The sequence below is a fragment of the Nostoc sp. FACHB-888 genome (assembly GCF_014696655.1).
Lineage (GTDB): Bacteria > Cyanobacteriota > Cyanobacteriia > Cyanobacteriales > Nostocaceae > Nostoc.
Map to the genome: position 1 here is coordinate 57,672 of NZ_JACJQM010000009.1, position 57,671 is coordinate 115,342.

The following is a 57,671-nucleotide window of genomic DNA, read 5'->3' on the forward strand; positions in this document are numbered from 1 at the left end:
GGCAGTTAATTGATGAGGAGGATTGGGCGACTAGCTGGAAGCAATATTGGCATCCCCAGGAAATAGGCGATCGCTTTCTCATTAACCCAGCGTGGCTACCATTACCAGAAACAACGGAACGGTTAGTGATTCGTCTTGACCCTGGTGTAGCATTTGGTACAGGCAACCATGCCACCACTCAGCTATGTTTGGAATCGTTGGAAATGCGTCTAAGTGGAATTCCTCAGTCGTTTGTGGGTACTAGCGGCAAACATGAACATCTAGTAATTGCGGATATTGGCTGCGGTTCCGGTATCCTTTCTATTGGAGCGCTGCTACTGGGAGCAGAGAAAGTCTATGCAGTAGATAATGACCCTTTGGCAGTGCAATCAACTATTAGTAATGGTGCGCTAAACGATATTAATCCAGAACGTTTACTACCAGCATTGGGAAGTGTAGACGTTTTGACAAAACTGCTTGAGAAACCAGTGGACGGTATAGTTTGCAATATTTTGGCTCATGTAATTATTGAATTAATTCCAGAAATGAGTGCGATCGCTAAACCTGAGACTTGGGCTATCTTCAGTGGTATTTTACTAGAACAATCTAAAGCTGTTGCTGATGCTTTAGAAGAAAATGGCTGGGTGGTTGCAACCCTGTGGAAACGAAAAGAATGGTGTTGCTTGAATGTACGGCGTTCTTAACCCAGTAGATATTAGATTACACAATAACTCATTAGGTTTGTTGACTGCTGACCGTTGACTGTTAACTGTCAGCAGTCAACAGTCAACAGAGAAAAATGTGCAACTTAGATGGGCGATAGCTTATAAAGAGTTTCTACCTCCTGCCTCTTGCCTCACTTCTCTACGAGAGGCTGCGCCCGATACGTTCAGTGATCCCTGCCTCCTGCCTCAAAAGCATTAGTTTTATACTCCATGCAGATGAAAACTACTGTATTTAATCAAAACTTCCATCGTGAGGAAGATTTATACAAATGTGGTAATCTATCTCAACAGCACCTTTCTTTTTACCTATTTTTGTATTGAAATGGATATTCAGCTAGTATGATTCAGGTAATTTTATGACCTCTGCTGAATTTATCTCTCCAGCGCAGTTGCAAGAAGAATTCCAGATTGAGGGAATTACAGAAACTAATGTATTGCGTTATTTTGAAACCTTAAATGCAGGAGAATTTGAGGCAACTGCTGCCTTATTTGCGATAGATGGTGTGATGCGTCCACCATTTGAATCTGATATTGTGGGAACAGATGCGATCGCAGCTTACTTAAAACAAGAAGGCCAAAACATTAAGGCTTATCCCAAGACCGGAATAGCCGAGGCTTTAGAAAATGCAACGATTCAAGTCCAGGTAACAGGCAAAGCACAAACTTCGTGGTGTAGCGTGAATGTCTTGTGGCTATTTATCCTCAATCAACAAGGGCAAATTTTATATACTAAAATCAAACTTTTAGCTTCTCCGCAAGAGTTACTTTCTTTACGTCGTGAGAACTAGCAAATAAGTGTAATAGCTTGGCAATGTTGGATCATACCCAAAAGAAAATCCAGGCATCGAAAATTTGTATAAATCACATGACTTGAAAAATAATAACTTTTAGTTATTGGACTAATTCGGGTAAAGTCGCCTGTAACTTGAGACAGTTGGCACCATTAACCTGCAACTGGTAGTCTACTTTATCCATGAGACGATTCATAATTAGCCAACCATAACCACCTTCTTGTTTTTCCATAGGGTTTGGAGCATAGTAATTAGACATATCAAATCCTTCGCCGTAGTCCCAAATTTCTAGGGCAAGATCCCGGTCTTTCACTTCCAAACGTAGTAAAATCGTTAAATTTGGTTTGTCCTTGTGGGCATGACGGACTGCATTTGAGTAGGCTTCTACTAAAGCCAGTCTCAAACGACTTGATTGCCGTGACCAGTCTACAGATTCTCCTAGCTGGATTTTCAAACATCCTAACAGCCAGGTTTCGACAATATTAAGAAAACTCAAGTCACTTGGTACATGAAGCTCACTTTTCATGAATTATAAAATCTCCAGTGAAAGTATAGTTTGATCATCTTCTTGAACGTGGTTATCTGCCTGAATACGAGCTAGTAAATGGTTAAGACAAAGCGGTTGTTGCTCTTGTTGCAAGAGTTGCCAAAGACCATCTTGATTCAGCATAGAACGGTTAATTGGCTCAACGCCAGACCCGGTTTTTACTGTTGAATCACAATTATTTGATACCATAGCTTCTGTAATCCCATCGCTGGCCAGTAACAATGTGTCTCCAGCAGCGAGAACCAAACGACCAGACTGTGCCTGCCATTTAGGCAAGATCCCCAAAGGAATGCTGCGAACTTTGAGGTAATTGGGATTGTCGACTAAAGCATCTTGGCGTGACCATAACAGTGGATAAATATGACCGGCATTAGTGTAGACGAGTTCCTTAGTGGTAGGGCTATAACAAGCTAAGACAAGGGTGATAAAATAATTGTTGCTAATCAAGTCTTCACTGAGAGCCTGGTTGAGGTTTTGCATGACCACATTTGGTTCGGCTGGTGCTTCTTGAGATAATTCTCGGCGCAAGACTGAAATTATACTAGCCATAAATAAAGCAGCTGGAACGCCCTTGCCAGAGACATCACCCACAGCCAACCATAAATCGCCTTTGGGATGAACAAAAACTTCAAAAAAATCGCCTCCTACTTCCCGCGCGGGATAACAACAGGCTTGTACCTTCACCCCTTTGATATCAGGTAAACTTTGGCGGAGCAAGTTGTATTGAATTTGGCGAGCTACCTCCAACTCAGTATGAATCTGCTGTTGCTTTTCTTGGAGGCGCTGGTAGAGTTTTGCTTGAGAGAGGGCTAAAGCTGCTTGTTCGGCAACACCTGCAATCAGTTGGATGTCTTCGTCTTGCCAGGGGCGATCGCGTCCCCATTGGTGGAGAGCTAGCACAGCCAACAAGTGCTGCTGATAGCTAAGTGGTACAACCAGGTGGTGGCAAGGGTTACCCTCGTATATTTCTTGAGCAAGTTGATAATGACGGGTTTCCAGCACTTTTTCAATTAAAAGACTGGGGTCGAAGAAGCAATCTAATACATCGGATTGAGGATCGCGGTATGAGAACTGGTCTTGTGTGAGGCGATCGGCCTCTACTGGTCTGAGCAAGCAACTGGTAGCTTCAAACGTTTGACCAAGAGTTGCTACAATCTTTTGCAGCATACTGTCGTAGTCTAGAGACTCTCGAATTGCCGTTGTTACCGCATTAAACAAAGATTCTCGCCGTAGGGCCCGACGCAACTCTTGCGTGCGCTTCTTAACTAAACGATATGTATCAGTGGCTTGCTCTACTAACCCTCTAAGCCGCTCTGGATTCCAGGGTTTGGTAATGTACTTGAATACCTGACCGGAGTTAATTGCATCTACCAAATCTTCGACATCAGTAAAACCAGTTAACAAAATCCGAATCGTGTCTGGAAAGCGCTCTACGGTGAGACTAAAAAATTCGGTGCCATTCATTTCTGGCATTCTTTGGTCAGAAATAATCACCGCCATTTCGCCAAATTTATCCAAGATTTCTAAAGCACTAAAAGCATGATTAGCTTTATATACTTGAAAATCTCGCCTAAAAGTGCGGTAGAGTAAATCTAAGTTATCAGGCTCATCATCTACCACCATGAGCTTAAGTTTTTCCACCTCGATTTCAGCCATATTTGACTTTATTTTTCACATATTTGAATGGCGAGATAATATAATCTTTATCCCACCTGGCAATCAACAAAAAATTCATAAGTAATCATTTTCAACAGTTACCAGTTATCAGTGGTTCAAACCTTGATAACTGTTCACTGAACTTAACTTTATCCCACTAACCCAGAACGCAAGGCGCGGACTGCTGCTTGGGTACGGTCATCAGCACATAGCTTATTCAAAATATTGCGAACGTGAGTTTTAACAGTCCCAACAGTGATGTAAAGCCTTTCCGCAATGACTGCATTACTACAACCTTCGACAATCAACTGTAGCACTTCTAACTCCCTTTCTGTCAGGGTATAAGGTTGAATTTCTTCTAGATTCTCGACGACATAATCAGGGTTAGAGGCAATGGTCTTGGTATCTACAAAAGCTGATTCCAACTTTTGGGGATTTTGTTGCGCTTGTTGTAATACGATCCGAGCGATCGCTGGATCAATCCAGGCGTTGCCATTGTGAGTTACTCGTACTGCTTCCAGCAAATTATCGAATTTTATATCCTTCATACAGTAAGAGTCTGCACCAGCAGCAAAAGCTGCCAACACAGCTTCTTTGTTATCCCGCAGTGTCAAAATTAACACCTTTGTTAGTAACTGCTGTCCATTATCAGTAGATTTTACCTCCCGTGTCAGTTCTATGCCATCCTTGTCTGGTAAACCAATATCTACAATTGCAATATCTGGTTGTACCATTTTTAACATCTTTAGTCCCTCAGCAGCATTAGCAGCTTCACCTACAACTTCAATATCATCCTTTTGCAGTAATGCTGTCCGAATACCTACACGAGTCAGGTCATGATCTTCAATCAGAGCGATACGAATTTTACTCATAGCCAACTTCAGCCCGTTACACTACCTTAACCAGAAAGTCGAGTTTCGTGACATATTCCCACACTAACTGCAAGCAGTACAGTGGAGACTTCTGTTCCCGGAACCAGAGTTGTGAGTTGAGTGTTTAATACTTGGTGAATATTACACTTCAACAATAAAATTTGAACTGTTTCAGCCCAAGACTAATTAGTTATGCTTTCTATTGTTGCAGGGCAATGGGAATCTCTCATGCCTAAGTTCTAATATAAAAAATTTGATAAACTTAACATTCAAGGAAATCTCGCGTGAGGTTAATCCAAAATAGGCTATGTCTAAAGGCAATCAAGCATTTTCAGTGTTGGGAATACCAGTTCATGTGATGGATAACTATCCAGGCTGGTTGTTAGAATGCCTGCGTGCAGGTAGAGGAACTCATGTAGTAACGCTCAATGCAGAAATGACTATGCAAGCAGAGCAGAATAAAATCCTAGCTCAGATCATTAAAAATGCTGAACTAGTTATTCCAGACGGAGCTGGGGTTGTTCTGTATTTGCGGTGGCTATTATGGCAAAAAGTGCAGCGTTTTCCGGGGATTGAATTGGCAGAAAAACTTTTGCAAGAAATCGGGCAGCAGAAGATAGGGGCAAAGGTATTTTTCTATGGAGGAGCGCCTGGAGTGGCTTCAACTGCGGCAGATTTTTGGCAGCAGCAAATTCCAGATTTGAGTATAGCAGGCACTCACTCAGGCTACCATTCCCCAGAAGAAGAAGCACAATTGCAACAGACTCTGGCTCAATTGCAGCCCCAAGTGATTTTTGTCGGTTTGGGAGTGCCACGTCAAGAGTTATGGATTGCCGAAAACCGCCATTTGTGTCCTCAAGCAGTTTGGATTGGCGTTGGTGGTAGTTTTGATATTTGGTCGGGAACTAAAACTCGCGCTCCAGCTTGGTTAGGAAATAATAATTTGGAATGGTTGTATCGGCTTTATCAAGAACCTTGGCGTTGGCGGCGGATGTTGGCTTTGCCAGCGTTTGCTGTGAAAGCGTTTGTTTATCGTTTGACAGCAAGGGGTGCTATTAGTTAAGAGTGCTGGGTGCTATTACTTAGTTAGTATTCAAAAAATTTAAATTGTCTTTGTTGAATTTTCAATTCCCAGGCGAAACCTGGGAATCCTTATTTTCAGGAGAATATCAAATCTGAGCCATTAAGCTATTTGATTGTGGGGATAAGGAAAATTTAAGAATGCCAGTATTAACAACTCAAGCTAAGAAAGACAAATCCCTTCATAAAGAGGACAGTGAAACTCAACAGCAGGGTAGCAACACTACTGTAAAGGTGCAATTACAATCTGTAACTAAAACCTATACTAACGGCTCTCATGCCTTGTTGAATGCGAACCTTGAAGTAAAAAAGGGAGAATTTCTGTTTATCACCGGGCCAAGTGGTTCTGGTAAATCAACGCTTTTGAAACTGCTGTATGGCCAGGAGTTACCCACACAGGGAAAAGTAATTGTTGATGGATGTAATGTAGCGGATTTACGGGGCGATCGCTTGTCATTATTCCGGCGACGGATTGGTATTGTGTTTCAAGACTACAAATTAATTACCCAACGCACAGTAGCGGAAAATGTGACTTTTGTACTGCAAGCTCAAGGGTATACCCGTAAAGAAATTCAGCGACGTTTAGAACCAACTTTAAAGCTGGTAGGTTTGCTGAGTAAAGCTGACTGCTTTCCAGATCAGTTGTCTGGGGGAGAGCAACAGCGAGTCAGTATTGCCCGTGCGATCGTTGGTACACCACCACTGTTACTGGCGGATGAGCCTACTGGAAATCTCGATCCAGATAATTCCTGGCAAGTGATCCAGATTCTCCAAAAGTTAAACTCCTTTGGGGCTACAGTAATTGTTACCACCCACGATGAACAGTTGGTGCGGCGATGCAATCATCCGGTAGTGCAAGTTCGCAATGGACAGTTGTCTCGAAAATAATTATTGGTCATTTGTCATTAGTCATTAGTCATTTGCAAAGGACAAATGACTAATGACTAATAAACATGGTGCTTGACTTTTGCTGATACGGGTATGAAAGTTGCTGGTGTTTTGGGGGGTAGCACTTGTGGGCGATGGTCTTTGACCGACCGCAGGTCATCACAGGCTTGTAAACTCTTAAAAGCTGCCTCTCTGATCCCAACTTCCTCCTCTCGGCTGAGTAGGAGTTGCAAGCATTCGACAACATCTTGCTGCACTGAAGAATCAACTCGCTTACGGCTAATGAATTTAGTTAGTTGACGTAGGGCAATCAGCCGCTTCAATGGATCTTTTTCGGTTAAATTTGCTAACAACTGATCGAGGTGGTCTTCTTCTTGATTTCCATAGAAGTTGACAATTTGCCAGACCAATAAAATTAAAGTTAATAGTGTTCCCACGCCTTGCAAAATAGCACCAGCAGCAATCCAGGAACTGTGAGAGTCAACCCAAATTGCAGCGGCCATATAAGTACTGACAGTAGCAACACCACCACTGACAACTGCTAAGGCTAACCGACGATTTGAACTGTTTAAGAACTTATGTATCTTAGACCAGTGTAATTGCCAGTCCCACTCTTGCATTGAGTAAACCAATACCATTATTCCAACGCCGATTAAGAGAGCCAATAGCAGCATCCAGTTCCACAACAACATGGCGATGAAGATTGTCAGGAACCCAAGAAAACCTCCAGGCCCAGAGAAACGCTTAAATGTTTGCTGCTTTGTAGCTCCCTTTGTCTTGAACAATGGATGCGACCAGTTCCAGTTGGGGATCTGGTTGATCAATTGCTGCCAAGAAGACGAAGCCTGTGCCACAGTATTTACCTACTTGATTACGAAATTACTTATTGTATAAGTTTTACTAGAGATGAAGAAAGGGTGAAGACCCAAACTACAAGATGCCCGGTTTTCAAGGGCAGCATAGTAGATTAGTACAGCACGGCGGAAATCAAGATACCATTTTAAATGGCTCAGAGCAAGGGCATAAAGGCTTTTTAAAGACAAAAACGAAAGTTATCAAGAGTAAATTGACCATCAAAAACACAGAAGGTAACGCTGTAGATGTTATTCACACTTATAGATAATAATGTATTGGGGGAAATTGCCGAGTCTGAATTGGCAAGATTAGCGCTTGGTAGTACAGCTTGAGCAAGGAGTTGGCGATCGCGATCGTAGGCGGAAAACACTAGGCGTTGCGAACTAGTGACAAAGGCGCTAACCGAGCTAACCGGATGCAAGAAAGTAGCTTCTAAAAATCCGCTTTTGGGTGCTGCCATTAAGACTATAAGCCCCGAATAGGTTGGAAATGCTGGATTTGATGGCTGTATTGCTATAGAATTGTGAAAAATTACTCCCCAGCGTTCATACTGGCACTCTACTGGTTCAAAACACTTCAAATCTTCTAAGTCTAAACAAATACAAGTAGGTACAGCCACTCTGGCGGTGTCAATAGCTGACTCGACTTGATCCCCCCAAACGGAAGCTTTCATTTCATTTTGTATATTAAATTTGTCAAGCGCAAATTTAGCGTCTTCAATCGTTGGTAGTTTATTTGATTGAAGAGTAGCCTGCTTTACCATTACTTAGATAATAATCAGATTTATTAATACATTAAAAGCTACTGTTTCTACATATAAAACTAGAATTAATAGCTTCTTAAAATGAGCATTTTGAATCTTCCTGATGCTCAAAATTATTTATGAGTTTTTTGATAGACTACCATAAAAACTTATGTTTGATTCAGGCTCTAGTGATACTCGCTACCACGAAAAACCCTTATATGACAGTAATTTCAACCTAAGTTACTTTTTATTATGAAAAAAGATCACCAAATCTTTACAAGTAATTCAGTAATTTTATATCTACTTAATCTGACAGTAGCCAGAAGTCTTAGAGTGATTGGTTCGCCGATAATAACAATGAGTGGGGAGTTTGAATTAAATAGGTAAGTATTCTGGAGTGACTAGAGAAGACACGGTGACGTGAAGAAATTATCAAAGACTCTCCCTGTGCCTTCACGTCCACAGGTCTATTCTGTTACTTGTGCCAACTAATTACTACAGTCAAAAAAATACTTATGTTTCAACCACTAGGATTTGAACAACGTTCCATAAATACCTCACTAGGTAGAATGGTATATTATACTGCCACTGGCTCACCTTGGCAGGACAATGTAAATGCCAAAGATAATCGAGAAACTTTGGTGTTCTTGCACGGTTTTGGTGGTGGATCTTCTGCTTATGAGTGGTCGAAAGTGTATCCAGCTTTCGCTGCTGAATATCGGGTCATTGCACCCGATTTAATCGGTTGGGGTAAATCTGAGCATCCAGCACGGAGTTATAAGATTGAGGATTATTTAACCACTATTCGGGAGTTTTTCGAGCAGACTTGTACCGGCCCAGTAACTGCGATCGCTTCTTCATTGACCGCAGCCTTTACAATTCGAGTAGCGGCAGATCATCCTGATTTATTCAAGTCTTTAATTCTCACTACCCCCGCCGGGCTTTCAGACTTTGGCGAAGACTACTCCCGTAGTTTTTTTGCCCAGTTAATCAGCGTTCCCGTTGTTGACCGTTTACTTTACAGCACTGGGGTAGCTACCAGTGGGGGTATTCGCAGTTTCTTAGAACAACGCCAATTTGCTCAGTCTAATCGAGTGTATCAAGAAATTGTAGATGCTTATTTACAATCCGCCCAACAGCCTAATGCTGAGTATGCAGCACTGTCCTTTGTGCGTGGCGATTTATGCTTTGATTTATCCCTTTACATTCAACAGTTAACCGTTCCTACCGCCATTATTTGGGGACGAAGATCGGAATTTACAGGTCCCTCAATTGGTCGCCGCCTTGCCGAAATGAATCCGCAAGCGATCCGATTTTTTCAACAGTTGGAAGATGTGGGATTAACACCGCAGTTAGAGTTACCAGCAGTGACAATTGGGTTAATTCGCCAATTTTTGCCTTTGCTTAATTAGGTACTAGATAAGGGGCACACATCTCATCTGTGCGCCCCTACGGTGTTGATCTATGGTTAATTATTTATTTCTGTACCTGGAAACCGCTATAAACTAGTACACCACGGCGTAAATAGAGCAACCATTTAAAATCTCTAAAGAGCTTATTTCATAACAATTTTGACTTATAAACTTGTAGTACAATCCTCAAAAAAACCTTATAATTTCAGCACTACCTACCTACTTTCTTTCTCAAGAAACCTTGTCAAAGCTGCTAGTTGTGCCAAGATTAATTTGAGGACTTAAGGCTTGTGACATAATGTTAGGACAATTATTAGACGGACGTTACCAAGTCCTCGAAATCTTAGGTGGGGGTGGATTCGGTCAAGCCTACCTCGCCCAAGATACCCATCGGCCAGGTTTCCCGAAATGCGTTGTCAAACATCTTAAACCCGTCACTCGTAGCCCTGAATTTCTCGAAACTGCTAGACGGCTATTTACCAGCGAGGCAGAAACACTAGAACAACTAGGTAACCATGACCAGATTCCTCGACTTTTAGCCTATTTTGAAGACAACCAAGAGTTCTTCTTGGTGCAAGAGTTCATTGAAGGGCATACTCTGAAAGCGGAACTATTCCCCAATCAACCTTGGACAGAAGATCAAGTAATTCAACTTCTCCAACAGGTGTTGGGTATTCTGCAATTTATTCACAGCCACAACGTTATCCATCGAGATATCAAGCCAGATAATATAATCAGGCGGCAACAAGACGGCAAGTTAGTCCTGATTGACTTTGGTGCAGTCAAACAAGTCCAAACTCAATTGCTTACACTTTTAGGGGGCACGGGGGCTACTATTATCATTGGCACCCCAGGATATATGTCTACAGAACAGGGGCAAGGTAGGCCGCGCCCTAACAGCGATATTTATTCTTTGGGCATAATTGGTATTCAATCGCTGACGGGGTTACATCCTATAAACTTTGAGGAAGATCCAGATACAGGAGAAATTTCTTGGCAGCATCAGGCTAATGTCAGTTCTGAGTTGGCATCTGTGCTATCTAAAATGGTGCTACACCACTTTAAACAGCGCTATCAGTCTGCGACTGAAGTTCTACAGGTGCTGAAACATCTTGATACTAAAGTAGGAGCGCAATCACTTCAACCGCTATCTTCTACACAACCGCCTCAAGCTTCACTTGCTCAACAAAACTCAATTGAGTATCCGCCTGCTTCAACCCTATCACCAGAAAATTACAGTCGGTTGGAAACAGTTCTTTTGGAATTTGTCGGCCCTGTTGCCTCAAGATTACTAAAACAAATTACAGCATCAGCGCCCAACAGTGAAGAACTAATTAGTCAATTGGCCCTTCATCTTCGAGCAAATCAACAAGTTGATTTTAAGAAGAAGACAATGTTTATATTAGAGAAACCTACTCTATTACAAGAAGTTACTGCTCAATCTGAAATTAAGCCAAATAATTTACCAAGCCAAGAATCTCAATTAATCAACGATAGCTTTGTGCATCAGTGTGAGCGGGAATTGGCTGATTTAATTGGGCCAATAGCTAAGTTTCTAGTCCAAAAAGCTGTTAAATCTTCTGGGCAAATTTCTCGTGTAGAATTTGTGAAGATTTTAGCATCGCAAATTCCCGACCCTGAAAAAGCTTTGCAATTTCAGCACCGCCTACTTTCTTGATTCAGCTATTAAGTTGGCGATCGCATCTACTAATTCGGCTGGCTCTACTGGTTTGGCAAGATGCTTATCAAATCCGGCTGCAAGTACTTGCTTGGCGTTCATTTCTCCAGCATAGGCAGTAAGTGCGATCGCTCGAAGTTGCCCTCCTTGCTCTTTTGGTAGTGTTCTCAACTGTCGCATAAACATACAGCCATCCACTTCTGGCATCCCTATATCGCTTAAAAGTATATCTGGCAAGGATTGACTTAAAGCGGCTAGTGCTTTATCTGCTGATGCCACTGCTGTCACATTTGCCCCATATTGGTCTAGCAAGAAGGCAATAAATTCTCGCGTATCTGCATCATCATCCACTACTAAAATATTGACACCATCTAAATTTGAGGATGTCTCTGAGTCGCTAGTGTCCTGTTTAACCTCTGATTGATTTTGGAGCAGTGGGAGTCTCACAGTAAAAGTTGCCCCCTGATCTTCGCCCTCGCTTTTTACCTGGACTGTGCCACCATGCAGTTCGACTAAATGACGGACGATCGCTAACCCTAAACCCAATCCACCAAACTTTCTGGTGGTGCTGCTGTTCTCTTGGCGGAAATATTCAAACACGTAAGGCAGAAAATCAGGATCGATGCCTTTGCCAGTGTCGCTGACTTCAATTAGTGCTGAGTTGGAATTGGAATTAGGACATGATGAGAGTCGGATGTCAACTCGTCCCCCCGCAGGTGTAAACTTAACTGCATTTGAAAGCAGGTTCCAAACGACTTGCTGCAATCGGCCGGAGTCACCCAAAACTTGCCCTAAATTTGATTCTAGGCTGATGTGCATCTCAATTGACTTAGCTTCTGCCGACAGCCTGACTGTTTCCATTGCTGCCGAAATCACAGATGCTAAATCAACTGGGTAGATATTCAGGCTAAGTTTACCTTGTAAAATCCGGGAGATATCTAGCAAGTCTTCAATCAGTTGAGCCTGTAACCTAGCATTTCGCTCAATAGTCTTCAGCGCTTGAGGAATTGTCTTTTCATCAAGTTTTTTGGTTTGGAGTAGCTTAGACCATCCTAAAATTGGGTTGAGTGGCGATCGCAATTCATGAGAAAGCACTGCGAGAAACTCGTCTTTAATCCGGTTGGCGTTTTCTGCTGTTTCCCGTGCCGTTTGCTCTGCCTCGTATAAGCGGGCACGTTCCATTGCTTGAGCACACTGCTGTGCTAATGCCAGCATAAAGGCTTGATCGTCTTGGCTAAACTCCTGAATCTCGGCAAAAGCTAGAGACATTCCACCTATGGCTCGCCCCTCAATGATTAATGGAATCGAAATCCAAGCGCCGTAGTCAACCTGGGCATATTCCTTAGCAAGATGTGAGTAACGAGCAATCCTTGCTGTTGTTGACTCTTGCCAGATGGGCTGCTTGTTTCTCACTGCTTCTGCCAATGGTACGGATGCATTAATAGAGAATCGACGCCATGAATCTACTGCTTCTTGTTCGTAGCCTACTGCACGGACAATTTCTAGTTCAGTGCCGCTATTAGTCACTAGTGCTACTAAAGCAGAACTAGCTCCCAAAGCTGCCATACCTTGCTCTACCATTACTTCAGCAACCTGTGCCGGAGTGAGAGATTCAGAAAGTGCAGCAGTAATGGCTTGCAGACGCGCAGTGCGAGATGCTGCCCGTAAAGCCGCCTGTTGAGATTGCTGTGCTTCTGTGTAGAGTCGGGCATTATCAACAGCGATCGCCGCACGGCAAGCTAACTCCTCAGCTAACATTAAGCTTTTGGTGTCGTAGCGACGACCTGAAGAAGATACCAAAATCATAGCTCCCAGCACCCGTCCCCGAACTATCAGTGGTATAGTCATACCAGATGTAGGAGTTAGTTCGTGCAAGATTTTTAGATGACTGGCATTATGGCTTACCGCTTCCATCAGTTCATCAGAAACAAAATGAGTAATTTGTGATTTGCCTGTCTGTATTACCTCAGCAACACCTTTTCTTTGTGTCAAATCAGGCGGATAATTTTGTAACTGTTCTACCAATTCTTGTTTCGCTGGATTGGCATGGGCTGCTGCAACCCGGCGGACTAATTGATTGTCACAAATAATATCAACTAAGCACCAATCAGCTATTTCAGGCACTGCTAGACGCGTCAAACTAGCTAAGGTTGTCTCGTAGTCTAATGATGCAGCTAAAATCCCACTAGCCTCAGCTAGAAAATGCTGCTCCTCCTCCACCTGTTTGCGCTTGGTAATATCGCGCGAAGACGCCTGCATTTCTAAAATTTCTTTAGTTTGGCGATCGCGAATAGCTCGAATAGTTGCTTCCAACCAAATATAATGTCCATCTTTGTGACGAGCACGGTGAGTAATAGTATAAATATCTGGTAAATCAGCATTGATCGGGTAATTATTAACAATCTCTGCCAAATCGTCTGGGTGAACTAACTCCTGGCTGTGATGACCTATTAGTTCCTCTGGTTGATACCCCAATACTGTGTAGCAAGCTGGTGAAACGTAATGAAGAATTCCATCTACTGTATGGCGTGAAATAATATCAGTTGAATTTTCAGCCATCAGCCGAAAACACGCTTCACTCTCGCGCAGTTTTGCCTCTGCCTGCTTGCGTACATTAATGTTACGGAAATAAAGTGATAACCCTGTGACTGAAGGGTAGACACGAACCGCAAACCATCCATCAAAAGGTGGGTAATAATCTTCAAGCTCAAGCGGCATTCCTAGAGCAACTGCCCTTTGATAAAGCTGACCAAAGCTAGTAGCAGCCAGTTCTGGGATTTCTTCCCACAAGTTTTTTCCCAACAGATCCTCGCAAGAACGCCCCAAAGTTCTGCTTCCTTCATGATTTAGGTAGGTAAAGCGCCACTCACTGTCAAAGGCAATAAAGCCGTCAGTGATACTTTCTAAAATTTGGGTAACTTGCTCTTTGGCAGCTTCAGCCTCAATACGAGCCGCTTGCTCCAGCTCAAATAGCTGTTGACGCTCGGCTTCGGCTTGCTTGCGTAAGCGAAGCTCGTTGTAGACATCGGTGATTTCTTGACAAATTGCGCCCACCCAATTGACATCACCTGGTAGTTTAATTGGATAGTAATTTACTGACCAGTGCCTTTGCTTTCCAGGCGCGGCGGGTGTCTCTCCACTGGCCTCTTGGGCAATAGATTCTCCCGTTTCGATCACATGGTGGAAAGCTTCCATGACCGCAGAATCCACCCCTGGTAGCACCTGAGCGACGGTCTTACCGATATGTGCTTCTTGGGGAAGACCGTTAATCTCAGCTAAAGCGTCATTCAACCGAACATATCTTAATTTCTCATCCCATAAACCAATACCTATAGGTGCGTTATTGAAGAGGGTATCAAGTAGAACGTTAGCTTCAACCAAGCGAGTCTGTTCTGTTTTCAGTAGCGCCAGCAATTGTTCACGTTCTGCTTCAGCTTGCTTGCGAGCGGTAATATCTACACACATTCCTACCCATTCTCGGATTTCGCCTATTTCATCAAATATAGGCACACCGCGTATGGCCATGTCACGGTATTCGCCGTCATGCCGCAAAACACGATACTCGGCAACTGCAACGCTACGCCCAAAAAAAGCCTGCCTCCAAATAGCAGCTACAGAAGTACGATCATCTGGGTGCAGTGCCTCAACCCAACCCCATCCTTTATATTCTTCGGGACTTTGCCCAGTGAACGCCTCCCAAGTCGGAATATCGTCAACAACGTTGCCCCAAGGCCCCGCGCTCCAGACGATGGATGCGCTTGCTTCTGCTAGTGAGCGGTAGCGTGCTTCACTATGACGCAGATTTTCTTCTACTTGCTCTTGTTCGTCCAAATATTGCCGCAAATCTGTAACCTCTTGAGCTTTTAGATTATAAATTAAATCTTTAATAAGGGGAGAATTTTCCTCCCCAATCGAGACGGCTGAAGTTTCAAAAATCCGGCTATATTTTTCCTCACTTTCTTGCAGTAACGACGAACTTTGTTGCTGCTCGATGAACTGACCAATTTGAGTGGCGATCGCACTCATCATTTGCAGTAGATTGGTGTCAGGCTCTAAAATTTGGTCGCTGAAAAATTCGATCACACCTAATATTTTATTATCCAGCCGAATTGGGAATCCGATGGCGGCGGCAAAACAATTCTCGGTTTGGGCGGGTTCGGAAATCCAAACAGGTTGACCACTTGCCCAAATCTGATCGGGTAACCCTTCACTCAAAGCAATTGTCTGCTGGTTGAATGCTTCTTTTTCTAAGTCAGATGAATACCAAGAACTCATGCGGTGTAGAACATTAGCTTCATCGTCTACACTCCAGAAAATACCTGCTTGCCATCCTAAATTTTCGCACAGCGATCGCAAAATAGTTGAAACATTTACAAGCGTGGTTGCCTCAGAGAGAATGCGAGCGATCGCATACTGTGCATTCAGAAGTTGCTGGCTGCGTTTGCGCTCAGTAATATCTGTAATTAAGATTGATACGCCATCTTCTGAGGGATAGACGCGATTTTCCAACCAACGATTCCATTCTGGATAAAAATACTCAAAATTAACTGTCACTTGATCAGCAACAACACGGTGCAGTTCAGTATAAATTATGCTATTAACTGTGTCAGGAAACTCCCAAATACTCCTGCCTAAAAAGTCTTCCTTATTCATCCCAGCTAGTTCAGCTAGCTTGTCATTAACGTAAGTGTAGCGCCATTCATGATCCAATATGACAAAAGCATCGCTGATCCTAGCTAAGACCTGTTCAACGTCTGGGATGATAATTGCTGGAACTTCAGCAGTCACAGTCTCTGCTCCTCATTTTTGATTGAAAGTATCTGGCTAAAAGCGCCTCACCGGGTTTTCCCATTTTGTATAGTAGCTTTTCAATTTGTTGCATAGCCAGTGACGAAGATTGTGTTCGTCCGTTTTCCCATCGGTTTAAGCTAATAGTAGAGTTATTTAAATCGGGGGAATAGAAAACATGAAGGTTTGGCTTGCCTGCTTTTTGGTGCTATTTGCTTTGGCAGAACTGTTTGACTGGTTGCAAGAATTTAATTTGCCATTACCTATCTATATTTTGGGTGGTGCTTTTTTAGCTGTTGCTTCTAACTATGATAAAATATTCGACTCCTATTTTGCTGATTCAAGCATCGAAGCATCACTCGAACAACCTCAGTTAGATTCACTAACCCCATCTACTAATCCTATTTCTTTCCCAATTGCCAGTCCTGTTGAAGATGCTCACATATCTCAAACAGATGATTAGCTAGATAGCACAATCGCTTGTTTGATTCTGTGGTTGACGCTGCGCGTAAGCTTGCTTTAAAAGTAGGAATACCCCGAAGCCTCTAAGCAGCAGGTAAATTGCTACATTAATATAGATAAAAGCTTAGGTTAATTAGCTTTTAACTAGAGTCAGAAAATTAACTTCTGCGCCTACAACATCTACCCAATTCAGGCTACCGCCGCAATGCCGTGATTAGTGGACTATTAGAAAAACTCCGTCTCCCCTTTGTCAAAGTTCAGGATTCCCGTGAAACTTTTAAGAGCAAAAGCTGGTTGCAAATGATTTTAGTTACCAGTGTAGGAGTCACCGCTTTAATCTGGGGAGTTCGTGAACTCAGATGGTTGCAGCCTTGGGAGATGAGAGTTTATGACCAAATGTTGCGATCGCGTCCAGTACAAGCACCTGATCGGCGAATTTTGCTAGTAAAAATAACTGGCGACGATCTCAAACGAGAGAAATGGACTCCATCAGATCGGACAATCAATCAGCTATTAAAGAAAATAGAGTCTTATCAACCGCGAATTGTTGGTTTATATCTTTTCCAACCAGAACGCAACAATTTTACGGCTAATTTGCAAAATCAAGATAACATCGTCAGCACTTGTTCCTTCAGCAGCTTGGGTAAAGATGAAATTCCACCACCACCAAATTTCCCTATAGATAATGTTGGGTTTAGCAATGTGGTTGCTGACAATGAAAACGACCAAATTCTCCGCCGCAGTTTGTTATTTGTTTACTCTCCACATAACAAATGTACAACATCATTTGCATTTGGTGCGCTCATAGCAATTAATTATCTAGAAAAACAAGGCATTGAATACCACTTTACGAATAAAAAAGAATTTCAGTTAGGTAAAATCCTGTTCCCACGTTTACGACCTAATTCTGCTAGCTATCAACATCTGGATACAAATGGCTATCAAATATTATTAAATTACCGTCACCCCAACAGCCTCGCCGACGAAGTAACTCTCTCAGATGTTCTTAGTGGCCAAGTCAACCCCAATTTAATTAAAGACCGTCTTGTAATTATTGGCGCTACTGCCGCTAATTTACTTCAAAGTAGCTTTTATACACCTTATAGCGCTTTGCCAGATCAACCACCCAGAATGCCTGCTGTGCTTATTCATGCACAGATAGCAAGTCAACTAATCAGTACAGTATTAGATGGGCGACCTCTAATTTGGTACTGGCCCGACCCGGCGGAACTTATTTGGATGTGGGGCTGGTCGCTTTTAGGTGGAATCATAGCATGGCGGTGGCAAAATCCGTTGCTGTTGCTAGTGGTGGGAGGGACAACTCTACTTGGCTTAGTAGGAATCTGCGTTGCTTTGTTTTTGCAAGGCGGATGGATACCATTAGTTCCCTCTGGTCTGGCTTTGGTGATTAGTAGCATCTGCGTGATTACTTATAGTAGCTACCAAAATCAGCAACAAACTCAGGTGATTTTTCTGCAAGTTGAAAAACAACAAGAAGCGATCGCCCAATTAAATATACTTTTAGAAGACAAAACTGCGCTTCCTGACTCCTATCTTGACTTTCCTTCCCCAGTTGATTCACCAGAAATAAAATCAGGTGATTTGCTTTTAGGTGGACGCTACAAAATCTCTCAAGTTCTTGGTGCAGGTGGATTTGGCCGCACTTATTTAGCACAAGATACTCAACGACCGGGTAATCCTACTTGTGTAGTTAAAAAGTTAATGCCAGCCCGTCAAGATACACGATTTTTACAAGTTGCTCGCAGGTTGTTTAATAGTGAAGCGGAAATATTACAATCTTTGGGTAAACATCATCAGATTCCCGAACTACTTGCTTATTTTGAAGATGACCAAGAATTTTATTTGATTCAAGAATATATCGAGGGACATACCCTAAGTGAAGAATTACCACCTGTGCGGAATGTGCAAAATGAATCATTTGTGATCGAGATGCTCAAACAAGTTTTAGAAGTTCTAGAATTTGTTCACCAGCATCGAGTGATTCATCGTGATATCAAACCAACTAATATTATTAGATGCACTCAAGATAATCGGCTAGTATTGATTGACTTTGGTGCTGTCAAATTGATGCAACCGCAAAGTAGTGAGCAAACAGAATTAGCCACAGTAGCCATCGGGACGCGGGGTTATGCACCTCCAGAACAATTTGCCGGTCATCCCCGCTTGTGCAGCGACATTTACGCTTTAGGAATGATTGGCATTCAAGCCATAACAGGAATACCACCGCAAGAACTCCAACCAAATCCAGAAACAGGGAATGTGATGTGGCGGCAAACGGTGCAAGTGAGTCAAGGATTAGCGGCAATTTTAGATAAGATGGTTTGCTATCATTTTAGCGATCGCTATCAATCAGCCGCCGCAGTTTTACAAGATTTAAAACGTATGTATAGCAGTCCGCTTTGATTTTTGAAATTATTTGTGTAGAGAGGGAGTGGGGAGTGCGGAAGAAGCTAGGCAGAGTAACGGACAATTAATGCTTTCCAACGTGCGGAGGCGGGTTTTGTCTGTGTAGCCGCCACTTCCAGGCGTCTAGTGCTATTTAAACGCAACCTGCTGCATTGTTATTGTATCGGCTAACAATGCGATTGTATCGGCTAACAATGTGATTGTATCGGCTAACAATGCGATTGTATCGGCTAACAATGTGATTGTATCGGCTAACAATGCGATTGTATCGACTAACAATGCGATTGTATCGACTGACAAAAATTACTGCTATTTTCAGTTAAATAGAAGATCGCGCAGTAAGGGCACAGAAATACTGTGCCCCTACGATAAATGTGGTTCAAATACATAAAAACTGCCACAACTCACCTTAGTTTTAACTTCATCTTCCCGCCCACATCGTTAGTTACCTAAGCCGGAGTACTAACCAGTATAATAGCCTGGATATTCTTAAAAAAATTCGCCGCTAATCACTCCTCCCTTAGCGTCCTTTGCACGGCAGTTGCTTCAAGTCGGGAAACCCGCCCAACGCACTGCCTCGTCCTTTGCGGTTCGATACCCTAACCATGTCCACTCAACCCACAATTCAAAGCATATACACCGATGGTGCTTGCACCGGTAACCCTGGCCCTGGCGGTTGGGGAGTTGTCGTCTACTTCAGCGATGGCTCAATCCACGAAATGGGCGATGCATCCCCTCATACGACTAATAATAAAATGGAAATGCAAGCTGCGATCGCAGCCCTCCAATTCCTGCAAACATCTCAACAAACCCAACCCATCATCCTTCATACCGATAGCGAATACCTAATTAACTGCGTTACCAAGTGGGTGAAAGGCTGGAAAAAGAAAGGCTGGAAAAAGTCAGATGGTAAACCCGTTCAAAACCAAGAGCTTTTAGAAACTCTTGATGAACTTAATACCCAACAAGTAAAATGGCAACACGTCAGGGGACATTCTGGTAACATAGGTAACGAACGTTGTGATGTGATCGCCCGCACATACGCCAGTGGTAAAATTCCTTCGCTACAACAATTAACACCTACAAATTTTTATAAATCTTTACCTTCCACAAATGAACTAAATGTAGCAAAAGTAGCTGATTATGAAAAAAACTCTCGAATAACTAACCAAAGTCCGCAACAAATCAGTACTTCTGCACCAGAAATAACCGTTATGGAACCATCTACTGGGCCAACTGCGGCCGCAACCGATGAAAAACCGCCAGAAATGAGGGTTTCGCAACTCCGCAGCTTGGTCGAAACTCTGCGTATCGCTGACGAAATTTCAGAGAAAGGCTATTTAATCACCAGTTCTGAGTTAGCAGACTTGATGGATGTCCACGCCAGCGCTGTTACCAGTCGGGGAGATCAATGGCGCTGGCGAAACTGGATAGTGTCACGGGTACGCCGTGAAGGAAATCAAATTCTTTGGGAACTGGAACGCGGGGATCAAGTAGGAGGTGAAGAGGAGTAGGGAGCAGGGGGAGCAGGGGGAGCAGGGGAAGCAGGGGAAGCAGGGGAAGAATAACTAATGCCCAATACTCAATACCCAATGCCCAATGCCCAATGCCCCACTATATATATTTCCGTCCCCGCCACTCGCGTGGCTTGTGGAATGCAGACAAGAAGATTCGCAGCACAGCCAAGGGATCAGCCAAAGGGGAAAGCCAGAATAACCAGCCACCTTTAGCGCTTTTGCGATCATAAGAAGGTGCGATCGCAATTAGCATAGCAAAGCGAATTACCACCAGAAATAAATTTAGTCCCAGTAAGATAAGTGGGGGAGTAAAGGAATAAGCGAGTGGGGGAGAAGTCAACAGAAAAGTGAGAACAATTAAAAGAGGTAGACCTTGAACAGATGTGAGTAGCCATAAATCTCCCCACAACTGCGAACGAGAAGTTGCATCTTTGAGGTCGAGACTTCGCCCCCACTCCTTCCACGTCTCCATCGCCCCTTCATACATCCGTACTTTCAGCACCTTTGCGCCATCTAAAAAGCCCACCTTATACCCTTGAACAGCAATATTTCGTGCCAAAGTAACATCATCACAAAAAGAACTACTCGCACTGCTATAGCCACCCACAGCAGCTAAAACGGAGCGACGGCACAAAAAACACTGCCCATTTGCCATCACTCGTTCTGGCTGATCTGTATTGATCCCAGCCGGGTCAAATCGGTAAAGCAGAGTCATCAACAAAGCAGGTTGTAGCCAGCACTCTCCTGGATATTTAAGCATGAACTGGGGTGAAAGGGAAACGAGGTCATAGCCTTGTGCTTCCGCCGTCTTCACCAAAGCAGCAACCAAACCAGGATGCGGTTGAATGTCAGCATCCAACCCTAAAAACCACTGACTACCCTCAGAGCTAAATAAAAAACCGTTATGCAACGCCCAAGGACGTCCCACCCAACCAGAGGGTAAAGGGTCATCTGTCATCACACGAAAGCGCGGATCTTTCTGCTGCGCCGCTTTTACCAAGTCGGGTGTACCATCACTGGAGTTGCTGTCTACAACAATAATTTCCCGAACTTCGTAGCTTTGCTGGCTTAAACCAGCCAACAGAGGGCTAATGCGAAGCGCCTCGTTCAGCGTGGGAACGACGACGCTAACCTTACCCAAAAGCTCCAGTGTCGGTTGTTGCGGTTCTATTGGAGGAAGCCGTCTTGGCCCCTTTAGCAGGCGCGAAAACAGAATCGCCGTTGCTGGTACTTGGATAAGTAGTAATAAAAGGGAAATGGCGCTTTCTACTATTAAAGCGTTGTCTACTGTTGTCAAAATACTTAATCAATGAAAATCGCGGTTATACAAAACAAATGGGAATTGGGGATGGGGCATTGGGCATGGGTTATTCCCTTTGTCTTTGCACTCCCGACTCCCCAATTTATAGGCTTATTTCAAGGCAACTTTAACGCTTCTTGCCACTGAAACTTCATTGCTTGGTGGTTCAACAGCAACTTGAGTGGGTGTGGTTGAACTGCTTAACCATAGCGCCACCGCAGGAGCCACGCCAAGGAATAAGCCGAGCAACACAGGGATGTAGAATCCAGCGGCCAAGCTTAGTCCGGCGGCGAAGGCAAAGTTGGTTAAATAAACGACTAAGGGTAAATTAAGTTGCGATCGCTCTAATTTAATCGAAGCGTTTCTCCACAACAATCCTGCCACACTCATAAACAGGGCACTAGTACCAAACCAACCTGCATAGTTCTGGTAAGGTGTGCCAAAGAAAGCTCCTGGGTGTTCCCAATACCAAAAAGGCAGAGAAGTTTGACTCATAGCTGGCTCAAGCGCAAAATCCCAGCAAGTGAAGAGTAAAGCACCAACGGCTATAGCCGCAATATGGCGTCCCCAACTAGGTTTTTGTGCCACTTTCAAACCAGTTCTCGCAATTAAATAAGAGGACAGCCCAACATAGAACCAAGATAAAGGAATTGTGAAAGGAACTAGCCCCGCAATCTTATAACCCAAGCCACTTAAGTAGCTATAATCACCAAATGGAAAACCCGTGCTGGTTCCCAGTAGTTCACTACCCAAGGAAATAAACATAGCCGGCAGCATAAATGCTAGCCAAGTTCCCAATCCCAGCGTTCGGTAGGCATAAATAGAGACAGCTATTGTCCCCAAGATGATATCAACTACACCGCCACCTGCCATACTTAACTGTACGGCAGTTTCTCCAACCTGCGATAAATTGAAAAGTATTTCAGCATTAGGTACGACCAGTAGCATCCCTACCAGTCCAAAGGCTTTTGACACGATATGACCAATGAGGCATACGCGTTCAGCAATAACAAGTTGTCTCATGATAATTCCTTAACAAGATGTGACACGCGGCTACTCGGCTGCTAACAGTTTACAAATGTTTAACAACATATTTAACTACTTTGTGCCGCAATTCTCTACAAACTTGTTTGGCTTTCTTGGGAAGAGCATAACAGCCTATTGATTGAAGCTATAAAAATATGATGATAGATTTACTAGTCTAAGCTATATAGTCACAAATCTACATAATTTCATCTGCAAAAATTTCTAGTTTGTTGTCCCACTGATACCCGCATGATGAAGAACTCCTTCCGATGGAGGGATCTGGTTGAGGCAGGACAATCACCATAGATTAAGCAAGGTCTACAGTAAGTGTGAAGATTGACACATTTATCCCTAAAAATTACGGCAGGGGCTACTAGGTATACCGTAATCTAGAGGTTGTTGATAAACAGCTTCTAACCTAATGACTAACAGACGCCAATTTTTAAAAGGGGTGGCAGGGCTTTCTGGCTTATCTTTAGCTGGTTGTGGCTGGAGGCTGGCTGAAGTACGTGCTAATTCTAATACATCTGGTCAACGTGACCAACTTTATATCTTTACCTGGACGCAATATACTGACAACCAATTACTGAAAACTTTTAGCACCCAAACCGGCATGAAAGTGCTAGCTGATGTATACGATTCCAATGATGTCATGCTGGCTAAGTTCCAAGCTGGAGGCGGTGGCACTTACAGCATCATTTATCCATCAGATTACATGGTGCAGAAGATGGTGGACAAAGGTTTGTTAACAGAAATAGATCACGATCGCTTAATCGGTTTAGAGAATTTATTCCCCCGGTTTCAGAATCCTAGCTATGACCCCAATAACCGATATAGTATCCCTTTTAACTGGGGGACGACAGGTTTACTTTACAATTCCGAAAAACTCAAAGATGCACCACAAGACTGGGATTACCTTTGGGAAAACCAAAAGCAACTTAATCAGCAGATGACCTTGCTCAATGATGTTCGAGAAGTGATGGGTGCGACATTACGGATGCTAGGTTACTCTTACAACTCAAAAAATGAACAAGAAATTAAACAAGCTTATGAAAAGTTGAAAGAGCTAAAACCTGCGATCGCACGTTTTGATACAGATGCTTGGCAAAATCAAATTCTGGCGGGAGATTTACTATTGGCAATGTGCTATTCAGCAGATGCGGTAAGAATTTCTCAAGAGAACCCTAAATTAAAATATGTGATTCCTCGCAGTGGTTCTTCATTATGGACAGATACTATTGTAATTCCTAAAACAGCCCCTAACCCGGCTGGTGCTTATGCTTGGATAAACATGATTTTGCAACCAGAATTAGCAGCCCAAATCAGTCAACGTCTGAATATTTCTACGCCTAATAGTGCTGGATTTGACCAATTGCCAAAAAGAATACAAAACAATACTAATTTATTTCCCTTAGAGTCATTTTTAACAAATTGTGAACGTGTGACTCCTGTAGGAGAATTTGAAGAGGTTTATGATCGCTATTGGACTAAATTAACTAGCGGTTAAAATAATTAGGAGTTAAGAGTTAGGAGTTATATATAAGTGGTGAATTTACAAAAAAGTGATATTTCTAAAATAGAAGAATTGCATCCCCCACCAGCGAATTGGCTGCAACCTTTAGTATTACTTGCACCTTCTGGGATTTGGTTATTACTTTTATTGGTGCTGCCAACTTTAATAATTTTCCAGTTAAGTTTAGTTGCAGACATCCGGCCAGGAGATTTGGTCAATCCCAACGGATTCCAAAACTATATCCGAATATTCGACCCACTTTATTTACAAGTAATTGGGCGATCGCTATTTTTTGCCTTTGGCACTACAATAATTTGTTTAATTTTGGGCTTCCCCGTCGCCTATTGGATTGCTCAGATAGCGCCGCCGCGTTGGCGGAATTTGCTGCTATTAGGCTTTGTCTTGCCTTTGTGGACTTCCTCGCTACTCCGTTCCTATGCTTGGATTACAATTCTTCGTCCTACTGGTTTATTGAACAGTTTACTCAGCAGTTTAGGCTTGCCTACTTTGCAATTACTTAACCAGAGTCAAGCTGTATTTATTGGTATGAGTTACAGCTTGTTACCCTATATGGTTTTGATTTTATATGCTTCTCTCGAAAAGCTAGACAAGCGGTTGCTAGAAGCGGCGGCTGATTTAGGTGCAAATCCGGTGGAAACTTTTTGCCAAGTAACCGTACCGCAAATTATGCCTGGAATTGCGGCTGCTTCCATGCTTGTATTCATCACAGGCTTAGGGGATTTTGTCGATCCAGAATTACTTGGTGGTGCTTCTAGTATGACAGCAGCGCGGTTAGTTTATAACCAGTTTCTAGGAGCAACGCAAAATTGGGGATTTGGTTCAGCTTTAAGTATGACGTTAATTTTGCTTGTTAGTATTGCGATCGCGCTTTTAATTAAATTTGGCGAGGCTGCGCCCAAACGCTAAACTTTTCGTCACTCATTTATAATAAGGGCATCAAACGCCAGCGAGACAACGGTTATGCTCTCACCTGATCTCAAAAATGCGTTACCAACTACTGATGAACTTCCCTGTTCAGACGATACGCCAGTGGATAACGAGGATCAAAACTTTTTGCCCAACATTTTACTCTTCTTACTCAACTCCATTTGGGCAAATCGCATAGATTGGTACTTCGGAGTTGATATGGGAGTCTATCACACCACAGGAGTAAATCCTAGAGTCCCTGTAGTGCCAGATGCTTTTTTAAGTGTAGGAGTAGAACGGAAAAAGGCTGGTAAATCACGTAAAAGTTATGCGGTTTGGGAAGAAAATGGCATAGTTCCAATATTCACATTAGAAATGGTATCCCACACCCCAGGAGGTGAATACGACGAGAAGCTAGATATATACAGAAAACTGGGTGTATTGTACTATGTAATTTATAACCCTGAGTTTTGGCGACGCGACCAACATCAACCCTTTGAAGTGTATAAATTGATAGATGGAAACTACCAACTAAAAATAGGTGAACCTTATTTTATGCCAGAGGTGGGATTAGGTATTGGACGAAACCAAGCTGTAATTGCCGGGATACAACAAGAGTTTTTATGTTGGTATGATCAGCAAGGAAATCGCTATTTGACAGATGCAGAACAGGCAGAACAGGAGCGATTGCGGGCTGAACAAGAACGGCAAAGGGCTGAAAAGTTGGCGCAATATTTACGTTCTCTAGGTGTAGATCCAAATAATTTACCTAGTAACTAAGGCGATGGCATTTCCAAAATCATCGATCATTTGTCACCATAAGTAAATGGTTAAAATCATCTGTATTACTATTAATTAATCCCTGAATTGTAGCGAGAAACTCATGCTCTAAATAAGGCTTGGTCAAGTAAGCTTTTGCACCCAATTCTTGAGCAAGCTGACGATGTTTTTCAGCACTGCGAGATGTGAGAATGACTACAGGTATTTTTGCTAAATTTGGGTACTGACGGAAATTACTCAACAACTCAAAACCATTCATTCGTGGCATTTCTAAATCGGATATGACAACTCGAATTTTTGGATGCAACTGCAACTTTTCTAGAGCTTCTACACCATTTTGAGCCTGTATTACTTGATAACCAGATTTTTGCAGTGTCAGAGAGAGAGTTTGGCGCAGGCTAATCGCGTCATCTACTACTAAAACAACTTTTGGTGATTTATTATCTGGTTCTTGAGAATAACTGGGCTGGGTTTCTATAGGTAATTTATTATCTTGTTCCTGAGAATAACTAGGTTTGGTTTCTATAGTTGTTGTGGAAGTAGATGCAACAAGTAATGGCGTAGATGAAAAACTATGTCCCGATATCGGCAAAGCTTTTTTATTTGAGGAAGAAGCTATTGGTAGCGCCATGATATCAAGCGTTGTTTGTTGGATCTCGCAAGATTTTACCAGCAATGAAGCATCAATCACTAAGATGAGATTACCATTAGCTAAACTACTACAACCATAAATGTATTTTGGCGGTGCGATCGCATTTCCTAAAGGTCTGATTACCAGTTCTTGTTCACCAATAATTTGGTCAACTTCCAAAGCTACCTTTTCTTGATTCCGTCGTAGCAAAAGCACCGGATTTTTCGCTACGCTTGGGTCGTGAGCATTTGATGTGTTGTATGGAGTACTACTATTAAAAAATGAACCATTATAATCAATCAACTTTGAAAGCTGACGCAGGCTGACCATAGTCTCATCATTATCTGTGTTCCAATGCAAGACTTTTTTCCCTTCGATCTCTTTAATCTGTTGTTCAGAAGGAACCACTATTTTTTCAATACTGTCCAAAAGAAGTGCATAAATAACACCTTTGGCTTGAACTAGCATTAATTTTTCTGTAGTCATAGAAAAAGGAATTTTGAGTATGAATATTGTTCCTTGGTTAGCCGAGGATTCAACTGAGATTGAGCCGTTGAGTGCGCGCATTTGAGTACGCACAATATCTAAACCCATACCGCGCCCAGAAATTTCACTAACTTTACTAGCAGTAGAAAATCCAGGTGAAAATATCAAATCTAGAAGTTCAGGTTCAGCCAGATTAGAACCATAGCTTCTAATTTTATCTTCAGTTTGTATAGGATAAAATTCAACAGCTTTTCTGCGAATTCTGTCTAAATTCAATCCCATCCCATCATCCCGAACTTCGATAATAGTTTGGCTACCCTGATGATAGGCACAGATTTCGATTAAACCTTGTTCTGGTTTACCAAGCTCTCTGCGAACATATGGAGCTTCAATACCGTGGTCAAAAGCATTACGCACCAAGTGTAATAACGGGTCGTACAGCTTTTCTGCGATCGCTTTATCTACTAGTACTTCAGTACCAGTAAGTTTTAATTCTACAAGTTTGGCATGAACATTCGCCAACTTATTGACCATGTGGGGGAAGCGATTCAGGATATTGCCCAAAGGCGACATTCGTGCTTCGACTAAACTATCTATAATATTAAGAGTTAAATTCTCTTGTTTGTCACTAATTTGAGCCGCTTGCGTCACGAGCAAGTCAAGAGATTCTGTGGTTTCTTGTAGTTGCAGTGTCTCTTCTATTGCTTCATGCAATGTAGTATGGAATTCTGTATATACATCCATTTCTAAAGAGTCAAATTTAACTGCAAAACTTTGCGTTTGCTTTGAGGCAATATTTTGTATTTGTAATGGTAAATCACGTAATTCATTTAAAGTGGTTTGGTGTCTAGTGAGTTGCCGGATTAATTGCTCAATTATTTCTTTAACTTGTTCATCTTGCAAAGTCCGCCGTTTTTGGTAAATCAGCAATTCTCCTGCTAGATAATTGAGGTGTTGCAGTCTCTCTGTATCTACTCGAATAAATGAAGGTTGGCGGAGATTTTTAGTTTGAACATACTGTGATTTATCTTCTATTTCTTTATTGATTTGTGTAGCCAAATCAGGCATGACTTCAATAGCTGTTTCTGAAACATCTATAACTACCTGCTCAGTGACAGCTAAAGAATCATCAGTCTGTATCGCCACGACTTCAGGAATAAGATTTTGGTTAGTGTCTTCTCCCCATATTGCTTCTAGTAAGTTATCAGTTATTTGAGAAGGTAGAGGCTGAGATATTTCTTTAAGAACTAGCAGTTTTTGTAACTTGGGGCTATCAAGCCAATTTTTCTCTTTGCCAGTAACAGGAGGATAGTTTTTATATTCTTTTGCTAATGTATGAATTTGAGTTTGTAATGTTTTAATTAACGAGAGATAACTGTCAGCTTTTTTAACAGAATATTCAAACTTTGCTACTGCGAATAGGATAATTAAAATGATTCCATGCCGATAAATACAAAGATTTTGACTATCTTCTTCATCTTTGATAAAATCAAGAAAATTATTTAGCCAATTTTCAATATAATTAAGTAATTCTTTTTTTCCTAGTCTAGGAACTAGTAAGGTTAAATTAAGCTCTGTCTCTGGTATTTGTAGTTCGTGATTAAACCAGCCAAAAATGTAGTGGAGTACTTTTAAATAAAATTTTGCAGTTGTTGGGTTTACAGGTTCGTTTTTAGTATTATCAGAGGTAGTAATAAACTGGTAAAATTCTTCTTCATTGATGATAAATGTGTCAGCAAATGAATTATTTTGTAATTCTCCAGATAACTCATTATTCGCCACTGTTGCGAGTTTTTGCAAACCTGGAGAAGCTTCTCCACCAAATGTGCGATCGCCTCCTAGTACCAATTTTTGTGCTTGTTGTAAATCTGCAAGAGCAATTTCTGCAATTTGCTGCACCTGAGCGGGGTTTGCTTGCAGCGCTGACAAAATTGTTTGGGAAATTTCTCCCAATCCAGGTAAATTTAGAGATTCTGCTAAACCGAGAAATACCTCAGCTTGAGATTGTAAAAACTCTATAAACTCATCATGATTTGGTGGATTGTTAACAACTTCACCAATAGTGTTTAGACGTTGTTCTACTCCTGCTTCAAAAACTGACTGCACAATATCAAAGCCCAGTTCTTCAGAAGTGGGAATATGAGACTCAGCGCCAAATGCATCACCCAGTTTTTCTTGCAATTGTGCAAAAACTGAACTTGCTCGGTGCAGCAGTTCTTCATTATTAACATTGCTGCCTATTAGCTCGGTATTTAATGCTATACTCAAACACTCATAAGCTTGTAGTAAAAGTGTTTGTAATTCATCATCAACCACTACTTTTGGGTTGTATAGAGCTTTAAATACATCTTCTAAAAAGTGAGCTATCATCTTAATTACTTCTAGACCAACATTAGCAGCACCACCTTTAATTGTATGAGTAGCCCGCATTAAGTTATGAACTTTGGTAATGCTATAACCTTCCGATAAGCTAAATAGTTCTTGCTCAATAATTTGAACTAATTCCGGGGCTTCAGCTAGAAAGTAGATGTATCCTTGTTCACGAATTTCGTTATCTGTAATCATAATTAGGGAGTGGGGGATGGAGGGCGGAAAATAGGGAGATCGGAGGATTTAAAATAATGGGAATTTTTTAATTCACATCAGGTGTAATTCCCTACTCTCTACTCCCATTATTTTCTAAAAAACGAATCAAAGCACGGAATAGTTTTCCTACAGATTCACATTGTTTCAAAATGGGGATGGTCAGTTGAATATCTGTAAGTCTAATTTTGGGTCTAACTGATAGTAATGAGTGAGTTTCTAGCTCTTTGAGAGAGCCTTGCGCTATTCGGAGGAAGTGAATTTAAAAAGCTCTCACTTCCCACTCCCCACTCCCTATTCCCTATTCCTTATTTCACTTTAAACTTACTAGCAGTTGCTAATAGCTCTTGCGCCATCCCTGACAAATCTTGGAACACAGTAGCAATTTCTTGAGATTCAGCAAAAGTTTTATTAGCAATTTCTGCTACATCTTGCATTGATTTTGTGACTGTTACAGATTGTGTCATTTGTTTTTGAGTTGCTGCGGTAATCCGCTCAATTAGCTGACTAATTTCGGCAGTTGCAGAAACGATCGCATTTAAGTTTTGACGAGTGTCGCTAACAAGATTTGTACCTTCTACCACCTGCTGAATGCCAATTTCCATAGCTACTGCAACTTCCCCGGTTTCTGCTTGAATCTCCTGGACTAGTTTTTCTATTTCGATGGTTGCTGCTGCTGACTGGCGAGATAAAGAACGAACTTCATCCGCTACAACTGCAAAGCCTTTGCCATATTCACCGGCACGGGTGGCTTCAATAGCTGCATTCAGAGCCAATACGTTTGTCTGTGTGGCAAAATTACCAATCAAATTCACCACTTTAGAGATTTTTTGCGAAGATTCACTGAGGCGTTTAATTTTCTTGCTGGTTTGAGCGACGGTTTCACGAATTCCTTGGATTGCTTTTACAGTTAAGTTCATCGCAGTATCGCCAGACTCTACAGTTTCATTGGCTTGTTGCACCGCTACTTGCACTAACTCAGCATTCGTCACCACAGCTTGAGTAGAGTCCACCATCTGTTGAATCTCACCTAAAGCTGCGGTAATTTCCTCAGATTGTTGTTGTGCTAAATTAGTCAGTCCCGTTAGTGAAGCTTCGCTGTTACCGGAAGTTTGGGCAACTTGTTGAGCAGCCCCCTGTACTTGAAGAACGATTTGGCGCAGTGCTTGCAGGGTATTATTGTAAGCATCGGCGATCGTGCCTAGTTCGTCTTCTGTAATGGGTGCGCGTACTGTTAAGTCGCCGTTGAGGGCGGGTCTAAGGGCTATTAGGAGTTGAATAGATCCTTGTTGTAGTAACTCCTTGGCTGCCTTTTCTCGTGCTGCTGCTTCTGCTAATTTGGCTGATTGTCCTTGCAATTGTTGCAAATATTCAGTCTGTTGTAATGCTAACCCTAACTGGTTGCCAATGCGTGCTAACAAGGTGACTTCCAATTCTTCCCAATCACGAGTTTCAGAATTTTGATAAGCTGCCAGCAATCCCCACAATTGTTCCCCAGCAAATACAGGAACAATTACATAAGCTTTGGCTTCAAATTGCTCTAAAACTTCAATGTGGCAAGGAGAATGACCTACCTGATAAATGTCATTAACAACAAAGTTTTCCCCTTGGGCATATCGACCTCCTTGAGTTTCTTGCAAGTGGGTATCTTCCCAGACAGTCTTGATATCGGGGCCTACCAGTTTTACCCAAGTATGAGCTACTGATTCTGCTACAAATTCACCAGTCCAATTAGGGTTGAAGCGATAGACTGCGACGCGATCGCACCGCAGTAATTGGCGTACTTCTTGAGTGGTTGTTTTGAAGATTTCTTCTACATCTAAAGATTGCCGGATGCGGTTACTGATCTTAGTAACAGCTTTCTCCTGTTCTGCTATCTGAGCTAGTTTGTCAGATTTAACCCGAACTAATTCTAAATAATCTATTTGTGATTTAGCTAGACTAAATTGCAAGCTAATCTGAACCAAAAAGTTCGCTTCCCAGGTTTGCCATTCACGGGAGCTAGAATTTTGATAAGCTGCTAACAAACCCCACAATTTTTCCCCGAAGAATATAGGAACAATTATGTAAGCTCTGGCTTCAAATTGCTCTAAAATCTCAATATGGCAGGGAGCAAGCCCTACTTCATAAATGTCATTAACAACAAAGTTTTCGCCTCTGGCATACCTACCTCCTTTAGTATCTTGCAAGTAGGTATCGTCTAAAACGGTTTTAATATCAGGGCCTACCAGTTTTGTCCAACCAGTACCCACAGACTCAGCCACAAATTCGCCACCCCAGTCAGAGTTAAACCGATAGACAGCGACGCGATCGCATCGTAGTGATTGGCGCACTTCTTGAGTGGTTGTTTTGAAGACGCTATCTACATCTATAGATTGCCGGATGCGGCCTACTATCTTAGTAAAAGCTTTTTCTTGTTCAACTATTTGGGCTAGTTGCTCAGATTTCTTATGCATCTGTTCTAGATATTCGCCTTGTGAGATAGCCACACCAAATTGCAGCCCAATTTGAGTTACAAAGCTTTCTTCCCAAGGTTGCCAATCACGAGGCCCAGAATTTTGGTAAGCTGCCAGCAAACCCCATAATTTCTCTCCAGAAAATATGGGGGCAATGATGTAAGCTTTCATTTCATACTGCTCTAAAATGTCAATATGACATTGAGTATGTCCCATTTTATAGATGTCATTGGCCACAAAACTTTCGCCCTTGGCATAACGTCCTCCTTGAGTGTCTTGTAAGTGGCTATCTTCCCAGACCATGTAAAAATCAGGGCCGACCATTTTTATCCAGCCATTACCCACTGACTCAGCAACAAACTCGCCACTCCAGTCATCTTTGAAGCGGTAAACAGCGACGCGATCGCATTTTAGTAATTGCCGTACTTCTTGAGTGGTTGTTTGAAAAATCTTATCGACATTCGATGCCCGCAAAATTTTGTCGATTACCTTAGCTACAGATTTTTTTGCTAGTATGCGCTGTTGTTCTTCTCTTTTGAATTCAAAACTCTGCAATTTGTATATGAGTTCTGTTGTAATTTGGGATAGTAGGCTAATTTCTACTTCTTGCCACTGCCGCGTTGATAAGCAATTATTTACTACCAGTAATCCCCATACTTTACCTTCTACTACAATCGGTAAACTCAAACTAGCTTTAATTTGAAATTTATCTAGGAGTTGCTTTTGATAAGGGGTAAGTTGAATCTGATTGATATCGTCAATAACTACAGGTTCTATATAATCTTGATTGGCATACAAGCCAAAAATAATTCCTGGAATATTTTCGCCTAAAGTCGGTGTCCAACCTAGTGTTCTAGATTCTGCTAAAACATTACCTGATTCCAGGGAAGTAAACTGATAAATTAAGGCGCGATCGCAGCCAATCTTTTCTCTAATTTGCGCTACAGTGATTTTGAGTAGTGTATTAAGGTCTAGAGCTTGGTGCATATGAGTTGCAATGTCTTGCAACTGTCGCCGCGAAGTTTTAAATTCATGAGCGATCGCATTTAATAAAGATATTTCATTGTTAGCAATATTTGTTATATCAGCTTTACCATTTTGATTTTCTAATTCGGAGATTAGATGCTGATTCTCGTGGCTATTATACAAAAATGTCATTTGATTATCCTCAATTTTTGTGGCTTGTAATAGGTTGATATTTAACGGGTAAGAATGAACTGGTATTTTGCCATCAACAATTAGGAGATGTCAAAATACTATATCTATGTTCAATTATGAATCCCCCACATGGGAGCTTGAATAATCGTTATGGCATCCAAATTAAAAATCATATCCTCGGAATCGTTAATAAAGTATCCCTGCAAGAAAGGTGATATTTTAGGATAAAATAATTCGGTAGTTGGGGGTTTCATCTGCTGAGTATCTAGCCATTCAATATCTATAAGTTGTCGCACCAATAATCCCAAATACTTACCCTTGTTTTCCAGAACAATCGCCATCATTTTTGAAAGTAAGTTTGATCCTTGCGAAATTGGAGGATAACCTAACATTGCCTCTAAATCTACCAACCACAGCATCTCACCCCGCCAGTTATAAATACCTAAAACACTACTGGGCATCTGAGGAACGCCACATATTTCAGGTAATGGTACTTGCAAAACTTCTGTGATATGTTGCAACGAGATTACGGCTGTATCACTGACTCCCAAATTAAAACTTAAAAACTTTTCCCTGGTTTCCAAATTTATTGATCCTTATTCTCTGATGATTTACTGGTAGCAACTATTTGCAATTATTATTTATTAATCAACCGCTTCAAAGTTACCACTAATTCCTCTCGATCAATCGGTTTTGATAAATAACCATCAGCACCCAACATATTGCCCCAAATTTTATCTACATCACTATTTTTTGTTGAGCAAAAAACTACAGGTATTTGGCTAGTATTGGGGTTATTTTTCAGTTCTCGGCAAATTTCAAAGCCACTTTTACCTGGTAATATTACGTCGAGAAATATTAGGTCTGGCTTATTTTGATCTATTTTATCTTGAGCCTCTTCACTGCTTTTGGCACTAATCACAGAATAACCTGCCTGTTGCAAGTAACGGCTGATTATTTCCATATCTGTTAAGCCATCTTCAACAACTAAAACAGTATTCATGGTAGTTACTCATTAAAATATTTTCAGAATGTAAACAGATTTAGACATACAAACAAATCCTAAATGATTTGTGAATAAAGGCATGGAAGACACTAGAGGCTAACCCTAGCTCTTTTGCCATAAACACTATTTCATAACTCAAATAGGACTGCTAGAAATACAAAAAACGTATTTGTCTAATTTTGATCTAATCTTTATTTATTAACCTCAGAAAAAGTACGTAATAAAAACTTCTGAGCAATTAAAATTTCAAGGTAATCAGACTAATTATCAATAAAATTACTAATTTAACCTAATTACAAACCTCTAAATTAGATTTACTCTTATCGATAGATACACTCGCTGTAGGTAAATACTTACGTACTATAGCCATTACCTTATCAGCTACTACAGGTTTAGTGAGAAAATCTGTAGAACCAACTACTTTGGCACGAACTCTATCTATAAGACCATCACTGCCTGTTAATATAATTATTGGTGTGTTGGTAAAGGTAGATATCCGTCGCAACTGAGTGCAAATTTCGTAACCACTGGCAACTGGCATAACCAAATCTAAAAAAATCAGGTCTGGTTTATCCTGAATGAGGTTTGGTAGAGCTTGTACAGCATCTTGAATCTTAACAAACCTCAGTCCATTGGAAGTGATAATATCTTCTAGCATTTTACAGACCTGAGGGCTATCATCCACACAAGCTACTAGTGGAGTAATCCGCTTCTTTGGTTGTGCGCTGCTAGAGTTATTGTTGACTTCAGTAACTCCTAAAGGCAAGTCAGGTACTTCCACCAATTCGATGATTCCTTTAAGAATGTAAGGAAGCAACGAACGCGTTAATGGCAGTACACTCTGCTTCATTTTCACTGCTAAATCTCGTAGAGTAAATTTGCCGTTGATTAAATTGACAAAGTTTTTGTAAACAGATGGGCTTACCATCTGCTGGAGTTGTTCTGGCCGCCGCACAACTGGTGCCAAGTCAGGAGAAAAATTTGCTAAACCAGCTTCTGACCAAATTTTCCACGAGTCTTGCATATGCTTTACAGACATTTCTGCACTCGTGAAGCTCATTGGTGTTTCTAAGATAACTTCTTGGCTGCGATTGCAACTTATAGAAGCAAAATTTCCTTGCAGAGCTAGGTCAAATAATAGTTCTACTATTGTGCTTTCTGCAATAGACTGAATCTGTTCCCGTTGGATTTTCTGTTTTTTATAAAATATTTCTAGAAGGCGATAATCCCAATAATCGATTGATAAGTCTTGTAAACGCAACTGCAATTTATCAACATCAATCTGAGGACAATTCTGGGACATATGTCTACGCCAGCGCCGGAAGGGATGAGTTCCACCTGTTGCCCAAACTATGCGTCCTAGCCGATAATAAAAAGTCCATTGACTGCCCTTTGAACTTTTAATATTTAATTTGCCATTGTATTGCAATTGAGTACAAGTTTTAAATTCATTAACTATGTTATTTGAAAAAATAAGTTCTGGGTGGGTCATACTTTATTCCTTTTATTAAAAAGCCAGGTGTTGAAAAACCCACATTGGCTACATAGTGGTCAGTAGATATGTCAACAAGTGCAAATACATTTGGTATATAGGGGACTAAATCAAGTCTATTAAAAAGACAATAAAGATGTGAAATGGCAAAAATTTTGCTAGTAACAAACCTATTTATTCAAGAGTTTATTATTGGCATATTTTATTTTTCTCCTAATCTTTAATCGCTTGATTAACTTATATAATCCACATCATTATTGATATATTATTTTAAGAATTTTTCTAGGAAATCATATCCGTATAAGTTCTGAATTTTTGTTTGAAAAGAATTAGCAGCTTCTAGAAATTTTTGTTATAGCTATTAAGATTGGCAATAAATGTTAAAAATATTGATTTAAATTAATATTTATTCATATCTTTTACTTAGCTTGAAGTTATCTAGAGAACATTGTACTTACAAAAAAGGCGTGCTACTAAGAAAAGTAACAGCCATTGATAGAGTATTTATTGAGGAAAATTTCTTTAAGCTTGGTTGTGGTTTTGATAACTTAAAACAGCTGCTCTGAGATTACTTTGATGTTCTGAAAGCAACCGATCGCCCTCGTCTTTTTCCAAACCAGTCCAGTGCATTAATAGCGCTAGCTTAACCCATTTACCACTGCGTTCTAATAAGAAGCCAGCAGCTTCCCGACTTAAACCTGTGAGGTCTTGCAAAATTCGCAAAGCGCGATCACGTAACTTTTGATTTGTTACTGCTACATCCACCATCCGATTGCCATAAACCTTGCCTAGCTTGACCATCACTCCAGTGGAAAGGATATTTAAAGCTAATTTTGTGACTGTACCAGCTTTCAAGCGAGTTGAGCCAGCAATTATTTCTGGCCCTGTCAATAGGCGAATGTCAATATCGGCATCAAAGCTAACTTGTTCAGCTGGAACACAGGCAATAAAAATAGTAGTGGCTCCCCGTTGACGAGCAGCATGAAGCGCACCGTGGACATAAGGCGTTGTCCCACCAGCAGTAATCCCGACTACTACATCTAGCTGGGTAATTTGTCGCCCTGCGATCGCAGCCTCGCCATCTTGGATGCTATCTTCTAAATCCTCGGAACTGCGTATCAGTGCGCCAGCCCCACCAGCAATAATCCCCTGTACCAACTCTGGGGGTGTACAAAAAGTAGGTGGACACTCAGCAGCATCCAACACTCCTAACCTGCCACTTGTGCCCGCACCGATATAAAATAAGCGTCCTCCGTGGCGCAAACGTTCTGCGGTACGCTCAATTGCTTGTGCCAACTGAACTTTCGCCGCCGCAACCGCCTCGACTGCTTTTTGGTCTTCGCTATTAAACAGCTCCACCAATTCCAGAGAACTGAGCTGGTCTAAGTTAAGACTGTTAGGATTTACCAGCTCGGTTAAAAGATGTCCACGTTCCTGCAAGTTTGTCATTTGTCCTTTGTCCGTTGTCCGTTGTCACGTTGTCCGTTGTCATTAGTCACTTAGCGACCAATGACCAATGACCAATGACGAATGACCAATGACCAATGACCAATGACCAATGACTAATGACTAATTACAACAATCCTTCCAATTTGCGACGCATCTTCTCTAGTTCAGAATCAGATAATTCTGGTTCTTCTAGTGGCTGTTGATTGAGAGGGAAAGTGTCTTCAACAGTATCCTCCTTCTGGGCATCTACTTGCCAGTCGGTTTGTTCGACGTTAAGTTCTGGGGGAGTTACAACTAAATTGCTGTTTTCTGGGATGATTTCCCATTCATATCCAGCACTTTCGCAAAATTCCTTGATTTCCTCAGCATCGATTGGCTCTGGTGTAGGTGAGGGGAAATCCTGAGCTTCCAGCATCAGGGCAAAGCGCGTCGCGTCGTCTTCTGACTCGAACATCAGAATTTTATTGCGATTGCCCTCCCGAATTGTGTGAATCCCCTCATTTTCGGTTCGAGCATTAAAAATTAACACAAAGACACGCATTGGTGTAATCATCTGTCTTTTTTTAAGGTCTATTCATATTAAAGTTTGACGTTGTGCCTGTGCGAAAGTCACAGGAACAATTTTCACTCTATTGAGATCAGATTTACCGGAAAACGCCAATATTATTAAGCATAAGTATTGGATCAGGGAAATACCGTAACTCAAGCAATTAGCTCTTGGGTTTAGTTGGCGTATCCTGGAAATGGCATACTGAATCAATGTGTCAGTTAATGCTTGTGTGTGCCAGCAACATCGGGCAATTAATACAGTGAAAGCAAATGACTAAATCTCCCAATCAAGATATTCTGTCTCCGTCCCCTATCCGCAAGCGTCTGTGGTTGCTGGTGTTGAGTCGGGGTAGTATTACTTTGAGCGGACTTTTACTGTTAGGAGTTGTCGTTGGTATTTGGCGGTTGTGGACTTTTGTCCAAACAGAGTTAACGCCGTTGGCACAACAAAGTCTGACTACTACACTCAACCGTCCGGTAAAACTAGGAAGAGTCAGACAATTTTCCTTGACAGGAGTGCAGTTTGGGGCTTCAGCTATCCCGGCGACACCTACAGATCCAGATCGGGCCACAATCGAAACTGTAGACGTGGGTTTTGACCTGTTACAACTAATCTTTAACCGCAACTTAAAGCTAGATGTTACCTTAGTCAACCCAGATATTTACATTGACCAGGATGACCAAGGACGCTGGATTTCCACTAAAATAGCGTCGTCACGTGAAGGCGGTGCAATTAAAACCGATTTGGATTACCTGCGGTTTCGCAATGCCAAGCTGTCCTTGATGCCGCAGAAGAGGGCAGGGCAGGCAGGGAAAGCAACATCTCCTTTATCTCCTGTGGGGTTTTCTCAAATCAATGGTTCTGCCCAACTTTTAGCGAATAATCAGTTGATCAGGTTTAATGTAGGGGGTCAAGCTGACAGTGGTGGCAGTATTTCTATTCAGGGAGAGACGCGTTCTAGGGTGCTAGCAGGCAACTTTCACTTGCAAGCACAAGACTTGTTGGCTGCGGATATTACTCGGTTGATTAAGTTGCCAGTGAACTTACAGGCAGGTCGAGCCAATGGCGACTTGTTAGTTCGGTTAACACCAGGACAGCAGACTTTATTGTATGGCAGTGCTGCTGTGCAAGGGGTAACACTTCAAATACCCAAAGTCCCGCAACTGTTGACCAATAGCCAAGGAAATCTCCGCTTCCAGGGGACGGAGTTGCAGTTAAACAATGTTACTACCAACTACGGCAAAATTCCCGTAGTGGCTGCGGGAATCATCGACGCTCAAGCAGGCTTTAAGTTGACAGGGCGTGTAAATACGGTGAGTTTGGCTAATGCCCAGGATACCCTCAAAGTAAAACTACCTGTGCCGATCGCTGGACAAGTACAAGCTGATTTGCAGATTACCGGATCAACTAAAGAGCCAATTATCTCAGGCACAGTTACCACTATCCAAACTGCTCGGATTGACAAAGTTGATTTTAATAGCATCAGTAGTAAGTTTGAGCTTGCTACTAGTTCCTCTTTAATTACCCTGAAAGATATTCAAGGTAAAGCTAAAGTTGGTGGTGATATCACGGGTGCTGGCACAATTCAACTCGGTAAAACCCCGCGAGTAGATATAAATTTTGCTGGTAAGAATCTTCCAGGGAATGCGATCGCAAAAGTCTATGAAATAACACCCAGCTTCCAAATCGGCAATGTCTCAGGTACTGCTCAACTAACTGGCGCTCCCACCAATGTCCAAACTTTGGTACAGTTTCAAGCTCCTAACGGAACTTACCCCGGAACTGGTGAAGTTGCAATTGCTCCAAATCGCAACGTTTCTTTCCGCAATGTAGCTCTGAATGTCAGTGATGGTACAGTCCGGGCAACTGGTAGTTATGCCAATGAGCGTTGGCAAGCTGTGGCTGTTGCCTCTGGGGTAAAATTAGAACCCTTTGTAGACAAAAGTCAACTGCAAAATGTCTCTTTGGCGGAAGCACAGTTTAATGGTCGTCTTATTCTCTCAGGCAGCACAGCACCATTTAAAATTACTACGATTCGCAGTGATGGTGGAGGAGTTGAAATTGGCGGCGGTACAGTTGCAGTTTCTAATATCCAGCTGCAAGACCAAAGCTTCTCTGCTCAACTTGTAACTAATGGTGTGCGGTTGGGACAAATATTGAAACAGTCTCCCCCAGCTTTAAATAATCCATTGGCGGGTACATTTCAAATTGCAGGCAACAGAGATAATTTCAGCCTGAAAACCCTCCGTGGTAGTGGTGAAGGTCGCCTTGCTCTTGGCGGTGGTACGGTTACAGCCTCTAATATTCAAGTGGCTAATGGTGTTTATCAGGCGCAAGTTAAAGCCAATAATGTCCCTGTGCAGCAGTTGGCAACGCTACCAAAGCAGTTCCAGGGAGCGTTAACTGGTCAGTTCAATGTAGCGGGTTCTGTTGATTCTTTTAAGCTGCAAACTATTCAAGCCAACGGTCAGGCGCAGATAAATGTTGCGCGTGGGACTATTACAGCCTCTAATATCCAACTTGCCAATGGTATGTATCAGGCACAAGTTCAGGCTAAGAATGTACCTGTGCGACAGTTGGCAGCAGTACCACCGCAGTTTGGAGGGACGTTAACTGGCCAAGCAAACGTGGCGGGTTCTGTTGAGTCCTTCCAACCGCAAACTATCCAAGCTAGTGGTCAGGGGCGGGTGGATGTTGCAGGTGGAATTATTACAGCCTCTAATATCCAAGTGGGAAATGGTGTATACCAGGCGCAAGTTCAAGCAAATAACGTACCGTTGCAGCAGTTAGCAGCAGTACCACCGCAGTTTAGAGGGACGTTAACTGGTCAAGCAAACGTGGCGGGTTCTGTTAAGTCCTTCCAACCGCAAACAATTCAAGCTAGTGGTCAAGGACGACTGGATGTTGCAGGTGGAACGATCGCAGCCTATAATATCCAATTGGCTAATGGTCGCTATCAAGCTGTAGTTGATGCTTCCGGTGTGGAATTAAATCGGTTAAATCAGCAATTACGAGGTCAATTTGGCGGTCAGTTGCAATTAGCTGGCGCATTAGGCTCATCCAAATTAGCTGATGTGCGTGCTGCTGGACAGGTGCAATTATCCCAAGGTATCCCTGGTTTTGAGCAACCCCTGACGGCTGCGATCGCTTGGAGTGGTGAAAGGCTTACTATTGAACGAGCAACTGCTCCCGGTTTAAGTGTTACTGGTAACATATTAGCCAATGCAAGAAAGGCAGGTATACCGGAAATTACTGCCCTAAATCTTAACGTCCAAGCGCAGAATTACAACTTAAAACAGTTACCGATCAATCTTCCTAATCAGGTTGCTGTGGCGGGGAGAGTAGATTTTAATGGACAAATCACTGGTAAGCTGCCCTTGCCAAATGTGGTAGGGCAAATTAATTTACGAGACTTGGTTGTTCAAGACATTGCTTTTGAGCCGTTGTTAACTGGAAACATCGATTCAGTACAGGGACGCGGGTTAAATTTGAACTTGGCGGGTAATAGCGATCGCGTAGCCTTCAATTTAGATGCCAATAATCGCCCGAAATCTTTCTTAGTTAAATGGCAGCAAGCATCAGCTATAGGCAATGTGCAAGGGAATGATTGGGCGCTTAAACTTGCAAATTTCCCCTTACAAATATTGAATTTAACTCCGCCACCAGTTACTCGACTGGGTACTGGTAAGATAACTGGGTTGTTAACTGGAGATTTGCTGTTTAATCAGCAGACATTGGCAGCAACGGGGAATTTAGCGATCGCTAATCCGCAAATTGGCCGGCTTAAAGGCGATCGGTTAGCGGCTCAATTCCGCTACAGTGATGGGAAAGGCACACTTGCCAGTAGTGAGTTTGTCAAAGGCAAAAGTAGCTACGCTCTTGTCGGTACTTTTGCCCAAAGCCCTAAAGGCCCTCAACTACAAGGTAAACTAAACGTCAACCAGGGAGAGATCCAAGATGTTCTAACTGTAGCGCAGATATTTGATTTACAAAATTTGCCAGGTGGTTCAGCAGAAATCTACGGCACAGCAGAGGATCTAACCACTATCCCCCAAGGAACGCCAAATCAACCTTTATTAACCCAAATCCAACGGTTTTCTGAAATTAAAGCTTTGCTAGCAGAACAGGAAGAACAGCGACTTAATTCCACTCCTATACCAGATTTGGCAGACTTAAAAGGCACTTTCAACGGGGAAGTGGCTGTAAATACAGCTACAGCCAATGGATTATCAGTGGATTTCAATTTGAATGGACAAAACTTTGCCTGGGGTAAAGAAAAAGAACGAAATCGTTTTTATACTGCCGACAAAGTGATTGCCGAAGGCAACTTTGAAAACGGTGTTTTGAGTTTGCGACCTTTACGGATTGAATCTGAAAACAGGCTGATTGCCTTCACGGGTAACGTTGGCGGTGATGAACAATCTGGCCAGTTACGGGTGAATAATTTTCCGGTACAATTACTGAATAATTTTGTCAAACTGCCAGTTGGAATCACAGGTAATCTTAACGGTACAGCAGCGTTAGCAGGCAGCATTGCTAATCCCCAAGCTAGAGGGGAATTGCAAATCACAGAAGGATTATTGAATCAGAAAAAAATAGACTCAGCGATCGCAAGTTTCAGCTATGCCAACGGACGCTTAAACTTTAATAGTACTGTAGCAGTTCCTGGGCCAAAACCTGTTGATATTACTGGCAGCATCCCTTATAAATTGCCTTTTGCTTCCGTGGCACCAGACAGTGAACAAATCAGTTTAGAAATGAAGTTAGAAAACGAGGGATTGGCACTGTTAAACGCATTGAATAATCAAGTGGTATTTGAGGAGGGTAAAGGAGAAGTAGACCTTAAGGTAAGTGGAACATTACAAGAACCCGAAGTAAATGGAATTGCCACCATTAATGATGCTATTTTTTCAGCCCAGGCTTTGCCAGGAAAGCTGGAAGATGTCACAGGTAGAATACTGTTTAATTTTGACAACATCTCAGTAGAAAATTTTCAAGGTAGATTTAGCCGTGGGAAGGTAGAAGCTGCTGGAAAAATTCCCATTTTCAACAATGAAAACGTGATTATCGACAATCCCCTAACTGTTAATCTCGATCAGCTAGCGTTAAATCTGAAGGGACTTTACCTGGGAGGTGCTAGCGGCAATTTACAGATTACTGGTTCTGCCCTTAGCCCAGTAATTGGTGGTAAAGTAAATTTATTTGATGGTCAGGTATTGCTGGCAGAATCTACCGACGCTGCTTCATCTGGAAATAGTGGTCTGGGTGTATCACCCATAAAAGATAATAAGCAGAGTAAAGCTGAAATTGGGAATGGCATAGGAAATGCGACCGCTAGATTTAATAATCTAGATTTAGAACTCGGTAAAAACGTCCAAATTACCCGTCCTCCTATTCTCAACTTCCGCGCCACTGGTAATCTCATAGTTAACGGCTCAATCAATCAGCCAATACCCGATGGTACTATTCGGTTAGAACAAGGTGGGGTGAATTTATTTACTACCCAATTTAACCTTGCTCGTGGTTATCAACACACTGCAACTTTTAGCCCCTCTCAACCCCGCGACCCCAACTTGGATATACAGCTATATGCCAAAGTACTAGACGTAACTCAAAGTAATGACTTCAGCCGGATAAATACCACAGGTTTATCAGCCTTAGAGAGTGTTCGAGTCGAAGCCACTATCAACGGTCTCGCCAGCAAACTGAACGAAAATCTAGAACTAACAAGCAGTCCGTCACGTAGTCAAACCGAAATTGTTGCTCTTTTAGGAGGTGGATTTGTAGACACCCAAGGACGTGGCGACAGTACTTTGGGTTTGATTAACATCGCAGGTTCGGCTGTGTTCAACAATCTTCAGTCAGCTTTTAACCAGATTGGGAGTACCTTTGGCTTAAGTGAACTGCGAATATTTCCTACTATTATTTCTGATAATCCCGAAGCTGGAAGGAGCAGTTCAACTTTGGAATTAGCAGCAGAGGCTGGGGTTGATATTTCTTCAAAAATCTCGGTTTCCAGCATCAAGATTTTGACAACAAATGACCCATTCCAGTGGGGTGTTAATTACCGAATAAACAATGAGTTTCGTGTGCGTGCTTCCACTAATTTAACCGATGATAGTCGTGCAGTAGTGGAGTATCAAACGCGATTTTAAATAAATCTCTTAAATTTGAAATTACGAATTACTTTCTGTTCCATCTTCTCCTTGCTTATCAATAGTTTGTCGTACCTGTTCAACATTCAATTCTAATGCTTGGGCGATTTGCTCTATACTTAAACCAAACTTAAGCAGACGGGGTATAGTCTCCAGCTTTGTTTCTTCTCGAACCTCCTCTTTTACTTCCTGCTTTGTTTCTTCCTTTACTTCCTGGTAAAATGGATATTTAAATATTTTAAGATTATCGTGGCTGATAGGGCAATATCAGATTGTGATATTATCTCCTCCTTCTTGATTGATAACTAATCGCAAAATTGATAATCCTAAAATTATCAAAAATAGCACTAAACCAATGGTGCAAGCATAGCTGATTTCCAAATTACCAAAAGCTTGCTCATATAGATAATAAACAATTGTTTTCGAGCTACTGAGTGGGCCACCTTGGGTCATAATGTATACTTCTTCAAACACTTTGGTGGCAGAAATAGCCGAAATCACAGCCACTAGTGCTAAATATGGCTTCATCAAAGGTATGGTAATATCCCAATGTTTGCTGATACCATCAGAGCCATCGATCGCAGCGGCTTCGTAAACATCAGCAGGAATTGATTGTAACCCCGCTAAGTAAATCACCATATAGTAGCCTAGTCCCTTCCACACGGTGACAGCCATGACGCTGGCAAGAGAAATTGGTACGATGCCAAAAATTTTTGCTGGGCTAGTTAGCCAAGGAATACCTTCTGGAACAAGGCCCAAAGCTTTTAGGAACTGATTGAGTAATCCGTTTTCTGCATACAGCCATTTCCAAGCTATTCCCGCAACCACCATTGAAATTACCACTGGGGCGTAGTATGCGGATCTAAACCAATTCATCCCCCGCAGTTTCTGATTTACTAAAATTGCCAGCACTAGGGGAGCAATTACTAAAATTGGGACTACACCCACAAGATATAAAAAAGTGTTTTCCAAAGTTTTCCAAAAAACTGCATCCTTCCAAAGTTTAAAGAAGTTGGCGAAACCTATCCATTGTGGCGGCTGAACTATATCTTCATAGCTAGTAAAGCTGAGATAAAACGCTTGCAGCGCAGGCAAAAAGACTGTTAACGCCAAAAGAACTAAGGCTGGTAGTAAAAATAAATAGGGGGTAAGTCGCTGTTTGATGAATATCCAATTTTTAGGTGTCAATTGATTCATATAATGTTTAATAGTTGTTTTCGCTTTGTCAGCAATAATTTGGAGATGTGAGTAAATTTAAGCTTCAATATTCTAAAGGCATATATTTACAATTTGCTGTAATAGCTCAGAGATAAACGACAATGGAAACTCAGCACAACCCGCCAATTGAACATCAAAATGTCCCCATAAACCACCGTGGGCTACATGAATTTTTGTATAGTTCCGACGACGAACACACCACCACTGAGGTGAGTATAACCCCTGAACTGGTAAATAATGGTACTGAAATCATTGACCTTGAGACTTGGAGTACAGCTGCTCAAAACGCTAAAATCGCAGGTGTTTACTCAGTATTAGACGCAGAACGCCACACGCAGTACATCGGCTATTCTCGGAATGTCTTGCTTTCCCTAAACAGTCATATCACCCAAAATGGTCAGCAAAAGTGTGCTTTTGTGCGGGTGCAAGCATTCAAGTTTCCCAAGCGTCAAGAAATGGAAGATTTGCGAGATGCGTGGATAGCAGAACTCGAAACCACACCACCTGGTAATGCAACTGATTGCGAAATGTGGGCTAGCACGGTAGGCGAAGCTGCAAAGGCGGTAATGTCAGAGGCGGAACGTCAAGCCTACGAGGAGAAAAAGCTAAAACTGCGGAAAGCAATGGCTGATACAACCCTCTCTAAAGAGTCAGAAACAATAGATGCGAGTATAGCCGAACGTCAGCGTCAACTTGAAGCTGCTGTAACAAATGATGACTGGAGTGTAATTATCGACGCACAAACACAAGAAACCAAGTCTTAGGATGAGTGTTCAGTCCTCTCGTTATTTCCCCACTTGGATACCCTATTATGAAATGCGCTTACCCTGGTGTTTTAGGAGATGGAGGTGCGATCGCAGTTTATATATTCTGCCATAGAAAGTAATTTAATTGAAGTGATCGCTTTATTATGCTTACTCGTTTGAGGTGAATGAGTATTCGTGCCAATCGCTTAGGGGGCGATACCCAATCGCTTGATAAATATGATTGGCTGTGGGATTGGCTAAATCTGCTATGAGGAAACAATGGTGGCATCCTTGGTCTAGCAGTTTTTGGCTTAACGCTGCGACACAGGCAGTAGCATATCCTTTGCGACGATACTCTGGTGGTGTATAAGCTAAATTGATCCGACCAATTGTAGGTAACACTTGTTTACTAGACGCAATTGAAACTGGAGTGTTATCAACCCAAAAATAAGTATTCTGCTGTTTCAATCGATTATCTACCTGGTGTTCGACATCTTCGCTCACCGCTTCATCTATCTCAGAGAAAAATGCAGCAAGCCACTCAACCAAAAGAGAGCGATCGCTTTCAGTTGCCAGTCTGAGATATCCTCTGGCTGTTGAGACTCTTTGCACTGCCGTTAATTGGTAAATTTTCATTACCACCGACCGTTGATAGAATTGCCCTGTCAGTGTTTGCCAAGTTTGCGAGAATATTTCTACCTCTTTAGCCAGTCCCATGATTCCTGGGAGTTGCTCTTGACGCAAATCTTGAGCAATCAATCGCAAAGTATCCATATTCTGGGCTTTGGATAGGATCAATTTTTGGGGTGGGGTGCGGATGGCAACAGCCAGAATCTCACCATTTGTTTGGACAATTGCTAAATAAGGCTTACCTACATAACGTTCTGGGTTATGCAACAAGGTATGCAAGATACTAAGCAAAAGATTATTTTCTACCTGATGCTGAAGTAAGTAAGCCTGAGTACAGTCCCAAAATTCCTGAATGTTGTCGAATTTATGTAGTTGCATGATTTGCCTAACTACGAACCAAGTAAAGAGTTGTGCTATCTAGAACCTTCTATATATTATTGTGTAGCTTCCAATCATCTATCACTACTACATCAAGCTGGAGTGCGATCGCTGCCTCTACACCTAAATATCTGAAGGTAGTTTTTTGCTTACCATCACTTTTGTTTATCGTTTTGTAAAGTAATAATATTTGCTTCTATCGTTTAACCATCGTACATTAAAAGTTATCAGGGTAAACACAGACAGAAATAACGCCAAGGGGTGCAACATGAATCCATTCAAAAAAGTATCACCCAACAATGTTGATGTAAAAGTAATTCAAAAACCTCAAATTGTGGAGATACAACCAGCAGCCCAAAACATTTCCACTGAACCACTGACTCGCGGACAACGCATTGCTGATAAATTAGCGATGAAAGTGGGTTCTTGGGGATTTCTCATTGGGCAAAGCGTTGTTTTAGCTGGGTGGGTTGGTATAAACGCAATGCCTGGGGTTCCCCACTGGGATGAATCACCGTTCATGATGCTCAATTTGGTGTTTTCATTTGCCTCAGCCTATACAGCACCAGTTGTCTTGATGAGCCAAAATCGTCAGTCTGATACTGATCGGAGAAATGCCGAAATTGACCATCAGGTGAATTTGAAAGCTGGACAAAATATTGAACTGCTACATGAAAAATTGGATGACTTACATACTCAAAAACTGAACGAACTGACCCAAATTATCAAGGAACAGCAGCGAGTTCTTCATGAGCTTCAAGTAAGTCTAGTGCCTGAATCTAAAGAGGTTAAAGTGAGTGTATTGCCAGGACTGTACGTCCAAAATGGCGCTCAATCACCCAAGTAAGTTATTGTTAACAAAGCTTTCACTGTTGACCAACCAGTTATGGACAATAACAAAGTTATTGATAAGTTAGTTCGTCGATAAATATTACTAAATAAGGCATTTGTAAGGATATATTTGGCAAAATTGTACAGAATTAATAAAAAAGTGTCAAATGGTCAGAAAAGTAATCGAGTTATAATGACACAGCAGAAACAGCACAAACTTGTAAACCTACAGGTGTGTGGATAATCACAGATTCCACACCAAATACTTGGGCGATCGCATTTGGTGTCAGAACTTGTTCAGGCGTACCAACTTCCCAAAGATGACCCTGTTTTAATAATGCAATACGAGAGCTATACCGTGCTGCTAAATTCAATTCGTGTAAAACTGTGATAATAGTTAATCCCTGCTGCTGATTTAGTTCTTTAAGTAGTTCCAATAGTTGCAGTTGATAGTTAATATCTAAAAAAGTTGTAGGTTCATCTAATAGTAAAATTTTTGGCTCTTGCGCTAGTGCCAGGGCTAAAAAAGCCCGTTGTCTTTCACCACCTGAGAGTTTTTCGACTAAGCGATCGCTAAATTTTTCTAGCTGTGTCTTTTCAATTGCAGCTTCCACTTTGACCCAATCTTGGGCGTTTAATTCCCATTGCCACCAAGGTTGATGTGGCGTACGTCCTAAGCTTACTAATTGTCGCACTGTTAAGCCAACGGGAACCGTTTGCTGTTGCGGTAATAATGCCAGTTTCTGTGCGACTACATTTGGAGGTTGAGAGTGAATTGCTTTGCCATCAAGTAGTACTGTTCCCTGCTGTGGAGAGAGAATACGACTCAGCAATTTGAGTAAAGTAGATTTACCTGAGCCATTAGCACCAACTAAACTCAACCATTCTCCTGTTTGCAGAGTCAGGTTAATGTCTTGAACAATTGGTACTAAGGTGTAACCGCCTGTGAGGTTTTGCAGTTCGAGTGGCATTTCAGAAATTCAAAAATGAGAAATTTAATTTTATTAGAATGTAATTTTAGCGAGTATACCAAACTAATTCTAAGTCTTTAACGCTTAAAGGAATTAAAATATCAGCGATCGCTACTGCGTAAATTACTCAAATTAGAAACAAAGTGCTGTTTACTTGCGGAAAATACTAAAATGAGTGCGTGATCTACCGAGATGAGAAAGCAATCAAGCATTTTGAGAAAGCAATATGCCTTTTTGCTTGCTAAATCTACCGAGATGAGAAAGCAATCAAGCATTTTGAGAAAGCAATATGCCTTTTTGCTTGCTCAAATATTACAATGAGAAAGCAATTGGCATTAAACTGCTTCTAATTTTTTCTCCCCCTGCCTTCCAAAACGATTCATTATTTTTTAGTTGGAAGTCCTTTAAGGGGGTAGCGCAGCCGTGCGTTTTTACTTATTGCCGCACAATAAGCCAAACCGAATTAGCCCACGCTGATAACCGCGACGCATTAATCCCAGAGATAATGCCCCTTGGATGGTAGTCCAACCAGCATTTAGTAAGCCCCAAAACGCTTGGGGAGTGAATGCGGAATCAATGACTACATTCCAAAAGGGGGCGACAGCCTGCGACCAATCAGCAGTGCGGATATTGTTTAATGGTAGTTGACGTGCGATCGCTTCGTACTCTGGCAAAGAAATCACATAAGGCAAACAATACACCCGATAAATATCCTGCAAATGCTTTTCTTCATCAGGCGTTAGTGGGGATTCATCAGTTGGTCGATGACACCAAGTCACCATAATTAACTTGCCACCAGGCTTCAATACTCGATAGCACTCTTGGAGAAACTTGGTTTTATCTGGCATGTGTTCACCGCTTTCTAGCGACCAAACCAAGTCAAAAGAATCATCAGCAAAGGGCATTGCTTGAGCATTTGCGACTTGGAACTGTGTTCTTAGGCTCAAATTAGCTTCCATTGCGCGTTCCGTTGCTCTCGCGGCTTGTACAGGACTCAGTGTAATGCCTGTAGCCTTAGCATTAAACTTGTGTGCGAGGTATAAAGAACTGCCGCCAATGCCACAACCCACATCTAAAATATTGTCAGCTGCTTGTACCCCTGCCCAATTCAGCAGTTCTTCGATTAAATCAATTTGAGCCTGACGGCGGTCTTTTTTCTGGGTACCATCAGCACCGTAATAGCCGTGGTGCATGTGTTCGCCCCAAATCTGTTCCCACAGACCAGAGGAAGCATCGTAAAATTGCTGGATTTGCTGATAAAGTGTTGCACTCATGAAAAAAGCAGTGTTAAGACAAAGCCGAATTAAAAAAACATACACATTAGGCTACCATGTGTGTTTTTAATTAAAATAGGATCTTTTGGTTTGCAGGGATAATAAACTCCGGTTTCTCTTCTCTGGAGAAATTTACTGATTTTCCCTTAATAAGCTGCCTTTGCTCTCATTTGCATACCGGATGTTTCCGGGATGCCTAGGATGATTGAGTTTTTTAATTTGAAATTTTCAATTAATTATGACTGTTGCTCGCACAATTTGTTTGGGTTTTCTCGCTGTTATCGCTGTAGGTACTATTCTATTGATGATGCCTTTCTCGACTAGCAATGGTACGTGGAATAACCTGATTGTGGCATTATTCACCTCGACATCCGCAGTTTGTGTCACAGGTTTATCAGTAGTTGATCCTGGTACTTATTTTTCCTTTTGGGGTCAGTTATTTATTGCGCTATTAGTTCAGATTGGCGGTTTGGGCTACATGACAACTACTACATTTCTGATTTTGCTCATTGGTCATAGGTTTGATATGCGGCAAAAAATAGCGATTCAACAAGCTTTAGACCGACCGGGGATGAGTGGTAGCGCCCAAGTAATCCGTTCAATTATTGCCACCACTTTAATTTTTGAAATTACAGGTATATTTTTACTGCTACCAGCTTTCGTTCCTGAGTATGGATGGAGTAAAGGACTTTGGTTAGCAATTTTTCATAGTATCAATTCTTGGAATAATGCTGGTTTTAGTTTATTTAAAGATAACTTAATTGGTTATCAGTCATCCTTCTTAGTAGTCTTCACCGTTACAATACTAATTATTTTTGGGGGAATTGGGTATCAAGTAATTTTGGAAATGTACTTTTGGGTGCGCGATCACATTTTAAAAAATTCTATTAGAATGCAAAGATTTTCTCTAGACTTTAAAGTTGCGACCAGCACAACATTGATATTATTATTTCTAGGGCTAGTTGCTTTTTTCTGTATAGAGATCAGAAACCCTGAAACATTTGGTTCTTTAAATTTACGCGACCAAATATTAGTAGCGTGGTTCCAATCCGTTACTCCTAGAACTGCTGGTTTTAACACCATCGATATTGGCAAAATGACCACTGCTGGTCTATTTATTACGATCGCGCTAATGTTTCTTGGTGCAAGTCCAGGTGGTACAGGAGGAGGCATGAAAACAACAACCTTGAGGGTCTTGACCAGTTGCACTAAAGCTATACTCCAGGGGAAAGAAGAAGTTTTATTGTATGATCGCAAAATAGCAATATCTTTAATTTTGAAAGCTGTGGGTGTGTTAGTGGGTTCAGTAGCGGCTGTGATTTTAGCTACGATTTTAATAAGCCTCACAGATCCAACATTAGATTTTATTAAAATTTTGTTTGAAGTGGTATCAGCCTTCGCCACTGTAGGGCTTTCTACAGGCATTACAGCAAGTATTTCTACAACAGCAAAGCTCATCTTAATTGTCACGATGTACGTTGGACGAGTAGGTATTTTACTACTGATGTCCGCTATACTAGGAGACCCCCGCCCCACTAGAATTCACTATCCTGAAGAAAATTTACTCGTGGGATAGAGAGTAGGGAGTAGGGGAGGCAGGGGGAGAATAAGTAATGACCAATGACTAACGACTAATGACTAACAACTAAACTGATAAAATATACATTGAAAGGCAAAAAATAAAATTTTTAATTCAAGCTGTATGAGCGTTTTTTGCCCTAAATACAGGGAGCCATAATAAGGATAACAACGGTGAATCTGTCATCATTAAGCTTTTTTCGCAGTTTACGTAAAGATAACCAGCAATTTGCTGTAATTGGGTTAGGTCGTTTTGGTAGGTCTGTCTGTTCCACACTGCATAATTTTGGTTATCAAGTGCTGGCAACAGATGTTGATGAAAAACGAGTTTCAGAAGCATTAACTGAGGGAATCGTTGGTCATGCGTTGCAACTAGACTCTACAGAACCAGCCGCACTCAAAGAAGCTGGAATTTTTGAATTTGATACTGTAATTGTAGCGATTGGCAACTACGTTCAAGAAAGCATCATAACTACCCTAAATGTGAAAGAGGCTGGTGTCCCTCACGTAGTTGCCAAAGCTTCTAGTGAAGTTCACCGCAAACTGTTGCATCGAGTAGGAGCAGATCATGTTGTTTTTCCTGAGTACGAAGCGGGTTGCGCCCTAGCGCGTACACTTACCAAACCAGCAATCTTAGATCGGTTTGACCTCGACCCAGATAACAGTATTGTAGAGGTAATCGTGCCTGATGAATTTCATGGTCAAACGATCAGTGAACTTCAACTTCGCAACCGCTACGGTTTGAATCTGCTAGCCGTAAGTCAGGATGGTAAATTTCAAATTAATCCTAACCCCACCAAGCGTTTAGAACGTGGTTCAGCAATGGTAGTTATTGGTTGTAATAAAGATATCAATCGTTTACCAATTTAAAAAATTTAAAAGTTGAAAGTTAGGAGTTAGAAATTATTAACTATCAAGGAAAATAAAAACGCCAGTCGCCAGAATTTAGGTTGAATTATGACGACTGACGCATGACTTCTTCTTTTATTCTTAACTCTGAGTTTTTTATTGTCCGGGACTCGTTGTAGTAGACTATGGTTCAACTAAGGTAGGAACATTACCAGGGTTGGTTGGAGTTTCTGGTTGATTTGGCGTTTGTGTCTCCGGTGTTTGTATTACATTACTTGTGTTGTCTGGAGTCTGAGAGGGAGTAGCTGTTTGACTAGCTTGAGACTGCTGCTGCCCAATTTTCTGGGCAATTTGCTGCATTAGCTGCTCAATTTTTTCAGCTTGTTCAATGTTCCCTTGCTCACGATATTCGTTATGGGCACGTTTCAATACTCGACCAGCTTTCTTGATCTCGCCCTGATTATATAAAGTTATTCCCAAGTTATGGTAAATTGATGCGTTTTTAGGATTTAGGCGAATAGCTTGCCGATAAACAGAAATAGCCTCAGAAGCTTGACCTTGAATTGCTAGCAAATTTGCCATATTGTTATAGGCTGTGGCATTTTTAGGATCTAGCTGCAAGGCTTGGCGATAAGTAGCGATCGCAGGCTCTATTTGACCTTGTTGTTGCAAGGCGATCGCTAAGTTAAAATAAGCCTTAGCGTTGCTGCTATCTAAATTAATTGCTTGCTGGTATGCTGCGATCGCATCCTCAAGCTGTCCTTGTTCATAGAGCGCCAAACCCATATTATACAACGCTGCTACCCTTGTGGCATCTATCACAAGGCTCTGGCGATAAGCTGTAATCGCTGCGTCTTTTTCTCCTTGTCGATGCAGCACTAACCCCAAATTGTAATAAGCTTCACTGGAATTGGGATTAGTTTTAATCACCTCTGCATATTCTTGTAAAGCTACATCCAGGCGATTCTGCCCCACAAATATATTACCTAGATAATTTCGTGCTGCTTCCAGGCTAGGATCTCGCTGCAACGCTTGACGAAATGCATATTCCGCACCCTGTAAGTCTTTACGGTTATAGCGCGTGACTCCTTGCTGAAAAAAGCTAGCTGCTTCAAGATCCTGAGAAATTGCGGTTTCTGCTAGCAGCTTGCTAACTGGAAAATTAGTAACTGTCGGTGCAGCCAAGACCAAAAACGTAGAACAGCCACAGAGTGTCACCCGGCAAAATAAATGTAACCACTGAGAGAATAGGGATTTTTCTGACATGAATCGCAGACCTATACTTATTTTTAGCTCGTCATAAGTCAGAGTACCCATCGCGAAAGAAAAAATTCCAAATTTCCAACTTTTAACTTCTAACTCCCACACCTTCAGGCAAAATTAGCATTGCATCACCGAATGAATAAAAGCGATATCCAAAAGCGATCGCTTCGTTGTATATATTCAATAATCGTTGTCTGCCAATTAGCGCACTTACCAACATCAGCAAACTGGAACGCGGTAAGTGAAAATTAGTAATTAAACCATCCACCACCTGCCATTGGTAGCCGGGATAAATAAATAGGTCTGTTTTGCCGCAAAATGGTTGTAAATTCACAGATTGAGCCGCCCCTTCTAAGGCCCTTACTGCCGTTGTTCCCACAGCAATAATTCGACCGCCAGCTGCTTTAGTAGCGCGGATTTGCTCTACTGTAGCAGTGGGTACTTCAATCCATTCTTCATGCATCTGATGGGTAGTAACATCCTCCACTTCCACAGGGCGAAATGTCCCAACACCAACGTGCAGCGTTATAAAAGCTTGATTGATGTTGCGATCGCGCAACTTTTGTAATAATTCTGGGGTAAAGTGTAATCCTGCCGTCGGAGCTGCGATCGCTCCTGGTTGTTTTGCATAAACTGTCTGATACTGCTCATCAGCAGCTGACGAGGTAGTGATGTACGGTGGTAACGGCACTTCACCAAATACCTCTAACAGTTGCACCAAAGGCTTTCCCTCTGGCACATCAAATTGCAACAAACGCCCCCCAGTTGCTGCGTCTGTTTCTAGAACCGTAGCTGTCAGTTGGGGACTGGGGACTAGAGAAGAATCTTCCCAATCCCCAATTCTTAATCCCCAACTACCAGTCTCCGCTTGCCTTGCTTCAAAAATAATCTTCGTTCCCTGTTTGAAGCTTTTTCCTGGCTTAACTAAAGCTAACCAACAGTTATACTGCCGTTCTTCCAACAGCAACACCTGGATTTTACCACCAGTAGATTTATGACCATAAAGCCGCGCTGGAATGACTCTTGTATTGTTCATAACCAACAAATCTCCAGAGCGCAGCAGTGCAGGCAAATCATGGAAAATGTGGTGTATGGGTTCTGTTTCAGTACCTGTAGTAGGAGAATTAACCACCAGTAACCGTGAGCTATCTCTAGGAACTGCTGGGTTTTGAGCAATGAGTTCTGGAGCTAGTTCGTAGTCATAGCCAGCTACCGAGCAATCTAATTCAAAATTTTTTTCTTGTGGGCGAGATGTGTCTTTCAAATTGGCTTGTACTAGTTTTTGGTTTATTTAGTATTTATACTCTCTTAAACAATTTAGTTTGAGCTTTCGCTTCTACAGGAACTTTAAAGCATCTTCGCTCAATTTTCTCACTAGGCTATAAGATTGTTACTATTAAGTAACACGGAAAATTTAACATAAAAATTGGGTAAACCTCCCCATCTAAAAACGGGGGCTTTTACCCTACCGGGAACAGGCACTTATTGACGAATATATATATGTAGGATTGGCTTTGATCCCAAGCACCAACAAACATGGAATACTTGTACTATCTGGCAAATGCCAGTCTAACCCTGAGGGTCGTTCAACATCTGCACGCTAGACCCCAGACACCAGTTTCTTTCGTCACCGTAATTCATCAAATTGATGGCTGGGTGGTTAGGATCAAACTCAGAAGTCAAATCTCGCCCCAAGAAGATGGCGACTTCCGCGCTTTTCTAAATGAATTAGGAATTAGCTACGAGCCGCCAATGAGGGTGCAAATGGCACTTTGGAGTTTGGAAGCAGGACAGTGTCCTGTAGACGTGATGCGTCGCTATCAGGTTGCGATCGTCTCTCATGGTAGTCCAGAGAGAGACGAAATCGAGGCATTCCGGCAGCAGTTTGTCCGGGGCTTAGGTTATTGTCCAGAAACTTTGGCGTGACTCTATTGGATTGTAACGCCACTACAAAATTATCAAGAAAGAATTCAGTAGTTAGGAGTCAGAAGTCAAAATAAATCCATAAATTTTGTACGACTGACAGATAAAGGGGTTTAACACCCCCCTAAATATACTTTTTTTAGTGTTCTACCCTGCGAGAACGCCAAGGGCGAACAATTTAGTGGCGGGTTTGAATCCCAAACAATTGATTCTGAATGCTGTTAGCGGATAGCTAGGGTTTAGCCCATTCTGACTTCTGAATTCTTCAACCATTATCAATTAACTACTATCAACTGAAGAGTCGAAAGCTGCAAGAATATATTCTTGCAACTTAAACTTATATCCGGCTGCTGATGAAGTCGCAAGAGCTTCCTTTGCCATAACACCAGTCAGATTTTTGGATATCCTTTGGCAGTAAACAATAGCAACATCAAATCGGCAAGAATAATCTGCCTTTTCAGGATACTGAGCTAAAAACATTCCAGCTGTCCGCGAGATTTTTGCTTGCTTTTGTGGGGTGATTGCGCTTCTTCCCCCTGCATCCCAACTACCTGAACTGCGGGTTTTGACTTCAACAAATGCTAGTAATGAGCGCTGAGTAGTGTTAGCGGGGCGTTGAGCCAGTAAGAAGTTCTCCCCCTGCTCCTCTGCTTCCCCATATCGTCCATCATGTTGGGCGATGATATCAATTTCTCCCCAGCGACTAGAAAAGCGACGATGGAGAATTATCCAACCTCTAGATTGCAACCATTGGGCTACTAGGTCTTCTCCTAAAGAGCCAATTTCTGGATAATGAGATGGAGGAAGGTTAGCCATTGATTAAAAATATTATGAATTTTATGAATTCTAGGTTAAGCGATGCCTGCGGCGAGCTACGCCTACGCATAACAGGTTCTAAGCGAAACTCGTCCCGTACTAAGTTGGGGCGCAAGTGTAAAACAGACTATAAGATTTGGGCAAGTATACTCAGCTTATTCCTTTGGGGAATAGTTGGCATCACGGCAATTGTCGGTTTTGCTCCCACAGCTTTGGCACTTGAATATAATAAAGAAATTTTGGTCGAGGCTGATTTTTCAGGGCGTGATTTAAGAGATTCCAGCTTTACCAAAGCTAATCTCCGCCAGAGCAACTTCAGCCACGCTAATTTGAACGGTGTGAGTTTCTTTGCAGCAAATTTAGAGTCTGTGAATTTGGAGGGAGCTGACTTGAGAAATGCCACTTTAGACTCAGCTCGTTTAGTTAGAGCAAATTTGACAAATGCACTGTTGGAGGGTGCTTTCGCTGCTAACGCCAGATTTGATAGTGCAATCATTGACGGGGCAGATTTTACCAATACGCTGCTGCGTTCCGATGAGCAAAAAAAATTGTGCAAACTTGCCAAAGGAACTAATCCCATTACAGGACGAGATACGCGTGACACGTTATTTTGTCCTTAGTATTTTCTAGCTGGGAATTGGGAATTGGGCATTGGGCATTGGTTATTCCACTCTTGCTCCCCCTGCTCCTCTTCCCCCATTCCCCATTCCCCACTTAGAAAATATTGAACACCTACCAACCACTGACACCAATCTTTTGACAAACAACTTTCATTCCTTTGCCTGGTGAAGAACTTGCTACAAAAGGGATTTCTCCTTTTTCCTTATCCTCTTCAAGTAGCTGTCCTTCTGGCCCGTAAATCGCAATGCGATTGCGAAAAAGCCGCGATTCTTTGCACGATGCATCAAAGGTAGTCTCGAAGACCCCATCTCCGTAGATCCCGTAAAGTTTGTATGTCGTGCCCTTAATAGTTTCCGTGTCCAGAGCTACGCTGTTTCCCAATTTATCATGCCCTACAGTAATATATCTTTCTGCATCTTGAGCGAATACACTGCCACTGCTCAATAAAATAGCGATCGCTCCCACTATGCCGCTGATCTTAAAATACATACACTTTAAAAATATCAAGATTTCATATATTTCTACCTGCAATCAAAGCGCTTCTAGCAGGGTAGAAGTACTGAAATCAAGACGGAGCAGGGTGTTATACTACTTAGTAACACCTTATGGGAAGTGTAAAGCACTAAATAAATAGCTGCA

Annotated in this window: 44 protein-coding genes (1 of these 44 only partly in view); 19 read left to right on the forward strand and 25 right to left on the reverse strand. The window is 41.9% G+C overall.

All coding sequences use genetic code 11. The annotated features are described in order from the left end of the window. A protein-coding gene (prmA, locus tag H6G26_RS08120) for a 50S ribosomal protein L11 methyltransferase (RefSeq protein ID WP_190728762.1) crosses the window boundary here: on the forward strand, window positions 1-683 show its 3' portion. Its footprint begins 238 nt before the window's first position; 683 of the gene's 921 nt are visible here — the last part of the coding sequence; its start codon lies beyond the left edge, outside the window; it ends in the stop codon at window positions 681-683. A 377-nt stretch (window positions 684-1,060) separates the two neighbouring features. Further along, window positions 1,061-1,492: a ketosteroid isomerase family protein gene (locus H6G26_RS08125; RefSeq protein WP_190728763.1), complete on the forward strand. Its 432-nt coding sequence runs from the start codon at window positions 1,061-1,063 to the stop codon at window positions 1,490-1,492. Between the two features lie 103 nt (window positions 1,493-1,595). On the opposite strand, the gene H6G26_RS08130 is transcribed toward H6G26_RS08125, so the two are convergent. From H6G26_RS08130 to H6G26_RS08140, 3 genes are all read right to left on the reverse strand, one after another. After that, window positions 1,596-2,021: an anti-sigma regulatory factor gene (locus H6G26_RS08130; RefSeq protein ID WP_190728764.1), complete on the reverse strand. Its 426-nt coding sequence runs from the start codon at window positions 2,019-2,021 to the stop codon at window positions 1,596-1,598. A 3-nt stretch (window positions 2,022-2,024) separates the two neighbouring features. Continuing rightward, the gene (locus H6G26_RS08135; RefSeq protein ID WP_190728765.1) at window positions 2,025-3,698 is read right to left on the reverse strand and encodes a SpoIIE family protein phosphatase; all 1,674 of its coding nucleotides are present in this window, start codon (window positions 3,696-3,698) and stop codon (window positions 2,025-2,027) included. 149 nt (window positions 3,699-3,847) lie between these two features. After that, window positions 3,848-4,570 (reverse strand): response regulator transcription factor, encoded by a 723-nt coding sequence (locus H6G26_RS08140; RefSeq protein ID WP_190728766.1) that lies wholly within the window; start codon window positions 4,568-4,570, stop codon window positions 3,848-3,850. Between the two features lie 307 nt (window positions 4,571-4,877). Between H6G26_RS08140 and H6G26_RS08145 the strand changes: the two genes are divergently transcribed. Beyond that, a complete protein-coding gene (locus H6G26_RS08145; protein WP_190728767.1) occupies window positions 4,878-5,633 on the forward strand; it encodes a WecB/TagA/CpsF family glycosyltransferase in 756 nt (251 codons plus the stop codon). Window positions 5,634-5,791: 158 nt separating this feature from the next. After that, window positions 5,792-6,538 carry a cell division ATP-binding protein FtsE gene (gene ftsE, locus H6G26_RS08150; RefSeq protein WP_190728768.1) on the forward strand — a complete coding sequence of 249 codons (747 nt, stop codon included), beginning with the start codon at window positions 5,792-5,794 and terminating at the stop codon, window positions 6,536-6,538. 56 nt (window positions 6,539-6,594) lie between these two features. Here ftsE and H6G26_RS08155 read toward each other — a convergent pair whose 3' ends face one another. Continuing rightward, window positions 6,595-7,392 (reverse strand): armadillo-type fold-containing protein, encoded by a 798-nt coding sequence (locus H6G26_RS08155; RefSeq protein WP_190728769.1) that lies wholly within the window; start codon window positions 7,390-7,392, stop codon window positions 6,595-6,597. Window positions 7,393-7,571: 179 nt separating this feature from the next. Next, complete coding sequence (locus tag H6G26_RS08160; protein ID WP_190728770.1) at window positions 7,572-8,156, reverse strand: hypothetical protein; 585 nt, start codon at window positions 8,154-8,156, stop codon at window positions 7,572-7,574. 497 nt (window positions 8,157-8,653) lie between these two features. Here H6G26_RS08160 and H6G26_RS08165 point away from each other — a divergent pair, with 497 nt between their 5' ends. Both H6G26_RS08165 and H6G26_RS08170 read left to right on the forward strand, forming a co-directional pair. Beyond that, window positions 8,654-9,550, forward strand: a complete 897-nt coding sequence (locus H6G26_RS08165) for an alpha/beta hydrolase (RefSeq protein ID WP_190728771.1) — start codon at window positions 8,654-8,656, stop codon at window positions 9,548-9,550. A 298-nt stretch (window positions 9,551-9,848) separates the two neighbouring features. Then, window positions 9,849-11,228 (forward strand): serine/threonine-protein kinase, encoded by a 1,380-nt coding sequence (locus H6G26_RS08170; RefSeq protein ID WP_190728772.1) that lies wholly within the window; start codon window positions 9,849-9,851, stop codon window positions 11,226-11,228. Here H6G26_RS08170 and H6G26_RS08175 read toward each other — a convergent pair. Continuing rightward, window positions 11,217-16,016 carry a PAS domain S-box protein gene (locus H6G26_RS08175; RefSeq protein WP_190728773.1) on the reverse strand — a complete coding sequence of 1,600 codons (4,800 nt, stop codon included), beginning with the start codon at window positions 16,014-16,016 and terminating at the stop codon, window positions 11,217-11,219. The genes H6G26_RS08170 and H6G26_RS08175 overlap by 12 nt on opposite strands. A gap of 178 nt (window positions 16,017-16,194) precedes the next feature. On the opposite strand from H6G26_RS08175, the gene H6G26_RS08180 reads away from it, so the two are divergent. Both H6G26_RS08180 and H6G26_RS08185 read left to right on the forward strand, forming a co-directional pair. Beyond that, a complete protein-coding gene (locus H6G26_RS08180; RefSeq protein WP_190728774.1) occupies window positions 16,195-16,479 on the forward strand; it encodes a hypothetical protein in 285 nt (94 codons plus the stop codon). A 209-nt stretch (window positions 16,480-16,688) separates the two neighbouring features. Beyond that, window positions 16,689-18,902, forward strand: a complete 2,214-nt coding sequence (locus H6G26_RS08185; protein WP_190728775.1) for a CHASE2 domain-containing protein — start codon at window positions 16,689-16,691, stop codon at window positions 18,900-18,902. Window positions 18,903-19,034: 132 nt separating this feature from the next. Here the strand turns inward: H6G26_RS08185 and H6G26_RS08190 are convergent, their stop codons facing one another. Then, window positions 19,035-19,205 carry a hypothetical protein gene (locus H6G26_RS08190; RefSeq protein ID WP_190728776.1) on the reverse strand — a complete coding sequence of 57 codons (171 nt, stop codon included), beginning with the start codon at window positions 19,203-19,205 and terminating at the stop codon, window positions 19,035-19,037. A 305-nt stretch (window positions 19,206-19,510) separates the two neighbouring features. Between H6G26_RS08190 and rnhA the strand changes: the two genes are divergently transcribed. Beyond that, entirely contained in the window at window positions 19,511-20,419 is a 909-nt protein-coding gene (gene rnhA, locus H6G26_RS08195; protein ID WP_190728777.1) for a ribonuclease HI, read from the forward strand. A 100-nt stretch (window positions 20,420-20,519) separates the two neighbouring features. On the opposite strand, the gene cruG is transcribed toward rnhA, so the two are convergent. Together cruG and cruF are read right to left on the reverse strand one after the other, a co-directional pair. Then, a complete protein-coding gene (gene cruG / locus H6G26_RS08200; RefSeq protein WP_190728778.1) occupies window positions 20,520-21,719 on the reverse strand; it encodes a 2'-O-glycosyltransferase CruG in 1,200 nt (399 codons plus the stop codon). A 114-nt stretch (window positions 21,720-21,833) separates the two neighbouring features. After that, window positions 21,834-22,745, reverse strand: coding sequence for a gamma-carotene 1'-hydroxylase CruF (gene cruF / locus H6G26_RS08205; RefSeq protein WP_190728779.1), 912 nt, complete (start codon window positions 22,743-22,745; stop codon window positions 21,834-21,836). Window positions 22,746-23,169: 424 nt separating this feature from the next. Between cruF and H6G26_RS08210 the strand changes: the two genes are divergently transcribed. Genes H6G26_RS08210 through H6G26_RS08220 form a run of 3 tightly spaced genes read left to right on the forward strand, consistent with a single transcriptional unit; the run spans window position 23,170 to window position 25,968 of the window. Next, on the forward strand, window positions 23,170-24,255 hold the full coding sequence (locus H6G26_RS08210) for a spermidine/putrescine ABC transporter substrate-binding protein (protein ID WP_190728780.1): 1,086 nt from the start codon (window positions 23,170-23,172) through the stop codon (window positions 24,253-24,255). A 39-nt stretch (window positions 24,256-24,294) separates the two neighbouring features. Continuing rightward, window positions 24,295-25,188, forward strand: a complete 894-nt coding sequence (locus H6G26_RS08215; RefSeq protein WP_190728836.1) for an ABC transporter permease subunit — start codon at window positions 24,295-24,297, stop codon at window positions 25,186-25,188. Between the two features lie 54 nt (window positions 25,189-25,242). Continuing rightward, the gene (locus H6G26_RS08220; RefSeq protein WP_190728781.1) at window positions 25,243-25,968 is read left to right on the forward strand and encodes a Uma2 family endonuclease; all 726 of its coding nucleotides are present in this window, start codon (window positions 25,243-25,245) and stop codon (window positions 25,966-25,968) included. A 19-nt stretch (window positions 25,969-25,987) separates the two neighbouring features. Here H6G26_RS08220 and H6G26_RS08225 read toward each other — a convergent pair whose 3' ends face one another. The 8 genes from H6G26_RS08225 to H6G26_RS08255 form a co-directional block, all read right to left on the reverse strand. Then, window positions 25,988-29,650, reverse strand: a complete 3,663-nt coding sequence (locus H6G26_RS08225) for a hybrid sensor histidine kinase/response regulator (RefSeq protein WP_190728782.1) — start codon at window positions 29,648-29,650, stop codon at window positions 25,988-25,990. Between the two features lie 91 nt (window positions 29,651-29,741). Next, window positions 29,742-29,930 carry a four helix bundle protein gene (locus H6G26_RS44230; RefSeq protein ID WP_347242446.1) on the reverse strand — a complete coding sequence of 63 codons (189 nt, stop codon included), beginning with the start codon at window positions 29,928-29,930 and terminating at the stop codon, window positions 29,742-29,744. A 46-nt stretch (window positions 29,931-29,976) separates the two neighbouring features. After that, window positions 29,977-33,282 (reverse strand): GAF domain-containing protein, encoded by a 3,306-nt coding sequence (locus H6G26_RS08230; RefSeq protein ID WP_190728783.1) that lies wholly within the window; start codon window positions 33,280-33,282, stop codon window positions 29,977-29,979. Window positions 33,283-33,392: 110 nt separating this feature from the next. Continuing rightward, window positions 33,393-33,866, reverse strand: coding sequence for a chemotaxis protein CheW (locus tag H6G26_RS08235; protein WP_190728784.1), 474 nt, complete (start codon window positions 33,864-33,866; stop codon window positions 33,393-33,395). Between the two features lie 53 nt (window positions 33,867-33,919). Next, entirely contained in the window at window positions 33,920-34,285 is a 366-nt protein-coding gene (locus H6G26_RS08240; protein WP_190728785.1) for a response regulator, read from the reverse strand. Window positions 34,286-34,577: 292 nt separating this feature from the next. Next, window positions 34,578-35,780, reverse strand: coding sequence for a response regulator (locus H6G26_RS08245; RefSeq protein WP_190728786.1), 1,203 nt, complete (start codon window positions 35,778-35,780; stop codon window positions 34,578-34,580). A 522-nt stretch (window positions 35,781-36,302) separates the two neighbouring features. After that, the gene (gene murQ / locus H6G26_RS08250; RefSeq protein WP_190728787.1) at window positions 36,303-37,229 is read right to left on the reverse strand and encodes an N-acetylmuramic acid 6-phosphate etherase; all 927 of its coding nucleotides are present in this window, start codon (window positions 37,227-37,229) and stop codon (window positions 36,303-36,305) included. A gap of 124 nt (window positions 37,230-37,353) precedes the next feature. After that, a complete protein-coding gene (locus H6G26_RS08255; RefSeq protein WP_190728788.1) occupies window positions 37,354-37,782 on the reverse strand; it encodes a DUF3110 domain-containing protein in 429 nt (142 codons plus the stop codon). Between the two features lie 266 nt (window positions 37,783-38,048). Here H6G26_RS08255 and H6G26_RS08260 point away from each other — a divergent pair, with 266 nt between their 5' ends. Further along, on the forward strand, window positions 38,049-43,934 hold the full coding sequence (locus H6G26_RS08260) for a translocation/assembly module TamB (RefSeq protein ID WP_190728789.1): 5,886 nt from the start codon (window positions 38,049-38,051) through the stop codon (window positions 43,932-43,934). 267 nt (window positions 43,935-44,201) lie between these two features. Here the strand turns inward: H6G26_RS08260 and H6G26_RS08265 are convergent, their stop codons facing one another. Then, on the reverse strand, window positions 44,202-45,131 hold the full coding sequence (locus H6G26_RS08265; protein ID WP_190728790.1) for a sugar ABC transporter permease: 930 nt from the start codon (window positions 45,129-45,131) through the stop codon (window positions 44,202-44,204). Window positions 45,132-45,253: 122 nt separating this feature from the next. Here H6G26_RS08265 and H6G26_RS08270 point away from each other — a divergent pair, with 122 nt between their 5' ends. Then, window positions 45,254-45,916, forward strand: a complete 663-nt coding sequence (locus tag H6G26_RS08270; RefSeq protein ID WP_190728791.1) for a GIY-YIG nuclease family protein — start codon at window positions 45,254-45,256, stop codon at window positions 45,914-45,916. A 150-nt stretch (window positions 45,917-46,066) separates the two neighbouring features. On the opposite strand, the gene H6G26_RS08275 is transcribed toward H6G26_RS08270, so the two are convergent. Then, window positions 46,067-46,906, reverse strand: a complete 840-nt coding sequence (locus tag H6G26_RS08275; RefSeq protein ID WP_190728792.1) for a GNAT family N-acetyltransferase — start codon at window positions 46,904-46,906, stop codon at window positions 46,067-46,069. Window positions 46,907-47,174: 268 nt separating this feature from the next. On the opposite strand from H6G26_RS08275, the gene H6G26_RS08280 reads away from it, so the two are divergent. After that, entirely contained in the window at window positions 47,175-47,753 is a 579-nt protein-coding gene (locus H6G26_RS08280; protein ID WP_190728793.1) for a DUF1003 domain-containing protein, read from the forward strand. A gap of 172 nt (window positions 47,754-47,925) precedes the next feature. On the opposite strand, the gene H6G26_RS08285 is transcribed toward H6G26_RS08280, so the two are convergent. Beyond that, window positions 47,926-48,708 carry an ABC transporter ATP-binding protein gene (locus tag H6G26_RS08285; RefSeq protein WP_190728794.1) on the reverse strand — a complete coding sequence of 261 codons (783 nt, stop codon included), beginning with the start codon at window positions 48,706-48,708 and terminating at the stop codon, window positions 47,926-47,928. Window positions 48,709-49,139: 431 nt separating this feature from the next. Further along, window positions 49,140-49,982, reverse strand: coding sequence for a methyltransferase domain-containing protein (locus tag H6G26_RS08290; RefSeq protein WP_190728795.1), 843 nt, complete (start codon window positions 49,980-49,982; stop codon window positions 49,140-49,142). A 238-nt stretch (window positions 49,983-50,220) separates the two neighbouring features. On the opposite strand from H6G26_RS08290, the gene H6G26_RS08295 reads away from it, so the two are divergent. Continuing rightward, window positions 50,221-51,558 carry a TrkH family potassium uptake protein gene (locus H6G26_RS08295; protein ID WP_190728796.1) on the forward strand — a complete coding sequence of 446 codons (1,338 nt, stop codon included), beginning with the start codon at window positions 50,221-50,223 and terminating at the stop codon, window positions 51,556-51,558. A gap of 176 nt (window positions 51,559-51,734) precedes the next feature. Further along, entirely contained in the window at window positions 51,735-52,430 is a 696-nt protein-coding gene (locus tag H6G26_RS08300; protein WP_190728797.1) for a TrkA family potassium uptake protein, read from the forward strand. Between the two features lie 162 nt (window positions 52,431-52,592). Here the strand turns inward: H6G26_RS08300 and H6G26_RS08305 are convergent, their stop codons facing one another. Together H6G26_RS08305 and queA are read right to left on the reverse strand one after the other, a co-directional pair. Then, complete coding sequence (locus tag H6G26_RS08305; protein WP_242053638.1) at window positions 52,593-53,726, reverse strand: tetratricopeptide repeat protein; 1,134 nt, start codon at window positions 53,724-53,726, stop codon at window positions 52,593-52,595. Window positions 53,727-53,757: 31 nt separating this feature from the next. After that, the gene (queA, locus tag H6G26_RS08310; RefSeq protein WP_190728837.1) at window positions 53,758-54,963 is read right to left on the reverse strand and encodes a tRNA preQ1(34) S-adenosylmethionine ribosyltransferase-isomerase QueA; all 1,206 of its coding nucleotides are present in this window, start codon (window positions 54,961-54,963) and stop codon (window positions 53,758-53,760) included. Between the two features lie 245 nt (window positions 54,964-55,208). Here queA and H6G26_RS08315 point away from each other — a divergent pair, with 245 nt between their 5' ends. After that, window positions 55,209-55,598 (forward strand): hypothetical protein, encoded by a 390-nt coding sequence (locus H6G26_RS08315; protein ID WP_190728799.1) that lies wholly within the window; start codon window positions 55,209-55,211, stop codon window positions 55,596-55,598. 276 nt (window positions 55,599-55,874) lie between these two features. Here the strand turns inward: H6G26_RS08315 and H6G26_RS08320 are convergent, their stop codons facing one another. Beyond that, the gene (locus H6G26_RS08320) at window positions 55,875-56,411 is read right to left on the reverse strand and encodes a YraN family protein (protein WP_190728800.1); all 537 of its coding nucleotides are present in this window, start codon (window positions 56,409-56,411) and stop codon (window positions 55,875-55,877) included. Between the two features lie 23 nt (window positions 56,412-56,434). On the opposite strand from H6G26_RS08320, the gene H6G26_RS08325 reads away from it, so the two are divergent. Next, a complete protein-coding gene (locus H6G26_RS08325) occupies window positions 56,435-57,031 on the forward strand; it encodes a pentapeptide repeat-containing protein (RefSeq protein WP_190728801.1) in 597 nt (198 codons plus the stop codon). 112 nt (window positions 57,032-57,143) lie between these two features. Here the strand turns inward: H6G26_RS08325 and H6G26_RS08330 are convergent, their stop codons facing one another. After that, window positions 57,144-57,521 carry a hypothetical protein gene (locus H6G26_RS08330; protein ID WP_190728802.1) on the reverse strand — a complete coding sequence of 126 codons (378 nt, stop codon included), beginning with the start codon at window positions 57,519-57,521 and terminating at the stop codon, window positions 57,144-57,146. Window positions 57,522-57,671: the final 150 nt, after the last annotated feature.

Excerpts from the sequence above, each read along its gene's own strand:
- H6G26_RS08290 (WP_190728795.1), bottom strand. The coding sequence starts at position 49,982 with ATGAGTGCAACACTTTATCAGCAAATCCAGCAATTTTACGATGCTTCC.
- H6G26_RS08275 (WP_190728792.1), bottom strand. The coding sequence starts at position 46,906 with ATGCAACTACATAAATTCGACAACATTCAGGAATTTTGGGACTGTACT.
- murQ (WP_190728787.1), bottom strand. The coding sequence starts at position 37,229 with ATGACAAACTTGCAGGAACGTGGACATCTTTTAACCGAGCTGGTAAAT.
- H6G26_RS08325 (WP_190728801.1), top strand. The coding sequence starts at position 56,435 with ATGAATTCTAGGTTAAGCGATGCCTGCGGCGAGCTACGCCTACGCATA.
- H6G26_RS08125 (WP_190728763.1), top strand. The coding sequence starts at position 1,061 with ATGACCTCTGCTGAATTTATCTCTCCAGCGCAGTTGCAAGAAGAATTC.
- H6G26_RS08210 (WP_190728780.1), top strand. The coding sequence starts at position 23,170 with ATGACTAACAGACGCCAATTTTTAAAAGGGGTGGCAGGGCTTTCTGGC.
- H6G26_RS08230 (WP_190728783.1), bottom strand. The coding sequence starts at position 33,282 with ATGACATTTTTGTATAATAGCCACGAGAATCAGCATCTAATCTCCGAA.
- H6G26_RS08245 (WP_190728786.1), bottom strand. The coding sequence starts at position 35,780 with ATGACCCACCCAGAACTTATTTTTTCAAATAACATAGTTAATGAATTT.
- H6G26_RS08180 (WP_190728774.1), top strand. The coding sequence starts at position 16,195 with ATGAAGGTTTGGCTTGCCTGCTTTTTGGTGCTATTTGCTTTGGCAGAA.
- H6G26_RS08140 (WP_190728766.1), bottom strand. The coding sequence starts at position 4,570 with ATGAGTAAAATTCGTATCGCTCTGATTGAAGATCATGACCTGACTCGT.
- H6G26_RS08280 (WP_190728793.1), top strand. The coding sequence starts at position 47,175 with ATGAATCCATTCAAAAAAGTATCACCCAACAATGTTGATGTAAAAGTA.
- H6G26_RS08315 (WP_190728799.1), top strand. The coding sequence starts at position 55,209 with ATGGAATACTTGTACTATCTGGCAAATGCCAGTCTAACCCTGAGGGTC.
- H6G26_RS08170 (WP_190728772.1), top strand. The coding sequence starts at position 9,849 with ATGTTAGGACAATTATTAGACGGACGTTACCAAGTCCTCGAAATCTTA.
- H6G26_RS08320 (WP_190728800.1), bottom strand. The coding sequence starts at position 56,411 with ATGGCTAACCTTCCTCCATCTCATTATCCAGAAATTGGCTCTTTAGGA.
- H6G26_RS08165 (WP_190728771.1), top strand. The coding sequence starts at position 8,654 with ATGTTTCAACCACTAGGATTTGAACAACGTTCCATAAATACCTCACTA.
- H6G26_RS08260 (WP_190728789.1), top strand. The coding sequence starts at position 38,049 with ATGACTAAATCTCCCAATCAAGATATTCTGTCTCCGTCCCCTATCCGC.
- H6G26_RS08330 (WP_190728802.1), bottom strand. The coding sequence starts at position 57,521 with ATGTATTTTAAGATCAGCGGCATAGTGGGAGCGATCGCTATTTTATTG.
- H6G26_RS08285 (WP_190728794.1), bottom strand. The coding sequence starts at position 48,708 with ATGCCACTCGAACTGCAAAACCTCACAGGCGGTTACACCTTAGTACCA.
- H6G26_RS08220 (WP_190728781.1), top strand. The coding sequence starts at position 25,243 with ATGCTCTCACCTGATCTCAAAAATGCGTTACCAACTACTGATGAACTT.
- H6G26_RS08145 (WP_190728767.1), top strand. The coding sequence starts at position 4,878 with ATGTCTAAAGGCAATCAAGCATTTTCAGTGTTGGGAATACCAGTTCAT.
- H6G26_RS08305 (WP_242053638.1), bottom strand. The coding sequence starts at position 53,726 with ATGGGTACTCTGACTTATGACGAGCTAAAAATAAGTATAGGTCTGCGA.
- H6G26_RS08295 (WP_190728796.1), top strand. The coding sequence starts at position 50,221 with ATGACTGTTGCTCGCACAATTTGTTTGGGTTTTCTCGCTGTTATCGCT.
- H6G26_RS08255 (WP_190728788.1), bottom strand. The coding sequence starts at position 37,782 with ATGATTACACCAATGCGTGTCTTTGTGTTAATTTTTAATGCTCGAACC.
- H6G26_RS08240 (WP_190728785.1), bottom strand. The coding sequence starts at position 34,285 with ATGAATACTGTTTTAGTTGTTGAAGATGGCTTAACAGATATGGAAATA.
- H6G26_RS08135 (WP_190728765.1), bottom strand. The coding sequence starts at position 3,698 with ATGGCTGAAATCGAGGTGGAAAAACTTAAGCTCATGGTGGTAGATGAT.
- H6G26_RS08225 (WP_190728782.1), bottom strand. The coding sequence starts at position 29,650 with ATGATTACAGATAACGAAATTCGTGAACAAGGATACATCTACTTTCTA.
- ftsE (WP_190728768.1), top strand. The coding sequence starts at position 5,792 with ATGCCAGTATTAACAACTCAAGCTAAGAAAGACAAATCCCTTCATAAA.
- cruF (WP_190728779.1), bottom strand. The coding sequence starts at position 22,745 with ATGAGACAACTTGTTATTGCTGAACGCGTATGCCTCATTGGTCATATC.
- H6G26_RS08160 (WP_190728770.1), bottom strand. The coding sequence starts at position 8,156 with ATGGTAAAGCAGGCTACTCTTCAATCAAATAAACTACCAACGATTGAA.
- rnhA (WP_190728777.1), top strand. The coding sequence starts at position 19,511 with ATGTCCACTCAACCCACAATTCAAAGCATATACACCGATGGTGCTTGC.
- H6G26_RS08130 (WP_190728764.1), bottom strand. The coding sequence starts at position 2,021 with ATGAAAAGTGAGCTTCATGTACCAAGTGACTTGAGTTTTCTTAATATT.
- H6G26_RS08270 (WP_190728791.1), top strand. The coding sequence starts at position 45,254 with ATGGAAACTCAGCACAACCCGCCAATTGAACATCAAAATGTCCCCATA.
- H6G26_RS08265 (WP_190728790.1), bottom strand. The coding sequence starts at position 45,131 with ATGAATCAATTGACACCTAAAAATTGGATATTCATCAAACAGCGACTT.